Consider the following 56,992-nt stretch of genomic DNA (forward strand, 5'->3'; position numbering starts at 1 on the left):
CTGCGGGTCTGGCTCTTCGACGAGGCCAACCGGGCCGCCAAGGAGGCGGTGGTCAACGAGGCGATCGCCGAGTTCACCGCCAGGAACCCCGACGTGTTGGTCGACGTCAGCTACCTGGCCACCGACACCCGGGCGGAGAAGTACAAGGGTGCGCTGAACGACCCGGCGAGCGCGCCGGACGTCACCGAGGTCGGCAACACCGACCTGGCCAACTTCGTCGCCTCGAACGGGATGGCCGACGTCACCGAGGAGAACCGGAAGTGGGCCGAGGCCGCCGACCTGCCGGCCGACCTGGTCCAGACGGTCACCGTGGCCGAGAAGGCGTACGGTGTGCCGTGGTGGATCGGCGTCCGGGCGCTCTACTACCGCACCGACGTCTTCACCGAACTCGGGCTCACGCCCCCGACCTCGTACGCCGAACTGGTCGCCGCCGCCAAGAAGATCCGGGCCGAGCGCAGGGACATGCTCGGGATCGCGGTCGGCGGTCTCTACACCTTCGGCGCCCTGCCGTTCGTCTGGGACGCCGGTGGCGACATCGCGACCAATTCGGGTGGGAAGTACACCGCGGCCATCGACTCGCCCGGGTCGAAGGCGGGGATCAAGGCGTACACCGACCTGTTCAGCCCCCAGATCTGCCCGGCGCAGCAGTGCGTCGACCTGACCGGCGGCGGCACCGTCGAGGCGTTCGCGGCCGGCCGGGCCGGGATGGGCATCCTGGGCAACTTCAACCGCTCGGCGGTGGAAGCGGGCGCGGTCAAGGGCAAGTACGCGGTGGTGCCGCTGCCCGGTGCCAAGCCCGGCTCGATCGCCCCCGCCTTCGCCGGCGGCAGCAGCCTCGGGGTGTTCCGCTCCACCACGCACCGCAGCCTGGCCGTCGAGTTCATGCAGTTGCTGGCGAGCAAGAAGTACACCCTGAAGCTCTACGACGCGATGGGCTTCGTGCCGGCGATGAGGTCCGGCCGGGCGGAGGTGATCGCCAAGGAGCCGTTCCTGAAGCCGTTCGTCGAGACGATGGAGGCGGGGACGAGGTTCGTCCCGGTCGACAAGGCGTGGACCACCATCGACGCCGAGAAGATCCTGCCGAACATGCTGCAGAAGGTGATCACCGGTAAGGCGACCGTCGACGCCGCGGCCGCCGAGGCGAACACCCAGATCACCGCGGCGCTCGGGAAGTAGCCGGGTGCCGTCGTCCGCAACGATCCGCCGGCAGCAGCGGCTGATGCCCGGGTTGCTGCTGCTGCCGGCGCTCGCCGTGCTGGTGCCGATGTTCGGGTACCCGCTCTACCAGCTCGGCCTGCTCTCCCTCTTCGACTACGGGCAGCCACAGGTCTCCGGCGGCGAGCCGGCCCGGTTCGTGGGGGCGGGCAACTTCGGTACCCTCTTCGCCGATCCGGTGTTCTGGACCGTGCTCGGCCAGACGGTGGTCTTCGCCGCCGGGTGCGTGCTGGTGACCCTCGCCGTCGGTGCCACGCTGGCGGTGCTGATGACCCGGATCGGCAAGCTGGCCCGGACCCTGCTGTCGTACGCGGCGCTGACCGCCTGGGCGGCACCGGCGATGACCGGCTCGGTGGTCTGGATGTTCCTCTTCGACAGCAACCTCGGCCTGGTCAACGAGGTGCTGGGGCTGGACGGCCACAACTGGCTCTACGACCGGACCGTGGCCTTCGCCCTGGTCGGTGCGGTGGTGGTCTGGCACTCCTTCCCGTTCGTGATGATCACCCTGTACGCGGGCATCCAGGCCGTCCCGCCGTCCGTGCTGGAGGCGGCGGCACTGGACGGTGCGGGCGCGGCCACTGCGTTCCGCCGGATCACGGTGCCGATGCTGCGACCGCTGATCGCGATCGTGGTGATCCAGTCGATCATCTGGGACTTCAAGGTCTTCACCCAGATCTACGTGATGACCCGGGGCGGCGGCATCGCCGGCCAGAACATGGTGCTCAACGTGTACGCGTACCAGAAGGCGTTCGCCTCGTCGCAGTACGGGCTGGGCTCGGCGATCGGCATCGTGATGACGCTGATCCTGCTGGTGGTCACCCTGCTCTACCTGCGGGCACTGCGCCGCACCGGGGAGGTACTCTAATGCGTCGTCGCGTTGCCGACTCGGTGGCGATCCTGGTCGCGCTGGTCACGGTCTTCCCGATCTACTGGATGGTGCTGTCGGCGCTGAAGCCGACCGGCGAGATCCTCTCCGCCGACCCGCGCCCGTGGACGCTGCATCCGACCCTGGACCACTTCCGCTCCGCGCTCGGGGTGAGCGGCTTCGGCCGGTACTTCCTGAACAGCCTGGTCGTCGCGCTGGCCGTGGTGGCGCTGAGCGCGCTGGTCGCGTTCCTGGCCGCGGTGGCGCTGACCCGCTACCGGTTCCGGACCCGCAGCACCATCCTGGTGCTCTTCCTGATCGCCCAGATGGTGCCGGTCGAGGCGCTGAGCATCCCGCTCTTCTTCCAGATCCGCGACCTGGGCCGGACGGTGCCGGGCGTCGGGCTGAACACCCTCGGCTCGCTGGTGCTGGTGCAGTTGGCGTTCAGCCTGCCGTTCGCGATCTGGATGCTGCGCGGCTTCGTCGCGGCGGTACCGCCGGAGGTGGAGGAGGCGGCCACCATGGACGGCGCCTCCCGGTTCACCATCCTGTGCCGGATCCTGTTTCCGCTGATCGCACCCGGCCTCGCCGCGACAAGCGTCTTCTCCTTCATCACCGCCTGGAACGATTTCCTCTTCGCCAAGACCTTCATCATCAGCGCCACCGAGAACCAGACCCTGCCGGCCGCGCTGCTGGTCTTCTTCAAGCCGGACGAGAACGACTGGGGCGGCATCATGGCCGCCTCCACCCTGATGACCGTCCCGGTACTGGTCTTCTTCGTCTTCGTCCGGCGCCGGCTGGTCTCCGGGCTCGGTGGGGCGGTGAAGGACTGATGCCGCTGCCCCGTCCGGCCCACACCGTCGAGGGGTCAGGGTCGTTCGAACTCGGTCCGGCGACGACCCTCGGCGCGGAGTCCAGCTGTGCCGGGGTGGCCCGGCTGCTCCGGGAGACCCTGTCCCGTTCCACCGGCCTGCCCCTGCCGGCCCCCTCCCCCGGCGACGGGGCTCGCTCCGGGGGTGGCGCCGTCGCCGGGGGAGGCAGCATCGCGCTCGCCGTCGATCCGGCACTGGCCGCCGAGGGCTACCACCTGCGGGTACGCCCCGACGGCGTCACCATCACCGGCGGCGCCCCGGCCGGCGTCTTCTACGGCACGCAGACCCTGCTCCAGTTGCTGCCGCCGGGCGTGCACCGCCGGGCCCGGGTCTCGGCCGACCCGTGGCGGGTGCCGGCGGTGGAGATCTCCGACGCACCCCGGTTCGGCTGGCGCGGCTGCATGCTCGACGTGGCCCGGCACTTCATGCCGGTGGCCGGGGTACTGCGCCTCGTCGACCTGCTTGCCGCGCACAAGCTGAACGTGCTGCATCTGCACCTCACCGACGACCAGGGCTGGCGGGTACAGATCCGGCGCTACCCCCGGCTGACCGAGGTGGGCGCCTGGCGGCCCGAGTCGATGGTCGGCTCCCGCCAGCACGAGCGCTTCGACGGCCGGCCGCACGGCGGCTACTACCGCCAGGACGATCTCCGGGAGATCGTCGGGTACGCGGCGGAGCGCTTCGTCACCGTCGTACCCGAGATCGACCTGCCCGGGCACACCCAGGCGGCGATCGCCGCGTACCCGGAACTCGGCAACGATCCCGGCGAGCTGGTGGCGGTCTCGACCCGGTGGGGGATCTCCCGACGGGTACTGAACGTCTCCGACCAGACCCTCGACTTCGTCCGGCACGTACTGGACGAGGTGATGGAGCTGTTTCCGGGCCGGCACATCGGGATCGGCGGCGACGAGTGCGACAAGTCCGAGTGGCGGGTCAGCCCGGCCGCCCAGCGGCGCCGGACCGAGCTGGGGCTGCGCGACGAGGACGAGTTGCAGAGCTGGTTCGTCCGGCAGCTCCAGCGGCATCTGGCGGCGAACGGGCGGGTGCTGTTCGGCTGGGACGAGGTGCTGGAGGGCGGGCTGCCCGGCGAGGCGACGGTCGCGGCCTGGCGCGGGCCGGCGCTGGCGGTCGCGGCTGCCCGGGCCGGCCACGACGTGGTCTCCTGCTGGGACACCTCCGCCTACCTGGACTACCGGCAGTCGGACCGGCCGGACGAGCCGGTCCCGGTCGGCACCGTGCTCACCGTCGCGGACGTCCGGGCCTTCGAGCCGGTACCCGCCGAGTTGCCGGCGCAACTGCGGCACCGGATCGTCGGCGCGCAGTGCAACCTCTGGACCGAGCACGCCGACAACCCGCGTGCCGTCGACTACCTGGCTTTTCCCAGGCTATCCGCGTTCGCCGAGGCCGTCTGGTCGGCACCAGACACAATGGACGGCTTCGACGACCGGCTGCGCGAACACCTGGACCGGCTGGACGCGCTGGGCGTGGAATACCGGCCACCGGGCGGGCCGCTGCCCTGGCAGCGCCGGCCGGACGCGGCGGGCTGGCCGCGCCAGCGGGCCGACCGGGACGCCGAACTGGCCGGACTCGCCGGCAACGTGCTGCGGCAGCGCACAGCGGCCGAGGCCGGTTCGGATCCTGCGCAGAGCCCGCTCGATTCCGGCCATCCGGCGGCCCCGTCGAGTTCATGATCCGGTCGAGACCGCGTCCGTCCTATCTGGAACAATGCTGGCCGGATCCGGCGCCGTGCCGGACCGATCATCCATTGGGAGCATTCGTGCCGGTTACCGCCAACCTCGCCAAGCTGGTCGACAAGGAGTACCAGGACAAGAGCGTGGCCGAACTCGTCGACGCCCCGGTCGCCGCGCTCGCCGGAGTCAGCGAGCGGGCCGCGACGCACCTCAAGGAGGCGCTGGGCATCAAGACCATCGGTGACCTCGGCCGCAGCCAGTACTTCCGTACCGCCAGCGCGCTGGTCGCGCTCGCCGACGACAAGTGAACCTTTTCAACCTCGCCGTGCGGTGCGGTGGACCGCAAGGTCAGACGCGGTGCGCGAGCGCCGCGCGGTTCAGGTTGCAAAGGTTCAGTAGTCGGGTGACCCGCCGCGCCGCCGAGGCGTAGGCGGGCGTCGGGGCGCGGGCCTACCCGCCTGCGCCCCGACACCGCGGCACGCTACCCCTGGCCGGCGTACGACCGGAGTGTGACGTACTTGTCCGGCAGGCCGTACCCGCCGACCAGCAACCGGAAGTTCCCGAAGTACGAGCCGTCGATCCGCCACACCTGCTCGTGGTCGGCGAGCTGCCGGACCAGCCGTCGCTGCCGCTCGTCGAGGGCGTCGAACGGAACGTCGCCGGTCAGCGGCCCACCCGGAAAGGCGAGTTTCAGCGCCTCACCGACCACGTGCAGCGCCTCGACGCCGGAGACGGCCGGAATCCGGCGCAGCAGCGCGTCGAACGTCTCGACCATCCGGCCGGCACCGAGCTGGGCGAGCGCCTGCCCGGCGTACCCGGCCAGGTCGCCGTCGAGGAACGGCACCCGGTCGTCGCTCGGGCTCTCGCCGCCGGCCCAGCCGAGCAGCTCGGCGGCGACCGCGCGATCCGCCCCTGGCCCGTGCGCCCGGGCCAGGCCGGTCGCGGCGCCCCACCGGACCAGCGGACGCCGGTCGTCGAGCAGGGCGGGGTCCGGCACCCCGCCGAGCAGCCCGATCGCCACCAGCGCGGTCGCGGCGAGCACGGTGTGATCCGGGCCGTCCGCGGCCGTCGCCCCGGCCCCCAGCGCCTCGGTGACCGCGCCGGCCAGCACCGGCAGGCTGCCCTCGGCCTCCTCGGGAAACCAGGACAGCGTGTACCCGGCCATCACCCGCAAATCCAGGTCGTGCTCGGCGGCCAGCAGGGTACGCAGCAGCGGCACCCCGGCCCGGACCGCGTCGTACGCGGCGACCAGCACGTGGGCGTACAGCCGATCCTGGTCGTCCTCGGAGAGTGACTCAAGGTACTCGGAGTCGCCGTCGTCCTCGTCGAAGTCGTCGTCGCCCGGGTGCGGGGCGGCGGCGAGCAGTTCCGCCCCACCGGCCGCCTGCTGCCGGTGCTCGGCGATCGGCAGCCCGTCGGGCAGCCACATCTCGTCGTAGCCGACGGCGATGGCGGCCAGCAGGCCGACCAGCTCCTCCCGTTCGGCGGTGGCCGGATCGGCCAGCAGCTCCAGCAGGAACGGCACCGCGTACGCCGTCGCCTCGTACCGGCTGCCCTGGTGGAAGATGTTGCCGTAGAGCTGCCAGCGGGCCTTCTCCCGGATCGCGGCGTCCGGCGAGCGCAGCGCGCGGATCTGCTCGGGCACGTCCTCGGCGGAGCCGTAGGCGTGCCCGAGCCGTTCCCAGTCAATGTCGTCGAGTCGTTCCAGCACCCGGCCATGATGTCAGCCGGACCGGCCGGCGGATGCCCTACCGGACGGGCGCCGTGGATGTCACCAGGTGCCGGGCGTAGGCCTCGGTGGTGAAGAAGGCCGGCAGTTCCTCGCCGAGCGCGGTCTGCACGAAGATCTCCGCCGCCCGGGTCAGCCGGTCCCGTTCGGTGACCGACCGTTCCGCGTTCAGCCTCGTCACCTCCTCGACCAGGATGGACCGGACCAGTTCCTCGGTGACCCGGCCGCCCTCGGCCAGCGGCGTCGCGTGGTGCAGCCACTGCCACACCTGGCAGCGGGCGATCTCGGCGGTGGCCGCGTCCTCCATCAGGTCGAAGATGGCCGCCGCGCCGGTGCCGCCCAGCCAGGCGTCGAAGTAGCGCAGCGCCACCGCCACGTTGCCGCGCAGCCCCGCGCCGGTGACCCGGCCCGGGGTACGGTCCACCGACAGCAGGTCGTCCGCGCCGACCGTGACCTCGGGGCGGCGCCGGTCGAGCTGGTGCGGGCGCTCGCCGAGGACGGCGTCGAAGGCGTCCCGGCAGACCGGCACCAGCCCGGGGTGGGCCACCCAGGAACCGTCGAACCCGTCCGCGGCCTCGCGCTCCTTGTCCGCCCGGACCTTGCCGAGGGCGGCCCTGTTGACCTCCGGATCGCGGCTCGGGATGAAGGCGGCCATCCCGCCGATCGCGTGCGCACCGCGCCGGTGACAGGTCCGGACCAGCAATTCCGTGTACGCCCGCATGAACGGCACCGTCATCGTCACGTCGCCCCGGTCGGGCAGCACGAAGTCGTCCCGCCAGCCGAAGTTCTTGACGATGCTGAAGATGTAGTCCCAGCGTCCGGCGTTCAGCGCGGCGCAGTGCTCGCGGAGTTCGTAGAGGATCTCGTCCATCTCGAACGCGGCGGTGATGGTCTCGATCAGCACGGTGGCCCGGACGGTCCCCTGCGGGATGCCGAGATAGTTCTGGGCGAACCGGAAGACCTCGTTCCACAGCCGCGCCTCGCGGTGGCTCTCCAGCTTCGGCAGGTAGAAGTACGGGCCGCTGCCGGCGTCGAGCTGCCGCTGCGCGCAGTGGAAGAAGTAGAGCCCGAAGTCGACCAGGGTGGCCGAGATCGCCCGCCCGTCGACCACGACGTGCTTCTCCACCAGGTGCCAGCCGCGCGGCCGGACCACGATGGTGGCGAGGTCGTCGCCGAGGGCGTACCGCTTGCCGCCCGGCGCGGTGAAGTCGATCCGCCGGTCGATCGCGTCGACCAGGTTGAGCTGCCCGCCGATCACGTTGTCCCAGGTCGGCGCGAGCGCGTCCTCGAAGTCGGCCAACCACACCTGCGCACCGGAGTTCAGCGCGTTGACCGTCATCTTCCGGTCGGTCGGGCCGGTGATCTCGACCCGCCGGTCGTGCAGGCCCGGTGCCGACGGCGCCACCCGCCAGCTCGGGTCGGCCCGGATCGCCTCGGTCTCGGGCAGGAAGCCGGGGAGCTGGCCGTCGGCGTAGCGGGCGCGGCGGGCCCGCCGGGTGTCCAGCAGGGCCACCCGGCGGGCCGCGAACTCGCTGTCGAGCGCGACCAGGAAGTCCAGCGCCTTGGGGCTGAGGATCTCGTCGTACCGCTCGCGCAGCGGTCCGGTGAGCTGAGTTCTCATGACGGCACTCCGCTCCGCTCCGTGCCCTCATGAGGCACCTCGACACTGAGCCGGCTGATTCGCTCGCTACGCACGCTCATGCGAACTGCTCCTCCTCGGTCGAACCGCGCAGTGCGGTGGTCTCGGCGGCCGGGTTCAGCACCGTGCTGACCAGGTCGAAGTAGCCGGTGCCGACCTCACGCTGGTGCTTGACCGCCGTGTAGCCGTACGCCTCGGCGGCGAACTCCCGCTCCTGCAACGACACGTACGCCGGCATGCCGTCGACGGCGTAGCCCCGGGCCAGGTCGAACATCGAGTAGTTCAGCGCGTGGAAGCCGGCCAGGGTGATGAACTGGAAGCGGTAGCCCTGGTGCCCCAGTTCGCGCTGGAACTTGGCGATGGTGGCGTCGTCGAGGTGCTTGCGCCAGTTGAACGACGGCGAGCAGTTGTACGCCAGCAGCTGGTCCGGGTACACCGCCTTGATCTCCTCGGCGAACCGGCGGGCCAGTTCCAGGTCCGGGGTGCTGGTCTCCATCCAGAGCAGGTCGGCGTAGGGGGCGTAGGCGAGTCCCCGGGCCACGCAGGCGTCGAACCCGTTGCGCACCCGGTAGAAGCCCTCGGCGGTCCGCTCGCCGGTGACGAACGGCCGGTCCCGCTCGTCGACGTCGGTGGTGAGCAGCGTCGCCGCCTGCGCGTCGGTACGCGCGATGATCACCGAGGGGACGCCGGCCACGTCGGCGGCGAGCCGGGCGGCGTTGAGGGTCCGGACGTGCTGCCCGGTCGGCACCAGCACCTTGCCGCCGAGGTGCCCGCACTTCTTCTCCGAGGCGAGCTGGTCCTCCCAGTGCACCCCGGCCGCGCCGGCCACGATCATCGCGGTCATCAGCTCGTACGCGTTCAGCGGCCCGCCGAACCCGGCCTCGGCGTCGGCGACGATCGGGGCGAGCCAGTCGATCCCGGCGTCGTCGGCCCCGCTGCGGCGGCCCTCCGCCGTCTCGATCTGGCCGGCGCGCAGCAGCGCGTTGTTGACCCGGCGCACCACCGCCGGCACGGAGTTGGCCGGATAGAGGCTCTGGTCCGGATAGGTGTGTCCGGCGAGGTTGGCGTCGGCGGCGACCTGCCAGCCGGAGAGGTAGATCGACTTGAGCCCGGCCCGGACCATCTGCACCGCCTGGTTGCCGGTGAGCGCACCGAGCGCCGGGACGTAGTCCTCCTGGTGCAGCAGGTCCCACAGCCGCCGGGCGCCCCGGTCGGCGAGGGTGTGCTGCTCCTGCACCACGCCGCGCAGCCGGACGACCTCCTCCGGCTGATAGACCCGCTCGACGCCCCGCCAACGCGGGTCGGTGGCCCATTCGGTACGCAACCGCTCTGCCGGCGTGCTCATGCAAGTCTCCTCCGAAGTTCAGTGAACCCTTTTCAACCTCCCCTTGCGGTCCGTCGGAGCGCGAGGTCGGATGCGGTGTGTGAGCGCCGCGCGGTTCAGGTTGAAAAAGGTTCGGTCGACAACTCGCGGTCAATCAGGACTTGTCGAAACTGTGGCACGGTCTCCGTCAACGGGTCGAGACACGGAAACAGCCAACTATTGAAAAGTCTCGACCGTATTCTGCGAAGTTGCGAATGAGCTGCTTTACAGATGTGTTAATGTGACTGGATCCGGGCGGAGGGAGGCGCCGTGGCCAAGACGTTCGCAGGTGCGCGGCTCCGCCGGCTGCGCGGGGAGCACGGCATCAGCCAGATCGAGCTGGCCCGGCAGCTCGCCATCTCGCCCAGCTACCTCAACCAGATCGAGCACGACTCCCGCCCGCTGACCGTCCCGGTGCTGATCCGGATCACCGAGGTCTTCGGCGTCGACACCGCATACTTCGCACCGCACGACACGCCCCGGCTGGTCGCCGAACTGCGCGAGGCGCTGCCGACCCGGGCCAGCCTGCCCGACCTCACGGAACTCGCCGGCAAGCTGCCCGAGGTGGCCGAGGCGGTGATCGACCTCTACCGACGCTACCGGCAGGTCGACGACCAGCTCGCCGAGGTGGTCGGCGACCGGGGGATGGTGCCGGGTCGCAGCCCGCACGACCAGGTCAGCGACTTCTTCTACCGCCGGCAGAACTACGTCCCGGAGCTGGACGAGGCGGCCGAGGCACTGGCCGCGCAGATCGGGATCCGCCGGGGCGAGACCCGGGCCGCGCTCAGCGACCGGCTCGCCGGCCGGCACGGCATCCGGATAGTCCGACAGGATCCCGACTCGCTCGCCGGCGACCTGCACCGCTACCGGCCGGAGACCCGCACCCTGCACCTGTCGACCTCACTGCGCTCGGGCCAACGGGCGATCCGGATGGGCGCCCAGATCGCACTGTTGGAATTCGCCGACGTCATCGACGAAATCATCGAGGAGGAAAACCTCGGCGATTTGCAGACCCAGATCCTCATGCGGGTCGGATTGGCGAACTATTTCGCCGCCGCACTGATTCTGCCGTACCGGGAATTCCTCACCGCGGCCGAGACGATGCGATACGACATCGAACTACTGACCGACCACTTCGCGATGGGCTGGGAGAGCGTCTGCCACCGGCTGAGCACCCTGCAACGACCGAGGGCGCGCGGGGTGCCGTTCTCGTTCGTCCGGGTGGACCGGGCCGGCAACATGTCCAAGCGCCAGTCGGCGACCGGCTTCCCGTTCTCCCGCTCCGGCGGAACATGTCCACTTTGGAACGTCTACGAGGCGTTCGGCGCTCCCGGCCGGGTGATGACCCAGGTGGCGGCGATGCCGGACGGCCAGCGCTACCTGTGGATCGCCCGCACCGTGACCCGGCACCACGGCGGGTACGGCCAGCCCGGCAAGACGTTCGCGATCGGGCTGGGCTGCGAGACCCGGCACGCCGGCCGGCTCGTCTACTCCGCCGGGATGGATCTGCACGCGACCGAGGCGGCCACCCCGATCGGGCCGGGTTGCAGGACCTGCGAGCGGATGACCTGCCCGCAGCGGGCCGCCCAGCCGATCGGCCGGCAACTCGACCTCGACGAGAACCGGAGCACCTTCATCCCGTACCCGCTGCGCGAGCGAGACAGGTAGTCCACAGGGGACGCTCAGCGAACACCGAGAAACTGCTTACCGTGACTGGCTAATTGCCTCAGCGTGACGGTCCGGCTCGGCTTCGGTCGCATGCTCGACACTAGGTGGACGACCCTGGCGGTGCTGCGGACTCTTGGCCCTAAGTCGACTGAGACCGGCATGGTGCACCGGGCCGGGTCGGCTGGTCCGCGCCGATCGCGGACGTTCACGGGGGTCAGGCAGCGCGGACGCACGTTGCGTCGCCGTGCGTACGCGCCTGTCGTGCACATCCCTCCCCCGTCAGTCGAACCGGGTCCGGGTGCCGGTCACCACGAGGGAGGAACGACGAATGAAACGGCACATGCGGGAGGACTATCTCGTCGAGGGCGAGGGCCTGCTCTGCTTCGACGACAGGCACGAACCGACCACCCGCCGCCCGTCGACAACCGCCGAGCTGCGCAAGTTCCGGTTCTCCCGGCTCGGTCCGGAGGGTCGGGAGCTATCCGAGCCGACCCGCACCGCCGTCGCCGAGGCGATGGTGGCCGGTGCGAACGCCGATTCGGCGGACCCGGCTGTTCCGGCCGGGTACACGTACCTCGGCCAGTTCGTGGACCACGACCTGACCATGGACAACACCGCCGCAGCCCTGGGCGAGGACGTCTCCGTCGACGAGTTGCTCCAGGGCCGCTCCCCGGCGCTCGACCTCGACTCGCTCTACGGCCGGGGGCCCGGGGACAAGCACGACCGGGTCTTCTACTCGGCTGACGGCGTACACCTGAAGACCGGCACCACCGCAGCGGTGGCCGGCGACGACCCCGTGGTCAACCAGGACCGGGACGGCTTCGACCTGCCGCGGTCCGGGCTGGGGTCGAGCAAGCGGGAGCGGCGGGCGGCGCTGATCCCGGACGCCCGCAACGACGAGAACCTGGTGGTCGCCCAGACCCACCTGGCGTTCATCCGGTTCCACAACCGGGTGGTCGACCAGTTGGCCGAGGGCGGGCTCTCCGGACCGGCGCTGTTCCGGGCGGCCCGCTCGGTGGTGGTGAAGCACTACCAGTGGCTGCTGGCGACCGACTTCCTGCCCCGGATCGTCGCGCCGGAGGTGGTCGACGAGGTGTTCAGCCGGGGCCGCCGGTTCTTCGAGGTCTCCGCCGGCTACGGCTCGGGGCGGCGGGACCGGGCCGTGCAGCCGGGCGACCGGCCGACCATGCCGATCGAGTTCTCCGTCGCGGCCTACCGGTTGGGACACAGCATGATCCGGGCCGTGTACGACTGGAACCGCGTCTTCAACACCTCGGGCCTCCCCGGCGTGCTGGCGCCCGGCACCCTGGAGCTGCTGTTCCAGTTCTCCGGCACCAGCGGGATCCTCTCACCGGACGGCACCGTCGCCGATCCCGAGTCCGGGTCGTTCGAGCGACTGCCCACCAACTGGATCGCCGACTTCCGCCGCCTGTACGACTTCACCGAGGCCGGCCGGGACGACCTGGTCGCGGTCGTCAAGCGGGACGAGACCGATCCGGGGCAGCGGCAGCTCAACCTGACCCAGCGGATCGACACCCGGATGGTGGACCCGCTGCGCAACCTGCCGCTCGGATCGTTCGGCGGCCAGGAGGCGCCGCCGGCGATCGAGCTGAACCTGGCCTTCCGCAACCTCACCCGGGCCGTGATGGTGCGGTTGGCCAGCGGTCAACAGATGGCCCAGCTCTTCGACCTGGTGCCGCTCAAGGCCGACGAGATCCTGGGCGGCCTGGACGGCGCCGTGCTGGACGGGCTGACCGACGAGCAGAAGACCGAGCTGACCACCAACACGCCGCTGTGGTTCTACATCCTGCGCGAGGCGGAGTTCAACGGCGGCCGGCTCGACGGTGTCGGCGCGCGGATCGTCACCGAGGTGTTCCACCGGGCCATCGAGGGTAGCCGGATCTCGATCCTGCGTGACCCGACCTGGCGGCCCACCCTCGGGCCGGACGACGAGACGTTCCGGATGGTCGACCTGCTGCTGTACGCCTTCGAGGGCAGGGCGGAACTGCTCAACCCGGTCGGCTGAACCGAGCCGTACCGGTTTCACCGGGCCCGCCCGGGCCCGGCGAGGATGTCGAGCGGCCGGTCGGTGGGGGCGGACGCGCCCGCACCGGCTGGCCGCTCGGCGGCCGCCCCTGCTGGCGGAGCCTCGATTCGGTGCCCGGTCAGAAGGGCGTTCCGTCACCCGAATCGCCCGGTCACCGGAGTCCCCGGTCAGCAGGGCGGCTGGAAGGGTAGGTCCGGCAGGTAGCGGCGCCATTCGGCGACGGTGATCCGGGGGTGGGCGAGCGCGCAGACCCGGTCGGCGGCGTGCTCGACGCCGGTGTGCCAGAGCCGCAGCGTCGCGTCGGCGGCACCGCTGGCCAGCGGTACGACCGTCCGGGCTGAACGCCACCGCGTCGACCCGCTCGGTGTGCCCGGTGAGCGTGCCGAGCGCGGCCGGACGGACCGGCTCGGCGACGTCCCACAGCCGCACGGTGTGGTCGAGGCCGCCGGCGGCGAGCAGCCGGCCATCCGGGCTGAACCCGAGATCGGCGATCCCGTTGGTGTGCCCGTTCAGGGTGGCCAGCGGTACCGGGTGACGCGGGTCCGACACGTCCCACAGTCGCGCCGTGTGGTCCGCGCTGCCGGTCGCCAGCACCCGGATGCCGCCACCCTCGGGCGGCGGTTGGGTGAGCCGGTCGAGCAGTCGGGCGGTCAGCGCGGCCCGCTACCGCAGCGCGGTCAGTTCGACCGCAAAGTCGACGCGGCCTCCAACGACGTACGTGCCAACACGTTTCGGCGAGACTACCGGCGCGAGGTTGCGTACGGTCCCGTACGGATAACTTTCCGCCACTTCCGGACCGGCTCCCGGGGGACGGACCGTACGGATGGCGCCGGTGTCCGGCCGGCCCGTCGAGTCCGGTTCCCGCCTCGGGTTCGGGGCGGGCGGAGAGGAGCCCACGTGTTCGTCGGTACGTCGGTACGAAGAAAATTCGCCTGGCCACTGTGCGCGCTACTGGCGGCCACCCTCGCGGTGGTGGCGGCGAGCTATCCCGCCGCCCCGGCCCGGGCAGCGACGCAGTACCAGTTCAAGTGGCATGTGCGTCGAGGTCGGCTGGGGCGGGCTCAACGACGGAGACCTGGTCGACCAGTATCCCTGCCATGGTGGCGCGAACCAGAAGTGGTTCCTGGAGAACCAGCCCGACGGCTTCCAGATCCGGGCTGTGCACACCGGCAAGTGCCTGGAGGCCGGCCGCCGGCACCTGGTGGTGAAGCTGGCCTACCAGGAGCAGTGCGCCGGTACGCCGTTCCAGCGCTGGCTGCTGATCGAGGTGGGCGAGTGGCCCACCAACAGGTTCACGTTCCGGAACGTCCACCACAGTAGCGAGTGCCTCGGGATCTACAACAACAGCCAGTCCGAATGGGCGGTCGCCGCCCTGCTGCCCTGCTCGCACACGGCGCCGAACCAGCACCTCAGCTCGCCGGAGATCGGATGCTTCCCCGGCTGACCACCGGCCGCGAGCGTCCGCCCCGGGCGGCCCGGCTGCCCCTGCCTGGCCACCGGGCGCGGCTGGGAAGAGAGCAAGAAAGCCGAGGACTCGGGCTTCCACCCCGAGATTTCGCCACGTCCTGCGGCATCGCCGTCGTCGCGTTCGTGATGTCGCTCTTCCTGACGCCGGCCATCACCGCGCTGCTCGGCCACGCCGCCTGGTGGCCGGAGCACGAGGACACCCACCCGGTCCCGGCGGGCGACACCGACGGGACGAGTCCCCGCGTGACGCCCGCCGGGGAAGCCCGATGGCGGACCAGTCAGGGCTGCCCGCACAGGTGACCGTCGGGAACGTCGTGACCAGGACGCGTCAGGATCACCGGTCCCGCGGCGAGCCCTGCACCAGCGGCACCGTTCCCGGTGGCGACCATCGCCGCGGTGCCGTACCCATCAATTTTTGATTCACAATGTGGACAGCTCACGCCAAAGCACTGAGACCAGGACTATTGTGCCTGGTCGTCGACCTGGCTGCCCGTCTTCCGGCATGTACGTCGAATATACAAATCTTGTACGCGTAGCCGACAAGGCCTCATCTACATTGCATCGATCAACGAAGTGTGACGCGCTGACCCGCTGTAGAGGAGCGCCGCGGCAATGAGCCTCAAGATCGCGATCATCGATGATCGATCCGTTACCTTCCGCGGGCTGATCGAGGTGCTCAAGGACGCGGCGAGCCTGGAATTGGCCGGCGTCTTCGCCGCCTTCGCGGATCCGCAGCTGCTCGCGTATCCGCGGGACGCCCTCATCGCGGTCGGAGATCCGTTTGCCCAGCCGGTCCGCCAGCCTCTCCAGCTACCGGGGAACCTCCCGGTAGTGGTCATGTCGAACTCGACGGACCCCGACGATGTGCGGGCGGCGCTGCGCGCCGGTGCCCGGGGCTACCTGTCCAAGGGAGCCAGCGTCACCAGCCTTGTCCGGGCCATCGGCGCCGTTGCCGCCGGCGACTTCTACCTCGGAAGCAACCTCGGCACCGTCCTCGCGGCCGATCGCTCGCTGTCCGACCAGCCCGGCGACGACCCGGACCGGACCGTCGGCGCCGTATCGGTCAGTGTCCTCACGCCGCGGGAGCGGGAGGTGCTCACGCTTGTCGCCCAAGGCCTCACCCACAAGCAGATCGGCCAGCAGCTCGGCCTCTCCAAGCCCACCGTGGACACCTACCTCCATCGGGTGCGGCGAAAGGTGCGGGCGCACAACAAGGCCGGGCTGACCCGGGTCGCCATGGAACTGCGCCTCATTCCGGGAATCTGATCCCGTCGCGGTCGATGGCCGCCCCCGGCACGGCGACCGTCGCTCACGAGACGACCGCTGGAATGTGACGTATCCGGGGCCTACGGATGCGGGCTACCTTTTGCCGTGACCAAGCCTCGAAACATTTCGGTCATGCGTAACAGTCCCAGGTAACGGGACCGTCGCTGGCTGCCGGCTCGACGAGCGAACAGGAGGGTGCGATGCGACCGGCCGTGCGGACAGCGAACCCGGATCCGGACGGTGATACGGCCGAGCGGCTCTCCGAGGCCGAGGTGACATTCCGGGTGCTTGGTCCGCTGGCACTCGCCAAGGGCACGGAGGCAGTTGTGCTGCCGCCGTCCCGGGTAACCAACCTGCTCGCAGCGCTACTGCTGCGCCCCAACGAGGTGGTTTCGGTGGGCGCCCTGCAGGAGGCGATCTGGGGCGACGACCAGCCGGCGGCCGCGAAGGGGGCGCTGCAGACCTGCGCCATGCGGCTGCGCCAGCTGTTCGTCCGGCATGGGATCACCGCCACGGCCATCGAGACGGTGCCTGGCGGATACCGGGTCCGCGCGTCCGCCGAGACGGTCGACCTGGTCCGGTTCCGCGAACTGGCCAAGGCTGCCGATTCGCGGCCGCAGGACGATCAGCAGCTGGTGCTCCTCGAGGCGGCCCTGGCGCTGTGGAACGGTCCGGTGCTGGCCAACGTGCCGTCGGAAGCGTTGCACCGCGACATCGTGCCGAGGCTGAACGAGGAGCGGCTGCGGGTCCTGGAGCGGCTCTGCGACCTGAAGATTCAGCTAGGGTTCACCGCGACCGCCCTGGTCCAACTCTGGGAGGCCACCCGCGCCTACCCGGGGAACGAACGCTTCGCCGAGCAGCTCATCGAGGCGCTGTACCGGACTGGCCGGCAGACCGAGGCGGTGGCCGAGTACCGGAGAATCAAGGACTACCTCTCCGGCGAACTGGGCGTCGACCCCAGGCCCCGCCTGCGGCGGCTCGAGTCAAGCATCCTGACCGGACAAATGCTGGACGGGCGGGCTCAGATCACCACCTCCGGCCAGCCCGCCGAGCCGCCCGACACGGCGGCGAGCCGGCCGTCCGTCCGGGCGCCGCGGGAGTTCGTCGGACGCGCCGCCGCTGTCCGGGTAGTGGCCGGACGGCTCGTCACCGCGACGGGCATCGTCGTGCTGACCGGCCCACCCGGCGTCGGTAAGAGCGCGCTGGCCCGGCACGTGGCGGCACGGATGAGAGAGGACTTTCCGGCCGGCCAACTCATGATCAAAATGCGGGCCCCGGGTGGCGAGCCACTGACCACCGACGAGCTGGCCGCCCGGGTGGCGGGCTGGACGCGCACGGGCGCACGGCGACGCGGCCTGCTCATCCTGGACGATGTGGCCGACGTGCAGCAAGCGCTCACCGTCGCGCCGATGTGGACGCCCGGGGACGCCGTCCTACTCACCAGCCAGTTCAGTCTCGCCGGAGTCGTCGCGCGGTTCGGTGGTTGGATAGAGCGGCTGGAGGGGCTCAACCCCGCCGAGTCCGTCACGCTGCTGTCCACGCTCATCGGCGAGGAGCGGGTGGAGGCCGAGCCGGCCGCCGCGGCGGAGCTCGCCGAACTGTGTGGCCAACTGCCGCTGGCGTTGCGGATCGCCGCCGGCCGTCTGCTCACCCGGACCAGTGCGAGCCTGGCCGAGTCGGTCGCCTGGCTCCGCGAAGATCCGATCAATCGGCTGGCGCTTCCCGGCGACCCGGACATGTCGTTGCTCAGCCGGTTCGACACGGCGGTGAACCGGCTGCCCCCGGCACTGGTGGACGCGTTCCTGAGCCTCGGTACCCACGACCAGGACGCGCTCGCGCTGCCGGCCGTGGCGGACCGGCTGCGGGTCACCCCCGACGTCGCCGAGGCGATAGTCGACCAGCTCGCCGACGCCAGCCTGTTCGAGGAGCGTCCGGGGCACTACCGGATGCGCGAACTCCTTCGGCTCTACTCCCGTGCCGCCACCGACGGTCGGCGGCCGGACGCCGATGCCGTTGTCACCCTCACCGCTTCAGGAACGGAGTTCTGATGACAGCTGTGTATGAGTCCGTTGCTGCCACCCGGCCTCGGATCCGCCGAGATGTGCTGTTCACCGCCGCGTATGACGGCGTTCTTTTTCACAACCCGGCGGGCGGCTTCCGGATCACCTCACCCAGCGCCTATCGACTGGCCAGCCTGCTGGTCCCGCACCTCAACGGACGCCGGACGGTAGCCGAGCTCTGCGCCAAGCTGCCCGAGCCGCAACGCGCCATGGTCGGCGAACTTGTCAGCGCCCTCTTGACCCGCAAGCTCGCCCGCGACATCCCGCCCGACGAGGTGGATCCGGCGACGGTCGTCGGCGCGGCGGTGGCGAAGCGGTTCGCCAGCCAGATCGGCTACATCGACCACTACGTCGATGGCGCGCCGCAACGGTTCGCCGCCTTCCGCGACAGCACCGCGGCGGTCATCGGGAGCGGGCCGATCGCGCACGCCTGCGCCACCAGCCTGGTACGCAACGGGATGGCCCGGGTAGCGCTCGTCGGCAGGGGTGACGGGACCGCCGCTGCGGAAGCCGCGGAACTGCGCTCCACCGGCGTACCGTCCACGGTGCTCGACTGGCCGCCCGGCGGCGACGGGCTGAGCTGGGCCGACCTGACCGAGGCCGACGTCGTACTGGTGGCCGGTGGCGACGGCGCCGCCCGGTTGGCGCACCGACTGCTCGCCGCCGGCGTTCCCGAGGGCAAGACAATGATTCCCGCGTGGACGTTCGGCAGCCGGGCGATCGTCGGCCCGGCCTGCGGTGCCGGTCACCCGGGCTGCTGGTACTGCGCGATGCTGCGGCTGACGGCCAACGCCGGCGGTGCCGCCGCCGCCGACGTCTGGCGCCAGGTGGCGGTCGCCGCCGCGCCGTCGACCCTCCCCCGTCCGGTCGGCCCGCTGGCAGCCATGATCGGCAACCTTCTGGGGTTCGAGGTGTTCCGGCTCACCACCGGCGCCTTGACCGCGGAGACCGACGGCAAGTTGATCGTGCAGGACCTGGACTCGCTCGACGTGGTCAGCGAACCGCTGTTGCCGCACCCACTGTGTGTCTACTGCCGGCCGGAACCACCGCGGATCCCGCTGGCCGCCGTCGTCGTCGACGCGCCGTCGCCCGCCCAGGTCGCCGACGAGGACGAGGCGGCCGACGCCGAGGCCGCCGAGCTGGCCGCGCGGGACCTCCTGCTGCAGCCGCACACCGGCGTGTTCCAGCGCTACGACGACGAGGACTGGGAGCAGACGCCGGTCAAGATCGGTACGGTACGGTTCACCGATCCGTCGGGGACACCCCGGCGGATCAGTGCCTTCGACGTACACCATGTGGTCGGGGCCCGTACGCGCGCGCTGGCGCTGGCCGCCGTCACGTACGCCGATCAGCTCGGCGCGGGCGCGTACGACGCGGAACCGGTTACCGGCGACTGCCTGACGAGCGACGCGCGGGTCGAACTGCCGCGGGCGGTGGTCGAGCCGTTCGGCATCGCCAACGCGGACCGGGCTGTCGAGCCGAGCCGCGCCGGAGCCGGGGCTGGCTTCGACCCCGCCGAGGCGATTCGGGATGGGCTCGCCTCCGCCTTGGCGTTCGCCGCGCTGCGGGACGCGATAGCCGGTACGCCGGTGGCGCAGGTGCCGCTGGACGCCCTCGGGGACGATCCGGAGCTGCGGTTCCTCGCCAAGTCAGCGGCGAATCTGGACGTCACCGTCGACCTACTCGACCTCACCGCGAGTGCGCCGGGTGGGGTACCCACGCTGCTCGGCCGGTGCGTCGAGCCGCACAGCGGCGGAAAGCTCTGGTCGATCGCCGCCGACCCGTCGTGGCGGAAGGCCGCTGTGCGTACGCTGTGCGACCTGCTCGGGCGGGTCCAGCTTCGACAGCAGTCGGCTGACCCGGAGGCCACCGACGGGTGCGACCCCATGCTCGTCGACTTCGACGCCGACACCCTCGCGGTGGCCGGTACCGCTCCGGTCGGGCTCGACGCGGGTGGCGGCTGGCAGGGTGTGCTGGACGATCTGGCGAAGGCCGGCACAGATGTCGTGGTGGTGCCGATCGGCGGCGCCGACCTGCCGGCCGGTGGACTGTCCGCGGTCCGCGTCGTGCTCCAGGAACGGTCCTGTTGATGAGCTCGGCCGCCGTGGACCCGGAACCTCGGATCACCGCAGCACTCAGCGCGCTGCTGAACGCCGCCGACCCGGCGCCGCCCGTCGTCGTGTATCCGCTCGGCGTGCGCGACGAACTCGGCGTGCGCGACGAACTCACCGCCACAGTGCCAGCGGGCGGCGTCGCGACAGTGCAGGCGCGGGTGCTGGTCTACGGCCGGCATGCCCTGCTCGCACCCGAACGGGGCGGGGTCGGCTGTGCCCGCTGTCTCGCCCGGCGATGGCAGGCGATCCGGCCGGCGGAGCTGCGCGACGCCCTGGAGCTGGGTGGCGAAACGGCCGCCGCGGGAGACTGGCCCTACGCGACCCCGTTCGCCGCGGACGCCCTGCGCGCCCTGCTCGCGGCGGCGGCCGGCACCACCGCCACCGTCCACGTACTCGACCTGGAGACGCTGCGGGTGAGCCGGGTGCCGCTGGTACCGGACGGCGACTGCCCGGAGTGCGCCCGTCCGGTGCCGGACGCACCAACGGCACCGGAGCTGACGGCGAGCCCGAAACGCGCGCCGGACGCCTTCCGCATCCGCAGTGCCGCCGACTATCCGCTCTCGACCACCGCGCTGGTCAACCCGGTCTGCGGCGTGCTCGGCCCCGGCCTGCGGCCCGACGCCACGTCACGGTCGGCGGCGGCGGTGCACGGAGCCTTCCAGGTGCGCGGCGGCGAGTACCTGCGGGAGATGATCCACGGTGGCCACGCCGACAGCTACGCGCGCAGCGCACGACTGAGCCTGCTGGAGGGACTTGAGCGGGCCGCTGGTATGCGGCCGTCCAGCAAGCGCACCACGGTGGTCGCGGCCCTGGACGATCTCGGCGAAGACGCACTCGACCCGCGCGAGTGCGGGGTGTACGCGGACGAGTTCTACCAGTCGAACCGCCGCATCCGGCGGTTCGCACCCGATCGGCCGATCCCCTGGGTCTGGGGATGGTCGATGCGTGACGCGCGGCCGATCCTGGTTCCCGAGGTGTCGGTCTACTACCACCAGGCAAGGGTGGAGGACCGCTTCGTCCAGGAGTGCTCCAACGGCTGCGCCTCGGGCGGCAGCCTGGTGGAGGCGGTGTACCACGGCCTGATGGAGGTGATCGAGCGAGACGCCTTCATGCTTGCCTGGTACGGCAAGCGCTCCCTGGCCGAGATCGACCCTCAGACCAGCCGCCGCCCTCAGACCCGGCTCATGGTGGACCGGCTGGCGATGTACGGCTACCGGGCCCGGTTCTTCGACGCGAGGTGCACGTTCGACATCCCCGCGGTCACCGCCGTGGCGGAACGGATCGACGGCGGCTTCGGCACGCTCGCCTTCGGCGGCGGGGCGAGCCTGGACCCGGAGACCGCGGTCGCCGCGGCGCTGTGCGAGATCGCGGCCGACGCGATCCTGCTCAGGGTGCGCGCCGCCAGCGTGGAGCCCCAAATACGCGAGATGGTCGACGCCTATGACAAGGTGCTGAACCTGCACGACCATCCGCAGCTGTACGGGCTGCCGGAGATGCGCGGGCACGCGTCGTTCCTGCTCGACTCTGGCGCCGCGCCACGCTCGATGACCGAGACGTACGCCGGTGCCCGGCCGGCTCCCCCGCTCGCCGGCGACCTGCGTGACGACCTCGAACGATCTGTGTCGACGGTGACCGCGCAGGGCTTCGACGTGATCGTGGTCGACCAGACCCGGCCGGAACAGCGGGACCTCGGCCTGCACACGGCCAGCGTGACGGTACCGGGGCTGTTGCCGATCGACTTCGGCTGGCAGCGGCAGCGGGCCCTGCACATGCCCCGCCTCCGTACCGCCCAGCGCCATGCCGGGCTGGCCGACCACGACCTGCGTGATGACGAGATCCACCGGGTCCCGCACCCGTACCCCTGAGGTGAGGCGATGACGACAACCGATACTGCCGGCAGCTACGCGCACGAGTACGCGACGGCGATCCTCGAGCGCAACCGGGTCCCGATGCCACCGGTCGACTTCCAGCCCGACTGGTCGGACAAGCCGCGGCCGACGAAGTACTACCCCGGTGCCCTCTCGTTCCCGTTGCCCGACATGCCGCCGCCCCGGTCGGCCACGGTCGGCGCGGGCATCGCTCCGGATCCGGGCGACGAGGCGTTCAGCCTGCCGATGCTGGGCGCCATGCTCCGCGACTCGTACGGGCTGATCGGCCGCCGGCTCGGCATCCAGGCCAACACCGACACGCCCGGGTATCCGTGGTACGCGCGGGCGAACTGGCACCGCGGCACCGCCTCCGGTGGTGGCCTGTACCCGTGCAGCGTCTACTGGGTCGCCGGGCCCGGGGCCGGAGTCTGCCCGGGCGTGTACCACTACTCCTGCCGGCACCACGCGATGCAGCGGTTGCTGGCCGGTGAGGTGACGGCACGGGTGCGCGCCGCCGCCGACCTGCCGGCCGACACCACCCAGTTCCTGGTGGTCGGCGTCAAGTACTGGGCGAACTCCTTCAAGTACAACAACTTCTCGTATCACGCGGTGTCGATGGACGTGGGTACGCTGCTGCAGACCTGGCGGCTGTGGGCCGGTGGCCAGCGGCGGCGGATCGAGCCGAGGTTCTGGTTCGACCAAGCGGCGCTCAGCCACCTGCTCGGAGTGCCCCCGGAAGAGGAGGGCCTGTTCACGGTCGTACCGCTGAGGTGGGCGGCGGCCGGGACGACCGACGCCCCGTCCCAGGGGACCACGGCCACGGTCACGGTCGCGGCGACCGACGGTGCCTCGGTGCTGCGGCGCGACTCCGAGCAGTCCCGCGTCGTACTGACCTTCGACGCGTTGCGGCGCATCCACCGGGAGACGGCGGAGTCGGCCACGTCTCGGCCGGAGCCGGGTGCCCTGGCCGCCGCCGCAGCCAGGGCCGTGCCCGACGGCGGCGACCGGGTGACGCTCCCACCGGCGAGCACGATGGACATACCGATCCGCACCGCGCTGAGCCGCCGGCGCAGCAGCTTCGGCCGGTTCGACGGCAGCGTCGCGATGGACGGGGCCGACCTGGCCGCGCTGCTCACCGCCGCATGTTCGGCGCACCTGCCGACCGAGATCACCAGCGACGACGGAACCCTGACGAAGTTCTACGTCTTCGTCAACCACGTCCGCGGGGTGGCACCCGGCAGCTACGAGTACGACCCGACGCGCCACGAGCTGCGCGCCATCCGGCCCGGCCCGCCCGGCATGTTCCTACAGCGCAACTACTTCCTGCCCAACTACAACCTGGAGCAGGCCGCGGTGGTGATAGTGCCGACCATCCGGGTACACGCGGTGCTGGACGCGGTCGGCCCTCGTGGCTACAACGTCGTGAACGCCACGATCGGCGCAGTGGCGCAGAACGTCTACACCGCCGCGGCGGCGCTCGATGTCGGCTGCGGTGTCGCGCTCGGGTTCGACGCCGTCTCGTACGTCGAGGAGCTCGGGCTCGACGCGACCGGCGAGACGCCCCTGCTGATCATGCTCGCCGGCCACGAGCGGGACCTGCCCGCCGACTACCGGCACGAGCTGCGATGAGCCGGGCCATGACGACGTTCCCCGCGGTCGAGGATGCCGCGCCGCCGCGGCGCCGTCTGGGTACCCACTTCGCGGTACGGGTCGGCGGCCTGCCGTACGACACGGTGGCAGCGTTGCGCTGCCCGGAGGCGGCCAGCTGCGCCGGCGAGCTCCTCGACCTTGAGGGGGAGCTGCGCGCCGTAGCCGACCGCGTCAGCGACGTGCTGCACGACCTGGTCGGAGCCAACGAGGACGGCGAGTCCCGGCGGCGGCTGCTCGCGCTGCGCCGACGGATCTTCAAGGGCGTGCTCCCCACCGACCAGGACGGCGCGCTCGCCGCGGTGGCCGCGGTCGACCCGGCCGCGGTCGACCCGGTACGCGAGTGGCTGGCCCTCGCGCAGCGGATGGCGTCGCTGCGGCAGGAGCTGGGCACCCGGTTGGAGAAGGAGATCGACGGCTCCCGCGCCGAGCTGTGGCGTCTCTCCGGCGACCCGCGGCTGCGCGCCGGTATCCAGATCGCGTCACCGGCACTGGACGAGCAGCTCGTCGCCTTCGCGGGGCGTGACGGCGCGCCGCCCCCGGCGAAGAAGATGCGGCGGGTCGAACGGTCGGTCCTGTCGTACCTCTACCGCACCGCGTGCAAGACCAGCCCGTTCAGCTCGTTCACCGGGATCGGGGTCGGCGGATTCGACCCGGACGCGACCGCACCGGATCTCGCGGTGCCGGCGCAGTGGCGCAGCTACGTCCGGCTCAACGTGGTGGTGGTGACCCGCATCGTGGATGCGATCAGCGCCGACCTCGGCCGCCGGGGCGACCTGCCGGTGGTGTTGAGCCCCGGCCTGCGCCAGGACGCCGAGCGGGTGCGGTACGTGCGGCGTTGGGTCACGCCCGGCGACGACAGCGCCTCGGTCAGCTTCGACTCGATCCAGGACGGGCTGTTCTACCTGCGTCGCAGCGGCCTGCTCGACCAGCTCACCGGTCTGCTCCAGGACGGTGCGTGGCGTTGCGCGGACCTCGCCGCCTGGCTCCGGCAGCAGACACAGGCGAGCCCGGAGCAGTGCGAGGAGTACCTGTCCATCCTGCTCCGGCTGGGCATCCTCCAGGTCGACGGGTTCGCCGTCGAGGTGCACACGCCCGATCCGCTGCGCAACCTGCGGGACTTCCTCACCACCCTCGACCGGCCCTGGGCCGACGACCTGGCGGTACGCCTGGCCGAGCCGATCGAGTTCGTCGAGGCCTTCCGCGTCGGTGAACTCGCCGACCGGCGGTCCGCCCTGCGCCGGTTGCGAGAGGCGCTGCGGGACATCCAGGTCTGGCTGGGAGCCGAGGCGGCGTCCCTGCCGCAGGCCCTGCTCTACGAGGACTGCCGCGTCGATGAGGACCTGTCCACGCCGGCCGACGAGTGGCGACGGCTGGTCGGCGGCGACCTCGCCGCGGTGGAAGGGGTGCTGCCGGCCTTCGACATGACGCTGCCGCACCGGGTCACGTTCCACGGCTTCTTCCTGGCCAGGTACGGCAGGGGTGGTCGCTGCGACGACCTGCTGCGCCTTGTCGAGGACTTCCACGAGGACCTGTACGAGCAGTACGCCTCCTACACCGCCGACCTGCGACCGTTCGCCGAGGACGGTACCTACCGGCCCGAGGAGAACTGGCTCGGCCGGCCGGAGTTGCCGGCGCTCGACCGGGCCAGGCAGGACTTCGCCGACTACCTGCGCTCGGCTGCCGCGGCGGCACCGGACGCGCCCGAGCTGAAGCTCGATCCCACGGTGCTGAACAAGCTCAGTCGAGGCGTACGCGACCTGCTCGGCGGGTTCCGGCCGCAGGCTCACCTCGTCCAGGTCGCCCGGCGGCGGGAGGGCCCCCTGCTGGTGCTCAACCAGTCCCTCGGCGGGCTGTCGTTTCCCTTCAGCCGCTTCACGCACTGCTTCGAGGACACCCCGCTCTCCGCGCAACTGCGGGCGCAGGCGGCCGCCGTCGCGCCGCCGGGAGCCGTCTTCGCCGAGGTGACCGGCGGCGCGGCGACCACCAACCTGAACCTGCACGCGCAGCTCACCGACTACGTCATCGTCTGCCCCGGGGAGACGAGCCTGGTGCCGGAGGCCAACCAGCTGCCCCTGGCCGACCTGTACGTGCAGCACGACGTCGACACCGACCAGGTGGTGCTGCGTTCCCACCGGCTGGGCAAGGAGGTGATCCCGGTATATCTGGGCTACCTGGTGCCGATGGCGCTGCCACAGCTACACCGCACGCTCCTGCTGCTGTCGCCGACGTCGATGGCCCCGCTCGACCTGTGGCGGGGGGTGCCGAAGCCGCCGGCCGTGGACGGCGTCACCACGCGTCCACGGGTCCGGGTCGGGGACGTGGTGATCAGCCGGCGAAGCTGGTCGATGACGGCGGCCGCGCTTCCCCGTCGCGGTGATGGCGACACCGACACCGCCTGGTTCCTCGGCTGGCAGCGGTGGCGACGGGCGAACGGGTTGCCCGCCCGGATGTTCGCGACCGTGCACGGTGCGGACGGTGGCCGGGCGAAGCAGAAACCGAAGCCCCAGTACGTCGACTGTGACAGCTATCTGTCGCTGCTGGCCCTGGAGGCGTCGCTGGACGGCGCCGAGGACCGCGTGGTGCTGCGCGAGATGCTGCCCGCCGGCGACGAGCTGGTGGCGAGCTCCGACCGGGGTGGCCACGTCGCCGAGTTCGCCATCGAGACCTTCCCGATCTCCCCGACGGACGGAGCCGGAGATGCCTGAGACGGAGATGCCTGAGACGGAGCCGGCGGCGGCCGGAGAGGCCCTCGCCGCCGAGCCCGGGCGGTGGCTGGCCATCCACATCTTCTACGGCGGCAGCGCCCGGCCGATGCTGACCGAATGCATCCGGCCGCTGGTCGACGAGTTGCGCGCGCAGAACCTGCTGGCCCGCTACTTCTTCATCAACTACTGGCTCGAAGGCCCGCACGTCCGGCTGCGGCTCAAGCTCCGCACCGCCGCCGACGAGCCCGCCGTACGGGCCGCGGCCGATGCGGCCATCCAACGGTTCCTGACCGAACGACCGGCGCTGTACGAGCTGGACGCCGGCTACCGCGCGGAGCTCTACAACCTCCTGTTCGACCTGGAGTTCCCCCAGGGCAAGCCGGCCGAGCTGGTCGGCCCGGACGGCAACGTGCGGATGCAGCCGAACAACTCCTTCAGCTACCGCCCCTACGAGCCGGAGTACGGCAAGTACGGCGGCCCGGCCGGTATCGCCCTCGCCGAATGGCATTTCGAGTACTCCAGCGACGTGCTGATCGACGCGGTCCGGACGATGAACCTCCACCTGCGGCCGGTGACCCTGGGCACCGCGGCGCAGCTGATGCTGGTGACGGCCGGCACGTTCCTGCCCGACCGCGCCGAGCTGGCCGAGTTCCTGGACACCTACCACGACTTCTGGCACCGGGCCTTCGCCGGCACCGACTTCGTCAACGGCATCGACTACGCGACCATGTACGAGCGGCTGGCGCCGGACCTGGACCGGCGGTTCCAGCCCATCCTCGGTGCGCTGGACCGCGGCGAGCAGCACCGGTTGCCGGCGTTCCTGCGTGGCTGGGCCGAGCACGCCGCGCAGCTGCGGGAGCGGGCGCGGCGGCTGGCCGAGTCGGGGCAGCTGACGTTTGCCTTCCCGGAGGGCACTCCCGCCGTCACGGTCACCGACCCGCGCGTGGCCCTGCCGCGGTTGCTCTCGCCGTACCTGCACATGACGAACAACCGGCTGTACGTCACACTCCGGGACGAGGCCTACCTGGCGTACCTGCTGGGCAGGGCGGTGCGTGACTCGTTGGCGGCCAGATGACCGACAGCGTACTGAGCGACGGGGCGACGCTCCTCGCCAACCGGCCGCGGGTGCGGTCGGACCTGCTGTTCTCCCGGGAGCTGGGCCGCGGGCCGGACCGGATCTATCTGGTGAAGGTCCGTGGCGGCAAGGCGTTCGAGGTCGCGGCCAAGGAGCGGTTCCTGCTGAGCCGGTTGGACGGGCAGCGGTCGCTGGCCGAGATCGGCGAGGAGTACGCGGCCCGGTTCGGCCGCCGGCTGGGCCCGGCGCAGTGGTCGCAGCTGCTGTGGCTGCTGCACCAGCGTGACCTGCTGCGGCCGCCCGGGGCGCCGGAGGGGCGCGCGGTCGCGCCACCGCGCACGCTGGGCCGGCTCGCCGCCGCGTTCGCGTGGGTCTTCTCGGCCCCGTCCGGCGTCGTCCTCGGTGTCGGGTTGCTGGCCATGTACGGCTCGCTCGCGGCGGCGGCTCCCGGACTGTGGCGGGCCGCCGCGCCGGCGTTCGGCGACTGGCGCCACGTGGCCGGGATCGTCGCGGTCTGCTACCTCAGCGCGATGCTGCACGAGCTGGCGCACGGCGTCGCGGCGACCCATTTCGGCTGCCGGGTCGTCCGGCTCAACCTGCTGGCCTTCAGCTGCCGGGTGGAGGAGTACCAGTACCTGCCCGCACGCGCGCAGCAGGTCGTCATCGCGGCCGCGGGTGGCGTGGCGAACAGCCTCCTCGTCGTCCCCTTCGCGTTCGCCTGGCTGGTGACAGCGGACGGCTCGGCCGGGCACCGGTTCGCGGCGGCGATGGTCGTCGCCGGCGCGGTGCAGAGCCTCGTCAACTTCGTTCCGGTACCGCCGCTGGACGGGTACAAGATGCTCAGTCACCAGGTCGGCATGGTCGCGCTCGCCGAGGAGAGCCGCTGGTACCTCTGGTCGCGGCCCCGGTACTGGCTGACCCGGCGCGGTCCGCGCTACCCGAGGCGGGCCCGGTTGGTGCTCGGCCTGTACGGCATGGCGTGGCACGCCACGATCGCCGGCGCCGGCACGGCCATCGCGTACGGCGCCGGTGACCTGTTGCGGCCGTACCTCGGTCACGCCGCGTACGCCGGGTCGGCAGCGGCCGTCGTCCTGACCATCACCCTGTGGCTCGTCGCGCGGCCGCGTCGCCCCGTGCGGGCCGTACCAGCCCAGCCAACCCCGCACCACCAACGAACCCAGTGAGAGGCAAGGCGATGGAGACGAATGCAGAACCGGCCGTGGCGGTCACGCGGCTGAGCAAGTCCTACGGTGAGGTGCGCGCCGTCGACGACGTGACCCTGACCGTGCCGCGCGGCGAGTTCATCGGGTTGCTCGGCCCGAACGGCGCGGGAAAGACCACGCTGATCGAAATCATCGAGGGACTGCGGGTGCCGGATGCCGGCACCGTCACGGTGCTCGGCCACCGCCCGGCGCCGCGCAACCTGGCACTGCTGCCGCTGATCGGGGTGCAGACGCAGCAGTCGGCGTTCTTCCCGCGACTGAGCGCGCGCGAGCACCTGGAGACGGTCGCGGCGCTCTACGGCCTGGACCGGCAGGCCGCGCAGCGGGCGCTGGACCAGGTCGGGCTGACCGATTCGGCCGATGTGCGGGTGTCCAACGTCTCCGGCGGCCAGCGGCAACGGCTCGCCATCGCCTCTGCCCTGGTGCACCAGCCCCAGGTGATCTTTCTGGACGAACCGACCGGCGCGCTGGACCCGCAGGCCCGTCGGGACCTGTGGGCCATGCTGCGCCAGCTCAAAGGGGCTGGAAAGACCATCGTGTACACCACCCACCACCTCGACGAGGCGGAGGCGCTCTGCGACCGGGTCGCCATCCTGCACCGCGGTCGGATAGTGGCGCTGGACGCGCCGCGTCAACTCATCAGCCGGGCCGCCGCGGGCAGTCAACTGCTGCTGCCGGTCGGCCGGCTCGCGCCGGAGCAGGCCCTCAAGGTCGACGGTGTCGACTCGGTGACGGAGGAGAGCGGCACGCTCATCCTGCACACCCAGCAGCTCCCCCAGGTCCTTGCCGCGCTCGGCGCCACCACCGACCTGGCGGGTGTTCAGACCAAGTCGGCCACCCTGGAAGACGTCTACCTGGAACTGATCGGAGCACAGTCATGACCGCCTTCGTGGCACTGACCCGGGCCACCATCAAGGCGAGCAGCCGGGACACGGCGACGGTCTTCTTCACCTTCGCCTTTCCGCTGATCTTCCTCGTCATCTTCGGCCTGATCTTCCAGGGCCAGGAGGTGGAGGAGACTGGCAACCAATACATCGACTTCATCGCGCCGGGCGTGCTGTCCTGGGGGTTGGGCAACGCGGCGGTGTTCGGGATCGCCTTCATGCTCGTGCAGTGGCGCCGGGACGACCTGCTGCGGCTGATCCGACTCACGCCCTCCCGGGCCTCCAGCGTGGTGCTCGCCCGCCTCGTCGTCGCCGTCTTCGTCGGGATCGCCCAGTGCGTACTGTTCATCGCGGTCGCGATGCTTCCACCGTTCAACATGACGGTGGCCGGGCCCTGGCCGCTCGCGCTGCCCATCATGCTGCTGACCATCGCCACCTTCCTGGCGCTCGGGCTGATCATCGGTTCGGCGGCGAACACTCCGGAGGCGGTGGGAGCCGTCACCAACTGCGTCGTCATACCCATGGCGTTCCTGTCCGGCGCGTTCATCCCGGTCGAGCTCATGCCGGGTTGGCTGCAGAGCGTCTCGTACGCGATGCCGTTGCGCTACGTCGACGATGCCCTGGTCTACTCGCTCGCGGGCGCCGGTGAGGCACGGGCGTACTGGGTCGCCTGCCTGGCGCTGCTCGGGTTCGGCGCCGTCTTCACCGCGGTCGGCCTGCGCCTGTTCAAGTGGGGCAACGAGGAATGACGCCTGCACTCCAGACCGCGCCGGAGGCCCCGCTCGCCGCCGGCGCGGTCCAGCTCCAGCGCGACCTCGACGCCCGATGGTCGGCGCGCCGGGTGCCCGGCGGCGAGCCGCCCGCGGTGGTCACACTCGGTGCCGTTGACGTCACGATCGCCCCCGACCCGGTACGTCGCGCCGCCAACGTCCACCTGACCGGCGGCGCGGTGCTACTCGGACCGTGGGGCGGTGCTCCCGGTCACTCGAAGCCTTGTGGACACTGCCTTGGCGTGCGGTGGCAGCGGCTGCGTGGCCGCACCGAACGCGAGGCGCTGGAGATCGGCCTCGGGCTCAACGCCACCGGCGTCTGGCCGGAGCTGCCCGAGTACATTGTGGACGCGGTGTGGAGCGTGTTCTGCGCGCTCGTCGACTCGCCGCCCGCAGCCGGCGCCTATCTCGACCCGGACAGTGCCACGCTGTCCCGGGTCACCTCGGTGGAGCTGGGCGGTCTGCGCTCGTACACGGTGCCGCTGCTGCGCGAGCCGCTCTGCCCGAGCTGTGCCGATGCCGCACCGGACGGCGCGACGCCGTTCGAGACGCCGCGATCGCGCCCGAAACCCCAGCCGGACCGGTACCGTGTGCGCGGCGTGCACGACTACCCCCTGCCGGTCGGCGCGCTGGCAAACCCGGTGTCCGGCGCCATCGGGGCGGGCGCGCTGATGAACCCCGCACTGCCGACGACCGCCGCGGTGACCGGCGGCGTCTTCAACCGTGGCTACGCGGGCCTGATGGACATCGCCTGGAGCGGGCACGCCAACAGCTTCGCCGACAGCCTGCGCCTGGCCTACCTCGAAGGGGTGGAACGCTACGCCGGCACCCACCGGCGCCGCCCGGGCCCACCGCTGGTCGCCGCGTACACCGAGGTCGCCGACCGGGCACTCGATCCGACCTCCTGCGGCGTGTACACCGACGAGACCTACGACGCCGACCACATGGTGCGGCGGTTCGAACCCTCCAGACCGATCCCCTGGGTATGGGGACACCGGATGCGCAGCGGCGAACCGATCCTGGTGCCGCGGCGGTTCTGCTTCTACATGTCAGGGGCGGACGGGGACAACTTCGTCCTCTCCTCGTCCAGCGGCTGTGCCACCGGCGGCTGCCTCGAGGAGGCGATCCTGTACGGGCTGCTGGAGCTCATCGAACGGGACGCCTTCGTGCTCGGTTGGTACGGCCGGGAGCGGTTGCGTCGCATCGACCTGGACTCCTGCGACAGCGCCGCGGTGCGCACGATGGTCGACCGCGCCCGGCTCGCGGGCTACGACGTGCTCGCCTTCGACAATCGCATCGACCTGACCGTGCCCGTGGTCACCACGGTGGCGGCGCGCCGCGACGGTGGCCCGGGGCTGTTGTCGTTCGCCGCGGCGGCGCACCTGGCGCCGGAACGCGCCGTCGCCGCCGCGCTCTCCGAAACGCTGACCTACATCCCGCTCAAGCGCCGAACGACCCTGCGACGGCGACACCAGCTCGACGCCATGGCCGAGGACTACTCGCTGGTCCAGACCGTGCACGACCACGCCGACCTGTTCGGCCTGCCGGCGATGCGCGAACACGCGGAGGACTATCTCGCCGACCGCCCACTCGAGTCGATGGCTGCGGTGTACGGTACGCCCCGGCCGCCCGATCCCGACCTGCGCCAGGATCTACAGGGGGTACTGGACGAGCTGCACGGCAAGGGCTACGAGGTGATCGTCGTCGACCAGACCACCCCGGAGCAGCTCGGGATGGGGCTGCGTACCGTCTGCACGATCGTGCCCGGCCTGCTGCCGATAGATTTCGGCTGGCGTCGCCAACGGGCCCTCACGATGCCCCGGCTGGAGCGGAGACTGCGCGAGCGGGGCGGTGCGGTCGACGGGCCGCGGCTGGTCCCCCATCCGTTCCCGTAACGTCGCGTTCGTCACGGCGGTGGCCGCCAAGCTCTGATGCGCCTGCCGGCCACCGCCGTCAACCGTTTTCGACGGTCAGGCGCTTGTCGCCGCGCACGAGGTGGAGCTCGTGCAGCTGCAGCTCGACGTGGTGGCGCACGACGTCGACGCAAGAACGGCCTCGGTGACGTCGGTGTAGTCGGCGATCGCGAAGGTCTCCGTCTCCAGGGCGAGGATCTCCTCGGCCAGGAGGTCGAGGTCGGTCTGCTCGTTCATGGGCACTCCTCGGTATGGCGGTGGTGGCCGCCGCGTTCGACCGCGCCGGCCACCACCGGGTCCATTGCTGATCGGCTGGTCAGCCGCAGCAGGAGCTGGACGAGTTGGAGCTCGTGCACGACGTGGTGCTGCTGCAGCACGAGGTGGTGGCGGAGCAGGAGGTCGAGGCGAGGACCGCCTCGGTGACGTCGGCGTAGTCGGAGATCGCGAAGGTCTCCGTCTCCAGGGCGAGGATCTCCTCCGCGAGAAGGTCGAGTTCGTTCTGCGCGTTCATGGGGACTCCTAGGGTTGGTCGGCGGGTCAGCCGGAGCGAGGGCTCAGGCGCTGCAGCTGGTGGACGACGTGGTGGCGCTGGTGGTCGAGGTGGTGCTGGAGCAGGAAGTCGAGGCGAGGACCGCCTCGGTGACATCGGCGTAGTCGGAGATCGCGAAGGTCTCCGTCTCCAACGCGAGGATCTCCTCCGCGAGAAGGTCGAGGTCGTGCTGCGCGTTCACGGGCTCTCCAGGGTTGGTCGGCTGGTCAGCCGCAGCAGGAGCTGGACGAGTTGGAGCTCGTGCACGACGTGGTGCTGCTGCAGCACGAGGTGGTGGCGGAGCAGGAGGTCGAGGCGAGGACCGCCTCGGTGACGTCGGCGTAGTCGGAGATCGCGAAGGTCTCCGTCTCCAACGCGAGGATCTCCTCCGCGAGAAGGTCGAGTTCGTTCTGAGCGTTCATGGGGACTCCTTTGTGCTGTATCGGGGCCGGGCTCTCCGGACGAGGGCCTGGCTTTGCCATCACAGTCCACCGGGTGACGCTCACCGATCGGCCACAGCGCGCTGGCAGGGCGCCGACCGACGATGACAGTGACCTGTGAGCGCGGTGACGAAGACTTGGCGCATGGCCATCCGGGCGCTGGTGCCGACCGGTGCGGTTCAGGGCGACATCCTGCGTGAGGCGCTGGGTTTGTACCGACACCTGCACGCCAACCCCGAACTGTCCGGAGCGGAGGCACAGACCGCCGAGGCTTTCGCGGCCAGGCTGGGCGCATCCGGCTTCGACGTCACCACCGGGGTGGGTGGGCACGGGGTGGTGGGCAGGCTCACCAACGGCGCCGGCCCGACCGTATTGCTACGCGCCGAGCTGGACGCGTTACCCGTTGCCGAGGAAACCGGGCTGTCCTATGCCAGCGACGTCGTCACCCGGACCGCCGACGGTGCCGAGGTCCCGGTGATGCACGCCTGCGGGCACGACCTGCACCTGGCCTCGCTCGCCGGCGCCGCCGCCGTGCTCTCCGCCGACCGGGAGCGCTGGCGGGGTACGCTGCTCACGGTCGGCCAGCCCGCCGAAGAGACCCTGCTCGGCGCGGCGGCCATGATGGACGACGGTCTCTACCACCGCTGGGGCCGCCCCGACGTCGCGCTGGCGCAGCACTCCGCGCCACTGCCTGCCGGGATGGTGGCACACGGCGAGCTGATGACGGCAGGTTCGGTGACCCTGGAAATCACCATCGACGGCCGCGGCGGACACCCGGCCATGCCCCACCTCTGCGTCGACCCCGTGGTCACCGCCGCCTCCATCGTGACGCAGTTGCAGACGATCCGCTCCCAGCGGATCGACCCGTCCGAACCGGCGGTGCTCACCGTCGGACAGTTCTCGGCCGGCAGCCGCGCCAACGTGATAGCGGACAGCGCGACAATCGGCGTCACGATGCGCGCGTACTCGGCCGCGACGCTGAGCCAGATGCGGGAGGCGGTCGAACGGATAGTCCGGGCTGCCTGCACCGCCGCCGGCACACCCGGCGATCCCCGCATCGCCGTGGTCGCACAGGCCCCGGTCAACCGGCCCGATCCGCGGGTCACCGCCCGGGTACGGGCGGCCCACGCGGACGCGTTCGGCGCCGTCCGGGTCGGCGGATGGCCGCCGTCGCTCGCCGCCGAGGACTTTCCCGTGTTCGGCGCGGACGGCGTGGCCACCGGGTACTGGATGCTGGGCACGATCAGCCCAGCTCAGTGGCGTGCCGCCGCCGGTGACGCGGCTGCCAAGCTGGCACATATCCCGGGCAACCACTCGCCGCGGTTCGCCCCGCACGCCGCGCTCGCGCTGCCGACCGGCATCCAGGCGCTGGTGAGTGCCGCACTCTGCTGGCTCGGTGCGGACCCGGACGAGGAACGACTCACTTTCCCCGGTTGAGGCGGCCGCCGTGCCGGAAACCCATCGGTCGCCGGCTCACGCTCTGCCCCACCACGTGCCCCGTCTCCCCGCTCCGGTCTACCAGGTGCCGGTGCGGCGGTCCCGCCAGGCTCGCCCGTCCGGGTCGTAGACCAGCCGGTACGCCGGGACGGCCCAGAGCCGCTGGTACCACGGCAACCGGCTCGTCTCGTGCGGGACCAGCCGTCCCGGCGGCCGGGGACCCTGCCGGCCGCCCGCGTGCCAGTCCCGCAGCGCGTTGGCGGCGGCGTCGATGGCGTCGACCGCCGAATCCGGATCGAGGAGATCGGCGTCGTCGCCGGAGGTGCGGTCCAGGTGCTCGCGGAGCAGGGCCAGTCGCAACTCACGGGCGAAGCGGCGGGCCCCGTCGCCGAGGCGGGCCGGATCGCGGGGCTCCCGCTCGTCGTGGGTGTCGTCGAGGATGGCGCAGGAGAGTTCGCTGTCGTGGGTCCAGGAGCGCCGGTTGAAGTTGTCACTGCCCACGCTGCACCAGACGTCGTCCACCACACAGACCTTCGCGTGCACGTAGACGGGGATGCCGGCGTGGTTCTCCACGTCGTACACGTGCACCCGGTCGGCGGCGGCCTCCCGGCAGAGCGCGATGGCCTGCTCCCGGCCGACCTGGTTGGGTGGCAGCGCGAGCCGGCCGTCCACGTCCGGATGCCGGGGCACGACGGCGACCAGGTGCAGGTCGGGATTGTCGCGGAGTGCGTCGGCGAAGAGTTTCGCCACCTCCCGGGACCAGAGATACTGGTCCTCCAGGTAGACCAGCCGACGGGCCCGCTTGATCGCCTTGGTGTAGCCGCGGGCGACGCTCTGCTCGCCGGACCTGGCGAAGCGGTAGGCCGGGCGCATCGCCGGATAGGTGCGGAGCACCTGGATCCGGTGCGATCCACAGGGCGGCGGGTCGGGCGGCTGCGGCGGCAGCCGGTCGGCGTGCAGGTCCGCGCCGTCGAGCTTGTCGCGTACGGTGCTGACCGGCCCGTGCTGGTCCAGCGACGCCGGGTCGGTCCAGCGCTCCCGGAAGGTCAGGTCGAGCGCGCCGACGACCGGGCCGCGCAGCGCGAGCTGCACGTCGTGCCAGGGCGGGCGGTCGCCGTAGGCCCTGGCCATCCGCACCGCCTGCGGGTCGCCGCCATGGTCGGCGTCGTCGCGCCGGCTGTGGCACAGGTCGATGCCGCCGGCGTACGCGACGTCCCGCTCCGGCTCGGCCGGATGCCGGAGTACGACCAGCTTCTGGTGGTGCGAGCCGCCGCGCCGGACCCGCTGGTCAAGCAGTACCTCGCCACCGGCCGCCTCGACCGCCTCGCCGAGGTGCCGGTTCTCCTCCTCGCTGTAGGTGAACCGGTCGAGGTGGGAGCGCCAGATCAGGCCCTTGACGACCACACCGCGCCGGGCGGCGGCGGAGAGCAGCCCGCCGATGGTGGGGCCGTCGTCGCGCAGCCGCTCGTCCGGGTCGCCCCGCCAGTCGGTGAAGAAGACGTGGTCGCCCTCTTCGAGGGCTTCGACCTCGGTGGCGAGCCGGTCGAAGTAGGTTACGCCGTGGATCAACGGCTCGGCCAGGTTGCCCTCGGTCCAGGCGGGTAGGGCGGAGTCGGGGTTGTCCCGCTCCGCCTCGGTGAGAAACCAGTCCTGAACAGGCACGGGACACCTTCCGCTAGGCGATCCCCTCACGGTAGGACGGGCGCCGCCGCTCTGCATCCCGTACGACCCACTCAGCCAGCCCGGTGCCCTCGCAGCCTGATGTCCCGGAGCTGATGCCCCAGCGACTCACGTGCCTGGTGAGCGGTCGCGGACAAGAGCTACTCAGTTGGTGACGTAGGCGGCGTGCGGGACGGCCCGCTGCCACACCTGTCGGTGCACGGTACGGCAGCGCTCCACGATGTACGGGTCGGTGGTCTCCGCGCCCCCGGCGAATTGGCCGCTGGGCTCGAAGATGGTGAAGACGACGCGGCTGTCGTCGAACAGCCAATAGTCATCAAACGGTAGGTCGATGCCGCCGGCCTGGTGGCGGGGCAGCCAGCGGATGTCCTCGCCAGCGGCGATGTTCAGCTTCGCAACCGTCAGGCCCCAGCGCACGTAATCGACGTGCGGCACGGTCACTACCCGGGCACGCGTGACTCTTCGACCCGCAGCCGTGGTCTCAGCCACGAGACTCAACCAGGGCTGATGCCAGGCGAAATCGTCCGGCTTGCCTTCCAGAAACAGCCGGAGCGGTTCGCTCTCCTCCGAGGTGTGGTAGGTGTCCTGCACCTCCAGGTGGAACGCGGTCCGGTCGAAGGTGCGGAGCAGATTGTCGAACGCCTCACCTCTGAGTAGCCGCATCCCCATCCCTATCTGCAACCTTGCCGACCTCAACGCACGTCTCGTGCCCCGGGATATCCATCTGCGACAGCGCTTCCGGGTCGAGCACCACCACACTCGTCTCCACGCCTGGCACCTTCCAGTTCGTGCAGTCCCGACCAGGCACCGAACGCCTTCCGGTAGGCGATGACCTCACGGTAGGACGGGCGCCGCGCACTTGCTCTAATCGTCCAGGTGCAGGTCGAAATAGCCCTGGACCGGACCGTAGAACGGATACGGTACGTACTTCACGAGCTTCGTCCGATTACACCAGGCAACCTCGGCAAGCTCCACCTCGTCCGCGACGTATGCCGTCCCCTTGAGCACCCGGCACACCACGTACACCATCCTGCGTCCCGTCGCGGGATGGATGCGCTCGCCGAGGCGCTGCACCGAGCGCACCATGAGGCCGGTCTCTTCGACGGCCTCCCGGACTGCGGCAGCCTCGGCGGACTCCCCTGGTTCGATCTCACAGGCCGGGAACTGCCACGACATCTGATCTTCGTTCACACGTCGTCTGACCAATAGGACGTGGCCGTTGTCCACGATGACGGCAGCAGCGATCAGCGCTCGGTCATCCCGCTCGTTCACAATGGCTCCCTCAATGCCCGTTGGTCAAGGGCAAGATCATCGGCTGGCAATGCAGGGAAGGGGCCCCTAGCCGCGAACTAGGGGTCCTTTCCCTGTACTGGACCCGTCCCGAGGGTCGCTTCTGTGGGGGCAGCAGCGCTCACGCCCGGGACGGGCCGCCTACCGAACGGCCGGCCGCACGCTCGGCGGTTGCCTGGCGTAGAGCTGTCGCCCGAACCGTCAGTGCCCGGTACGCAAGCTCAGCGCCTCCGGCTGTCACCTCGGCAGCGATCACCTGTATCCACTCAAGGGCTGTCAGCGAGGCTTCCGGGGAGACCCGCTTGATCCGGAACAGAGTCACCGTGTCCGGTGGACCATTGATGTAGTCGGAACCGTTCAGACGTATCTCGTCGCCGGGCAGCAGAAGCAGCGGCTGCCGCTGTGCGGGGATCATGAGTGCTCCCCTGGTACGGACGAGATGAGACAATGCGTCGGACTTACGTAGTGCCAAGACTCTTGTACCGCCTCGATCCCATCGGTATCGATGACGTAGCCGCGCAACAGTAGATAATCGCTGCGACCTCGGGGCCCTTGCGGAACAACCGTGACCCGTATCCGCAGATCCCCCAGTATTCGAGGGGTGGCGTCGTACGGCTGATAGTGGCGTCCCTCCGGAGCGAACACAAGTTTCCCAGGCGCGACCGGCTGCCGCATCCCTATTCCTTTCATGCCGAGTCCACTAAGCACCGCGGCAGGCGTTGTCAGATAGCCGAGTACTCCGGCGAACCAGACCGCCGGACCTACCCAAGGCCAGCGGGACGGCTTGGAGCGGCCACTGGACACGGCAGCTTGCCGCCGTAGGTGTCGGAGCTGCTGGCAGGGCCAGCTACCCCCGCATCTGCAACGCTCCCGCCGTAGCCAACGCCGTCCGGACGTGACGAGATCGTGTTTTGGACTGCCCCCGATGCTTCGACGATTCAGCATGCTTTCCCTTCGTCGTAGGTCAGAAGGGGCCAGCCGTGAGGCCGGCGGTTGAGAGCCATACTGGATCGACAGCGGCCAAGATGCAATGTTCCACACAGAAAAAACGCCTGAATATCTTGATTTTCGGCGCCGCCGCTGGTAAACGTTTCAAAACGGCGGTGCCAGCCATTGCAGAAGTGCCGTCAGGCAGGGCCGATACGGAAGGAAACCGATCATGACGAGTGAGCAGGGGTCGACGGTCCCCCGTCGCCAGTTGGGCCGGTACCTACGTAAGGCACGGGAGGATGCGGGGATCACGAGGGAGGCTGCGGCAAGGGAGCTTGAGTGGTCGGTACAGAAGTTGTGGCGAATCGAGAATGGCGCTACGTCCCTGCGGGCAATAGATGTCCGGAACATGAGTGAGCTGTACCGGATAGATTCCGAACTCACCGAAGAACTCATGTCCCTTGCGCGCGAGACGAAGGCTAAAGGGTGGTGGCACGCTTACGGTGACGCAATCCCGCCATTCTTTGAGCTGTACGTCGGACTTGAGGCTGCGGCTGAGCGGATACGCAACTACGAGGCTGAGCTAGTTCCGGGCTTGCTTCAGACGGAGGCGTACATGCACGAGGTCATCCAGGTCTCCGACTCTGGCATGCCCGAGGAAGACAAGGAGAAGCGTGTTGCCATCAAGCTGGAGCGACAGCACCTACTAAGCCGCCGTCTACCCCCTCCACCGAAATTGCAGGTGATTCTAAACGAAGCGGTGTTACGTCGGCCGACGCGTAATCTGCGGACGACGGCGGGACAGTTGCGTCATCTAATCGCCGTTTCTCAGGAGTTGCCGAACGTAGCTGTCCGCGTGTTGCCCTTCAGCGCCGGGCTACATAAAGCGGCCGGTGCCGGCGCGTTCGCTATCCTCGATTTCGAGGCACGCGGAGCCCACCCCGACCCTTCGACCGTTTACAGCGAGGCTCCGACTGGCGCTCTCTACCTAGACAAACCCGCAGAAGTCGCCACATATGAGGGGATTTGGGCTGGCGTAAATGAGTTAGCACTAGATGAGAGACAATCTTATGGTCTGATTACTTCCGTTGCTGAGGAGTACGAGTCATGATCGATCTTGGCGCCGCACATTGGCGCAAGAGCAGCCGCAGCACTGCTAGCGGTAACTGCGTGGAGGTTGCGGACAACCTCCCGGGTGTCGTGGCTGTTCGGGACAGCAAGGACAGGGAAGGGGCAGCCCTGATCTTTGCTCCGGCAGCGTGGCGAGCCTTCGTCGCCAAGCCGGGGCACCTGGGCCGCTAGGGCAGCCCACAACGACGGCAAGCCCTCGGTCCCGCCCTGACGGGACCGAGGGCTTCGCACCGCCGCCGAGTTCAGCGAACTCGTCAGCTCGTCAGCGGCAGGGTGAGCCGGCTCGGCGAGAGCTGCACGGTGACCCCGGCGGCCGACATGTCGGTGGTCAGGTATTCACCGTGGTTGGCGACCAGCACCAACCCGATCCGGCTGCCGACCGGGAAGATGTAGTCCTTCGGCTCCAGCCGGATCGTCACCGTGTAGGCGGTCCCCGGGGTCAGCGGCGTACCGGTCGTCAGCGAGCTGTGGTTCTTGGCGTCGATCGCGCCCCGGCTCACCACCCGGGTCGGCACCCCGTCGGTGTAGTGCACCAGCAGGGCGGTCAACGGCGTACTGGTCGAGGTGGCGCTGAACCGGACCTCCGCCGTGCCGGCCCCGGCCAGCCGACGGGCGGTGGTCAGCGCCGGGGCGAGGTAGACCAACCGGTTCGGCTTGGCGGTCTCCGGCTGGCTGGTCATCGCGAACTCGAACTGGCCCCGGCTGTCGGTGAACGACTGGTTGACCGCCGGACCGGGCGCGGTCAGCAGGGTGCCGGCGGCGCCACTGCCCGGCCCGCCGAGGTAGAAGTTGGTCGAGGTGACCGACCCGGGCCAGCTCGGGTAGGTGTTCGTCGTGCCGCCCGGCCGCTTGATGGTGGCCTGCGGCTCGTCCATGATCCCGTTGGCGATGTCGTACAGCCAGTGGTCCATCCAGCGGCCCACTGTGTCCCGCCCCGTCAGGTCGCTGCCGAACGGGTCAATGTGCGCCCCGTCGTGCAGCCACAGCTTGCGCGGCACGCCCTGGGCGGCGATGGCGTCCCAGTACCGGCCGAACTGGGTGGTCTTGGTGTTGTTGTCCTGCTGGCCGTGCACCAGGAAGACCGAGGCGTCCACCGAGGCGGCCCCGTCCCGGTAGTCACGCTGCTGCCAGAAGGCGTTCATGTCGGCGGTCGCGTCGTCCGCCGAGTCGCCGAGCGCCGTGTACCGGGCGGCGCACTCGGCGTCGTGTGCCGGCGAGGAGACGTACCGGGCCAGGGACTCGGGGTAGCGGCTGCCGAAGCCGCCGTACGCGATGCCCTGGGCGCGGGCGTAGTCGTACCAGGCGGAGATGCTGGCGATCGGGACGATCGTCTCCAGCCCGTCGATGCCGGTCTCGGCGACCCCGATCGGCAGGGTGCCGGCGTACGAGACACCGATCATGCCGACCGACCCGGTGCTCCAGTCGGCGACCGCGGGCGTACCGTCGGAGTAGCTTGCGGTGGCGCGGCCGCCCAGCCAGTCGATCGCGGCGCTCGCGCTGCGGACGTCCTCCGGACCGCCGATGCTGGCGCAGCCGTCCGATCCGGCGGTGCCCTGCATGTCGACCTCGACGACGGCGTAGCCGCGCGGCACGAAGTAGTCGTCGTACCAGGCGGTGAAGTGTGCCGGGACGATCAGGTTGCCGCGCGGCGCGGTGCCGTCCCCGAAGTACGGGCTGGCGTGCATCACCGTCGCGACCTGGAGCCCGGTCTCGGTCTCCTCGGGGCGGATCACCTGCACGGCGATCCGGTCGGTGGAGCCGTCGCCGTCACTGTCCATTTGGGAGTTGACGTAGACGGTCTCCTGGATCGCCGCGTCCCTGGCGAAGACCGGCTGGGTGGCACCGTTCTCGATCACCCGGCCGGGCGGCGCGGCCGTGGCCGGCACCGTGCCGACCAGCGCACCTCCCGCCGTCATCATCCCGGCCACCAGGGCGGCGGCGAACGATCTGGACATGGCTGTGCCAACGCGATAGCGCATGGTCCCTCCCCCGTACCGGACACGTGGCGCCACGATATCGACCTAGAGCGATCTGACGAAAGTCGATGTGACGTTCGTGATGCGGACGACATCCGTCCCGGGACGCGGCGCCGGAGCGACGGTCCGGATCGGCGGGGTGGTCAGCCCAGCGACACGCTGGTCAGCACCGCCGTGGTGGGCCGGGCCGAGCCGGCGGCCGGTTCGACGGTCACCGCGACCCCGCTCATCCCCGACAGTCCGGTCAGCACGGCGCTGTCGTCGCCGGCCCCGGCGGTCAGCACCCCGGCCGGTCGTGGCGTCGTCCCCTCCATCAGCCACAACTGGTACGCCCGGCCGGCCGGGACCGGGGGTGCGTCGGCCAGCAGCACCACCCCGGCGTCCCGGGCCGGGGAACTGAGGACGGTCAGCCGTCCCCCGCCGGTCAGCCCGTTGCGCCGGACCACCAGGTCCGGCTGGTCGAGGATCTCCTGCATCCGGTCCAGCTCGGTCCGGGCGGCGACGGTGGCCGCCCGCTCGTCGCGTACCCGCTGCTGCTGCACCAGGTAGCTGGTCACCCCGGCGGCCACCGCCAGTACGGCGGCGGCTACGGCAGCGGCGGTGACCGTACGCCACCGGGACAGCGCACTCCGGCCGTCCCGGCCAGGCCGGGGCCCCGGTCGCTCCTGACGGGTCCGGGACACCTGGGCCAGCACCTCGGCCCTCAGCCGTGGCGGCGGCACCGACCATGCACCGTCGGCCAGCCGGGCGGCGGTCTCCAGCAGCTCGCCGACCTCGGTCGCGCAGGACGGACAGTCGGCCAGGTGCCGGTCGAAGGCTGCTCGTTCGAGGTCGTCGACGGCGTCCAGCACGTACGCGCCGACCAGCGTGTGGATGTCGCTCACCTCGTCGCCTCCACCCCGAGTACGCCGAGACAGTCCCGCAATCGGATCAGCCCGTCCCGCATCCGGGTCTTCACCGTCGGCAGCGCCGCGCCGAGCAGCTCCGCGACCTCACGATAGGTGTGCCCGGCGTAGTAGGCGAGGGTGATCGCCTCGCGTTGCAGCTCGGTCAGGTCACCGAGGCAGCGGCGTACCTGCTGCTGCTCCAGCCGGCGGGCGGCCTGGTCCGGCACCTCGTCGTGCGGCGTCTCGGCCGGGCTCGTGGCGACCCTGACCTGACGTTCGGCACTGGCCTGCTCGGCCCGGACCCGGTCGACCGCCCGGCGGTGCGCGATGGTGCAGATCCAGCTCGTCGCCGAGCCGCGCGCCGGGTCGAACCGGGTCGCTCTGCGCCACACCTCGACCAGCACCTCCTGGGTGACCTCCTCGGCCTGCGCCGGGTCCCGCAGCACCCGGCGGACCAGCCCGTACACCCGGGGGGCCACCAGGTCGTAGAGCCGGCCGAACGCCGCCTCGTCGCCGAGGGCCACCGCCCGCAGCAGCCCGTCCGCCTCGGCCCGGCCCGCGTCCGGCGCGGGCCGGGGCGAGGGTACCGGGGTGAGGTGGTCGGGCCGGCGCCGCGCGCCGCTGGGATCCGTCATGGCACCAGCCTTCCTTGGGTGGTCCACCCGGACCACGAGTCGTATTCGACACGACGATCCGCCGGATCGGTATCCACGGATCTGCCGGTATCCGGGCGTCGTCGCTAGACGGCGACGCTGCCCAGGGCACGGCCGGCGAGGACCAGCCCGACGACGAGCACCAGTCCGGCCGTACCGAGCGGTGCGGCGGAGGCGAGCGCCGCGAGCCGGCGCCACCGCCGGGTCAACCGGTCGGGCCGCCGCCGCTGGTCCCACCGCTCGCGCAGCCGGACCACCAGCAGGCCCGCGGCGGTCAGCGCGGCGGCCATGCCCACGCCGTAACCGATCACGAGCAACACCCCGAATCCGGTACGCCCGAGACCGATCGCGCCGAGCAGGATCACCAGGGCGGACGGGCTGGGTACCAGTCCACCGGAGACGCCGAGCCCCAGGATGCCGAGCCGGCCGGGCCCGTGATGGTGGTGGTGCCGCCCCGCCCCGTGGCCGTGCGAGTGGTCATGCCCGTGGGCGTGCGTGTCGTCGTGCCCGTGGGCGTGGTCGTGCGGGTGGGCATTGGCCCGATCCTGGGCGTGCGCGTGGGTGTGGTTCCGGTGGTGGTCGACGGCCGAGCGGGCGCGACGACGGCGGACGAGATCGAGCAGCATGCTCGACCCGACCACCGCGATCAGGCCGCCGCTGACCACGCCGAGCCAGCCGAGCACCGTCTCGCCGACCAGTCCGGCGACAGTGGTCAGCAGCAGGCCGAGCACCAGCACCCCGCCGGTGTGCGTCAGCGTCACCGTCGCGCCGACCGCCACGGCGTCCCTCGGCCGCCCGGCCCGGCCGGCGAGGTAGGCGGCCATCACCGTCTTGCCGTGGCCGGGCAGTGCGGCGTGTGCCGCGCCGAGCACCAGGGCGAGCAGCACGGCCAGCGTCCCGACCAGCGGCGTCAACTGCCGGCTGCCGACCAGGTCACGCAACCGCCGCTCGGCATCCGCCGTCCAGCCGGCGACGGCCGACGACGACTCGCCCGAGGCGGACGCCGAGCCGCCGTCCACCGTCGCGGCACCCGGACCCGCAGCACCGCCGTAGGCGTCCGGCTCCACCCGCAGCCGCGCCGCGCGTACGTCCGGTGGGGAGCTGAGCAGGTCCTCCGGGTACGCCCGCAGCCCCTCGCTCACACTCGTCACCGGCAGCGGGGACTCGACGATCCGCACCCCGGAGCCGACGGCGGTCAGCTCGCGCCAACCCACCCGGTCGACCCGGTACCGATTGACGATCTCGACCGTCGTCGCCGAACCGAGTACGGCGTCGGCGGTCAGCCGGCACCGAAGCCGGCTGGTCGGCAGCCCGGCGGCGCCGGAGGCGTACTCGAAGGCGGTGTCGCCGACCGTCCAGCCCAGCCGGCGGCCGGCGACGGTGACCTCGAAGTCCCGGGCGAGCCCGGCACAGCCGGCGGCGGCGTGCGCGGCGCGTTCCGGCCCGCTCGCGCTGCCGTCGCCGTCCGAGTCGATCGTGCCGGACTCCTGCAACGTCGGCAGTTCGGCGAGGTCGACCTCGGCGGCCACCGCGACCCGGTCGGGGCGGAGTTCCACCGCCGCCGACTGGTTGACCGAGAAGTTGCCCAGCGGGTGCGCGCCGGCCGGGCACGGCGGGACGGCCAGTGCACCGGCCAGTCCCAGCGAGAGTCCGACGACGACCAGTAGCGCGATCCGTCTCATACTGACCCCAGTCCGGCGAGGGCGCGGGCGGCGGCCGGCGCGTCCAGTGTGGAGAAATGCGGGTTGACGTCGAGCGCCCGCCCCAGGTCACGCCGGGCGGCCGCCCGGTCCCCCAGGGCGAGTTCGATCATTCCGAGGTGGTAGGCGTACCGGGCGTTGCGGGCGCCCAGCGACTCGGCGCGGCGGGCGTAGCCGAGCGCCTCGGCGTGCCGCCCGTTCGCGTGCAGCGCCCAGCCGAGCAGGTCGGCGACCTCAGCGAACTGCCGCCGCTGCCACTCCCGGCGGGCCAGGGTCAGCGCCTCGGCCGGACGGGACCGGGCCAGCGCGAGAGCCGCTCCGGTCAGCGCGTCGGTGCCGCCGTTGGCGGTGAAGAGCTGGTGCGCGGCGTGCGCCAGCTCTCGCTGCGCGTCGGCCTCGGCGGGCCGGCCGGCGGCGTCGAGCAGGTCGGCGTATTCGAGGAGGTAGCCGGGGGTCGGTGACCGGGCGGTGAGGTCGGCGTAGCCGGCGACGGCCTGGTCGGGCCGGCCCCGGGCCGCGGCCACCTTCGCCCGCCCCTGGAGCAGCGGCAGGTAGCCGGGGTCGGCGGCGCTGCCGGCGGCGTACTCCCGCTCCGCGCCGGCCAGGTCGCCGGCGTTCCAGGCCAGCTCGCCGAGCTGGTAGCGGCAGAAGGCCACATCGGCCGGATCGAGAGCGGTGTCGAGGGCCCGCCGTAGCAGGGCGGTCGCCTCGGAGATCCGGCCGCGCTGCTCCCGGTCGTAGGCGGCCCGGGTCAGCGCGGTCAGCCCGGGGCGCAGGTCGAGCAGGTGTTGCACCGCCTCGGTCGCCGCGTCGGCCCGGCCCAACTGGGTCTCGGCGTCGGCGAGCACCGCGTACGCCTCCGCGCTGTACGGGTTCATCCGCAACGCCTGCCGGGCGTGCCGGGCAGCACCGGCGAAGTCGTGCCGGGCGTTCGCCAGGGCGCCGAGCCCGGCCAGCGCCGGGTCGTTGCCGTCCGGGCGTACCGCGAGGGACCGGCGCAGTGCCCCCTCGGCCTTGCCGAACCAGCTCGGGTCCGCCGTGATCCGGGACTTCTCCAGGTACGCCAGGCCGAGCGCCGCCCAGCTCCGGTGGTCGCCGGGGACCCGGCGGAGCTGCTCCTGTGCCCGGTCGATCGTCACGGCGAGCCGGTCGACCCGGGGTACGACCTCGCCGGTGACCGCCGCCGGTGCCGGCGCGCGGAGCCCGAGCACCCCGCCGACGCCGAGCAGCAGCACGGTGGCCAGTCCCAGCACCACCAGGGAACGGACCCGGATTCGCAGTAGCCGCCTCATCTCTCCGCTTCCTCTCCTCCGCGATTCCTTCGGTCTCCGGGCCGGGGGCATGGCCGGCACGCGACCCGCCATGCCCCAGGGCCGGGTGCTACAGCGGTTGGGTGGGTTCGGAGTCGACCGGCGCGGGACGGCGGCGCCAGCGCAGCCAGCCGACCAGCAGCAGCGTGCCGAGCGCGGCGGCCACCCCGGCCAGTCCCCAGGCGACGGTGGTCGCGACCATCGTCGCGGGGGTGTCGCCGCCGTCCCGGCCGGCCAGCCCGGCGAGGCTGCCCGGGGTCACCGACGGGTCGGCGGGCTGCGGCGATCCGGCGGCCTGGTCGCCGCCGTCCGGAGCCGCCCCGGCGCCGGCTCCAGAGCCGCCGCCCTTGTTGACCGCGCCGACGTTCGGCAGGGCCAGGTACGGGAAGGAGCCGCCGAACCGGTTGTCGTTCGCGTCCACCCGGTCTCCGGCGGCGAGCGCGTCGACCAGCTTGCCGGTCTGCGCCGCCCCCTCGACGGCCTGGATCGCGATGTCCACGGCGTCGTCGCTGAGCCGCCGCCCGTTCGGGAAGCCCTGCAGGTCACCGCCGAGTACGCCCAGCCGGTTCGGCGTCGCGGCGACCGGCGTCGACAGGTTGAGCCGGAGCATCTCGGCGGGCCGGAACCGGCCCGGCGACACGTCCTGGTTGTTGAGCTGCGAGTTGAGGTCGACCTTGATCGGACCGTCCGGTGTCCTCGTGGTGATCCCGGTCAGGAAGATCTCCACGAGGTCCTGCCGGGGCGTCGCCGGAGCCGGTACGCCGTAGATCGTCTCGATCAACCGGGGCAGCTCGGGGTTGGTCACCCGGGCCACCACCTCGGGGATGGTGGCGTCCTTCTCCGGCGGCAGCGAGTTGAACGCGTCCTTCAGCTTCGCCGGCACCACCACCTCGTTGACCAGCGGGTTGCCCAACCGGGAGACCTGCACCCGGTCGCCGCCGCGCGGCACCTCGCCGACCCTGCCGGAGATCCGCACCCTGGGCCGGTCGGTGGTCGCCCAGACACCGATCACCGGGTTGCGCTTCGGGTCGCCGCGCAGCGCCACGTCCGAGAACGGCACCTGGAGTGCGATGCTGTTGACGTTGTAGCCGGCCAGGGTGTCCTGGCCGGTCTCGCTGAGGTCCCCGCCGTAGAGCAGGTCGAAGACCCGCAGGTCCAGGAAGAACGGGTCGTCGGCCTGGCCGACGAAGACCTTCCAACCGCCGGGCAGCGTGGTGGTGGCGTCCCCGCGCAGCTTGGCGTAGTCCGGCATGGAGGCGTTGCCGACCCGGGACGGTGCGACCGGCCCGCCGGTGACCCGGGTCTTGAACGGCTCGCCGTCGAACGACGACTCCAGTTTGTAGGTCTGCCGGAACAGCAGGTTCTCGTCGTCGAGCGAGGTGACCGGGCCGTTGTTGTAGAGGAACGTCGAGCCGCCCCGCCGGTCGACGTTCTGGAACGTCCACCGGAACGCCGCATCCGGTTTGGCGTCACCGTCGTTGTCGACCTTGATGTTGTACGCCGCGTCCGTCGCGAAGGGGTAGAAGTTCGGTCCCCCGTTCGGCTCCTCGAACGGTGTCCAGTTGGCGATGAACGTGAGATAGCCCGGGCGCTCGGGGCTGACGAAGGCGTACAGGTCGGTGTTGTCGATCGCCGGGTCCATCGCGACCAGCGGCGCCTCGCGGTGGCTGGACGCCCCGGCGGTGGTCGGTCCGAGGCCCGCCACCGCACCGGCGAGTGCGACGCAGGTCGCGGCGGCCAGCGCCGTGGTCACCCGACGCGCGGGCCTCGGCCGTGCGACCGGCCCAGGTGTGGTGCTCATCTTCCCTCCAAGGGGTGCGGACGGTGGTGTCTACTGCCGGCCATTCGGAGGGGGACGCGTCTGTGACGGGCCGCTGTGAGATAGCCGTCAGCCACCCATCCGCACCGGCCGTGGCGCCGAATGGGATCCTCGGGCCGCCACAGCCGGGCCCGGTCCGGGCTGACCCCGGTGGATCAGGTCAGCTCGCCACGGCCTCCGGCTCGACGGCCGAGGCGTCGTGCCGGTAGATCCAGGCCACCGCCTCGTTCGACCAGTCGGTCCGGCTGGTGGCCATCCGGGCGTCCCGGTCCCGCTGCTCCGGCCCGTCGGGCAGGTGGAACCGGATCTTGTTGTCGGCCGACAGCGCCTGCATCCGGGCGGTCCGGGGAAGCCGGGCCCGCTGGTAGCGGACCAGTGCCGCCACCGGGTCCGCGCCCGGCTCGGCCAGGCAGGTGGCCAGCGCCGCGCCGTCCTCGATCGCCTGCGCGGCGCCCTGGGCCATGAACGGCAGCATCGGGTGGCAGGCGTCGCCGAGCAGCGTGACCCGCCCGACCGACCAGCGCGGCAGCGGCGCGCGGTCGAACAGTGCCCAGACGTACGTCTCGTCGACCGCCGACAGGATGGCCCGGACCTGCGGATGCCAGTCCGCGTACCCGGCGAATTAGGCGAACATCGGCTGCCGGCCATGCCCTTGCGGACCGGCGCCCGACGGTGGTCGGGGAGCCCGTCCGCACCGGCCCACCGCTCCGGGCCGCTGCGGACGGCAGCGGACTATCGCCGCCGGACGAACATTCCGCGTTGCGGTACCACATAGATCAGGTCCTGCTCCACCAGCAGCGCGACAGCCCGGCGCACGGCCGTCCTTGCGATTGGGTACGTAGCGACGAGCTGGTTCTCCGACGGGATCGCCCGGTCGGGCTGCCAATCCCCGCGCGCGATCCGCGCGGCCCGGATCGCGGCGAGCTGGCGGTACGGCGGCACCGGCCCCTCATGGTCGATCACGTCGTCAGGACCCATGAACACGAAGGTAGGCGTGGCCATTCGACGTAGACAGCGCCGGTTAGGAAGCGGGACCAGGGCCGGTCGGCAACTCGGCCGAGTGCGGGGCGGGGACGTCGTCCCCGCCCCGCGCTCGGGTACGAACGCTGGACAGCGCCTCCGGTCACCGGGCCCGGCAGGAGGCGAGTGCGCCGACGACCCCCATCCCGGGCTTGCGCAGCGGCAGCCGGGTCGACGCTCCCGGGCACCGGGGCACCTTGAGGTCGTAGACACCCCGGCCGAAGGTGGCGGCGGTCAGTTGCCGGGTCGGCTCGTGATACCGCAGGTACATCACGGCCGCCTGCGGCAGGTTGGTGCCGAGCGCCGCCCACTCCCCGCCGTTCCACGCCGAGAGGTAGACCCCGACGTCGGTGCCGACCACGAGTAGGCCGTCAGAGGTCGGGATGACCGAGTTGACCGGCGCGTCCGGCAGGCCGCGCCCGATGTCCGTCCAGGTACGACCGCCGTCCTGGGTCACCATGACGTGCGGGCGGTCGCTGCCGGACCGGAAGCCGGAGAAGGTGGCGTACGCGATGTTCCTGTCCTTCGGGTGCACCGCGACCCGGGTGACCCAGGTGCCGGGGAGTTCCGCCGGGTCGACCTGGTGCCAGTTCTGCCCGGTGTCGTCGGTCCACCAGAGTCGGCCGTCGTCGGTGCCGACGTAGAGCTTGCGGCCGTCGGTCGGCGCCGCCGCGAGCGTGGTGATGGTGCCCCACGGGTAGCCGTTCGGGTCGTTCGGTCCGCCGCCGGTCAGGTCCGGGCTGATCGCCGTCCAGGTACGACCGTTGTCGGTGGACCGGTTGACGATGTTGCCGGCGTAGTACATGACGTCCGGGTCGCTCGGGTCGAACTGGAGCGGCGTCTGCCAGTTGCGCCGGTCCGAGACGGTCTGGTTGGTGCCGATGGTCTGCCGTGGGGTGCCGCCGCTGTTCTCCGAGCGGTAGCAGGAGCCGTACTGGCTGCACCCGAAGACGATGTGCGACGCCTCCGGGTGGATGACCACCTGGAGCCCGTCGCCGCAGCCGATCGCGTCCCACGGGCCGCCAACCCCGTTGTAGCCCCGGTTGCAGCCGTTGTCCTGCGCGCCGGCCACCTTCAGCGCCGGATCGGTCTCGGCGACGTCGACCGTGTAGAACTGGGTGTACGGCTCGTACGTCGCCTTGGTCCAGCCGCCGACCCCGTTCACGTCGGAGCGGTACATCCCGCCGTCGTTGCCGAGGTAGGCCCGGTCCGGCACCTTCGGGTCCCAGCGCATCACGTGCTGGTCGGCGTGCACCCCGCTGACCGAGGCGAAGGTCTGCGCGCCGTCGGTCGAGCGCACCAGGTTCACCCCGGCCAGGAAGACGTGATCGGCGTCCAACGGATCCACCCAGAGCTTGCCGAACCACCAGCTGAAGGTGGACTGCGACGCCTGGTTGGCGGTGACCGGGGTCTGGGTCCAGGTGTCGCCGCCGTCGTCGGAGCGGTAGAACGCCCGGAACGGGCCGAGCGCGGTGCCGACGTACGCGTAGAGCCGCTTCGGGTCGCTCGGCGCCAGTGCCAGGCCCCAGCGGCCCTGGTCGGCGTCGGTCGGTAGCCCGTTCGTCATCCGCTGCCAGTTCCGACCGCCGTTGTCGGAGCGCCACAGGCTGGAGCCCGGCCCGCCGTACGTCCGCTGGTGCGGCTCGCGCAGGTGGTCCCAGAGGGCGGCGTAGACCCGGTTCGGGTTGGTCGGGTCGATCAGCACCTCGGTCGCCCCGGTGGTGCCGTTCGGCGGGGTGAGCACCCGGCGCCAACTGCTGCCGCCGTTCTCGGAGAGGTAGACGCCCCGCTCACCGCCCGGCTTGAAGAGGTTGCCGGCGGCGGCGGCGAAGATCCGGCGCTCGTTGCGGGGGTCGATGGCGAACCGGGCGATGGCGTGGCTCTCCGTCAGCCCCACCCGCTGCCACGTCCTGCCCCGGTTGTACGACCGGTAGACCCCGTCCCCGCCGAAGGTGATCGAGCCACCGCCCGGCTGCGCCTCACCGGTGCCGGCGAAGAGCACTCCGCTGCGGGTCATCGCGACCGCGCCCATGCTCTGCACCCAGTTTCCCGGCCAGACGGACTGGTAGGTCATCCCCGCGTCGCTGGACTTCCAGATCCCGCCGGAGGCGGCGGCGACGAAGATCTGGTCGTCGACCAACGGGTCGACGGCGATGTCGACGACCCGCCCGCCGATGTTGGTCGGGCCGAAGAAGTGCCACTTCTGCCGGGCCAGGTCGTGGTAGGCGCCCCGGCTGCGCACGGCGATCCCGTCCGCCTCGCCCCGGGCCCTGACGTACTTGGCTGCGGAGAGTTCCCGGCTGCCGTCGCTGAGCCGCTGCGACGTCATCCACTCGGCGGGCATCTCCATCGGGCCGGTCGGCATGCTGGTGGCCAGGGAGAGCTGATCGGCGGGGCGTACGGCCAGGGAGGTCGACGACGAGGAGGCGAGGGCGCCGGCGGCGAGCAGTACCAGGGTGGCGGTGACTGCCGTGCCGCGGCGAGGTGGGCGGGGTGTGGCCTTCATGCGGGCTCTCCTGTCCACACGGGAGTGCGATCCGAGTCCGGTCGGTGTGCGGCCAGGCTAGATTGATCACCGATCAAGGTCAATGCACCGCTGTCCCATTTCGACCTCCGGGCCAACCCCCGGGCCGGGTGCTATCCGCCGCCGCCGCTGCGGAACCCCGGCAGGCCCGCGTCGTCGGAGTCGGGTCCGACCACGGCGGTCAGCGCGGTGCCGTCGGCGCAGAGCGCGGTGGCCCGTAGGTACATCCGCCGGTCCTGGGCCCGGAGCAGCACCTCGGACTCGAAGACCTCGTCCTCGACGCTGAGCAGCTCGATGTCGGTGCGCTCCTGGTAGTGCGCCCGTACGTCCAGCGGGGTCAGCCGGATCGTCGCCTCCACCGTGGTCAGCGCCCCCTGCGCGGCCGTACTCGTCACCCGGGCGCCCTCCGGCAGCACCAGACCGGCGACCTCGGCGGTGACCTCGGTGCCCTCGTCCATCGGCACCCGGTCGCAGCTCGGCAGGTTCGCCAGCATGGCCTCGTTCCGGTCCGTGGTCGCCGACCCGCCCGTACCGCCGTCACCACCGCAGCCGGCGAGCCCCAGCACGGCGACGGCGAGCACGAGCACCCGGGATCTCATCGGTGCAGGATGCCACGGTCAGCGCAGCACCCGCCAGCGTCGTACCGCGAGCAACTGCACGGTGATGACGGCCGCGCTGATCACCATCAGGACGATCGTCAGCAGCGCCCCGTAGGCGAATCCGGAGAACTCGAAGGCGTGGTCGAAGATGTAGACCGGCAGGTACTGGGTCGCGTTCGCCGGGCGGCCGTCGGTGAGGACGTACGCCGGCACGAAGTTGACCTGGAGGGTGAGGATCGTGTCCCGGACCGCCAGCAGCACCAGCACCGGGGCGAGCAGCGGCAGGGTGAGCCGGCGCAGTTGCCCGAACGGGCCGCAGCCCTCCAGCGCCGCCGCCTCGTAGAGCCGCCCGTCGAGCAGGCGGCGGGCGGCGAGGACGACGAGAAAGCCCTCCCCGATCGGGAAGAGCAGCATCAGCACCACTCCGACCCGGGCCGTGGTCGGCTCGGCCAGCCAGGTGTAGCCGGGGTGCCCGACCAGCCCGAGGAGCTGGTTGAGCGGGCCGTAGAGCGGGTTGAGCACCCAGAGGAAGAGCACCGCCAGCGCCACGTCGGGGATCACCGTCGGCAGGTAGACGGCGACCCGGAACCACCTGCCGCCGGGCCTCGGCGCGGCGAGCAGCAGGCCGAGCCCGACCGCCGCGAGCAGCCGCAGCGGCACCGAGACCACGACGTGGAACAGCGACGCCTCCAGGCTGTCCAGGAAGAAGTCGTCGGCGAAGAGCCGGCGCAGGTTGGCCAACCCGGTGAACCGGGGGTCGCGGGTCAGCCCGGTGTGGTCGGTGAAGGCGTACCCGACGTTGAGCAGCGCCGGCAGTGCGATCAGCAGCAGCACGGCGATGCCGTACGGGGCGAGGAACATCCACGGGGTGAGCGGACGCCGGGCACGGCTGCTCATCGACGTCGGCCGGTCTCGGCGACGCTTGCTCGGCGCTGGCCGGTCTCGGTGTCGAAGCGGTGCAGCCGGCGCGGGTCGGGACGCAGCCGAAGCCCGGCACCGGTTCGCAGCCCGTGCCGGGGTCCGGTCCGGACCGCCAGCCGGGTGCCGTCCGGGCAGCGGGTGAGCAGGATCGCCTCGCTGCCCAGCGCCTCCACCGCCTCCACCGTCGCCTCGAGCGGCCCGTCGGGGTCGACGGCGATGTCCTCCGGGCGTACCCCGACGGTCAGCCCGGGGGCGCCGCCGAGCACGCCACCGCCGGGCACCAGGTTCATCGGCGGACTGCCGAGGAACCCGGCCACCGCCAGGTCGGCCGGTTCGTCGTAGACCTGCTGCGGCGGGCCGACCTGGCGGACCCGGCCAGCGTCCAGCACCGCCAGCCGGTCGCCGAGGGTCATCGCCTCGGCCTGGTCGTGCGTGACGTGCACCATCGTGGTGCCGAGATCGCGGTGCACGGCGAGCAGGTCGGCCCGGGTGGCGAACCGGAGCTGGGCGTCCAGGCTGGCCAGCGGCTCGTCCAGCAGATAGACGGTGGGCTCCCGGACCAGGGCGCGGGCCAGCGCCACCCGCTGGCGCTGCCCGCCGGACATCTGGTCGGGATAGCGGTCCAGCAGGTCGGCGATGCCGAGCCGCTCGGCGGCGGCCCGGGCCCGCCGGTCCGCCTCGGCCCTCGGCACCCGGCGGACCCGCATCCCGAAGAGCAGATTCCCGCGTACGGTCAGGTGCGGGTAGAGGGCGTAGTCCTGGAAGACCATCGCGACGGCCCGCCGGTGCGGGGGTACCGGCGCGATGTCGGTGCCGTCGACGAGGATCCGGCCGGAGTCCGGCCGGTCCAGTCCGGCGACCAGTCGCAGGATCGTCGACTTGCCCGAGCCGGAGGGCCCGACCAGGGTCAGCAGCTCGCCGGCCCGCACGTCGAGGTCGACCTCGCGCAGCGCGGTGACCGGCCCGTACGCCTTGCCCAGCGCCTCCAGCCGGATCGCGCCCCGGTCGGCACTCACCGGGGCGGGTCCCGGAACAGCGGCCGTACCTTCTCCTCCAGTTGGCGCAGCCCCTCCTCACGGCCGACCCGGCCGTAGAACACCTCCTCCAGCAGGGCGTCCGTCTCGCGTTCGACCCGGGACCAGGTGGCGGTGCGCGGGGTGGCCCGCAGGTGCGGCTCGGCGTCGAGATAGACCTGCGAGGAGCGTGGTGGCAGGCTCGGCTTCAGGAACTCGTCGGAGCGGGCGACGCCGAGCCGGGACGGGACCGTACGCCCCGACGCGGCGAGAATCCGCTGCCCCTCGGCACCCATCGCGAACTCGATGAACCGCCAGGCGTCGCGGTGATCGGGCCGCCCGGCGCTCATGCAGTACGCGTCGCTGTGCAGGATCGACGCCGGTTTCCCGCCCGGCGCGACCGGCAGCGGCGCCACGTCCCACTCGAAGTCCTTGACGGTACGCAGGGTGGGGACCGCGACCCGGCTGTTCAGGTACATGCCGAGCGTGCCGCGCAGGAACCGTGCCTCGCTCGACTCGCTCTGCTCCTCGGCGTCCGGCGGTACGACGTGGTGCACCAGTTGCAGGTCGAGGAACCAGTCGACCGCCTCGCGGGTGGCCGGTGAGCCGGTCAGGGTGAGCGTGCTGGGCCGGTCGGGGTCGTCGACGAGGTCACCGCCGTTGGACCAGACGAACGGCGCCAGCCGGGGCACGCTCGGTTCGACGCCCACCCCGTACCGGCCGTCCCGGGTGAGCGCCTTCGCGGTGCCGAGGAAGTCGTCCCAGGTCCAGCCGGCCTTCGGCGGGGTCACGCCGGAGGCGCGGAACAGGTCGGCGTTGTAGTAGACGACCAGTGACGAGAGATTCTGCGGCAGGCAGGTCAGCGTCTTTCCGTCGAACCGGAAGGCGTCCAGGGCGGCCCTGCTGAAGTCGCCCTCGGCGAGCGCCTCGCTGGCGTCCAGATAGGACTGTGCGGGCTCGATCGCGTCCTGCGCGGCGAACCGGCCGTACCGGCGGTAGTTGAGCAGAAAGACGTCGGGTGGGGTGCCGCCGGCGAACGCCGTGGTCAGCCGGGCCATCAACTCGTCCTGGGTGGCCACTGGGGAGAGCGTGACGTCCACGTCCGGGCTGGACTTCTCGAACGCCTCGATCATCGTCCGGTAGCCGGCGATCTCCTCGGCGTCGCCGAAGAGCACGACGGTGATCCCGGCGCTCTCCCCGGGATCGTCCGCGCCGCAGCCGGCGAGCAGGCCGGCGACGAGCAGGCCGGCGGTCCAGCGCCGCCAGGATCGGGTCATCTGCGTCCTCCAGATCTCAGTGCCGCCAACGGGTCGTCGTCGAGCAGGATCCGCTGGGCCAGCAGGAACACCAGTACGCACGGCAGGGTCGCCACGACAGCGCCGGCCATCAGCAGCGGCCAGTCGGTCGGGTTCAGCAGGCGCAGGAACTGCAACCCGAGCGCGTACGTGTAGCGGTCACCGCTGTGCAGGTAGAGCAGCGGGTCGATGAAGTTGGCCCAGTGGTAGGTGAAGGCGAGCACCGCCACCGCCAGGGTGGTCGGGCGTACCTGGGGCAGCGCCACCCGGCGCCAGACCGACAGCCACCGGGCGCCCTCCAGCCGGGCCGCCTCGAGCTGGCTCTCCGGTACGCCACCGAAGCTCCACGCGTAGAGCAGCACCAGGAACGGGCTCACCGCGAGCAGGGCCGGCGCCAGCAACGGCACATACGTGTCGACCACCCCGACCAGCCGGAACAGCTCGAACCGGGTCGCCCAGACGGCGGTGACCGGGACCAGCAGCACCACCAGCAGGCCGAGCACCACCCGCCGCCGGGCTGCCGGGCCGAGCAGCCGGATCCCGAACCCGGTCAACGAGGCGGCCAGCACCGTCAGCGGTACGGCGAGCGCGACGACCAGCGCCGAGTTCGCCAGGTAGCGGAAGAGCGGGATCAGCTCGGGCAGCCGGGCGTACGCGGCCAGCGTCGGCTCGGGCGGCAGGACCTCGAGGGTACGCGGCGGTGGAAGGCCGGCGGGGCGGAGCGAGCCGACCACCATGAACCACAGTGGAGCGGCGAAGAGCGCGGCGACCAGGGTCGGCACCACGAACCGCCCGATCGTCCGGGCTGTCCGGCCGCTCGCCGGGCGGCGTCGCGGGCCCGACGCCGCTGCGGGGAAGGTGCCCGGCACGCCGCGAACCGCCATACCGACCCGCGACCCGCCTCTCACCACGCTTCGATGACCGATCCCGCCGCTCGGCGCCATCCTACGCCGATGATCGTTACGGTCGTACAGCCTCGATCTCGCCGGTGGCGTGACCGCCGCTACGGCGCCGATGCGGAGCGCGCGGTCGACGGCGGCACGGGCGGGACCTGCGGGTGCTGTTGCACGCAGAGGACGTAGACCACCTCGGTCCGCTCCCGGACCCGGGTGCCCGCCGCCGGGAACTGCTCGGCCACCCAGCCCGGCCGGCAGCCCGCGCCCCACCGCTGCTGCCCGGGTACGGCGCGCAGCCCGGCGCGGTGCAGGTCCCGTACGGCGTCCGCCTCCGGCAGCCCCACGATGCCCGGCACCGGTACCTCGGGCGGCCGGGTGGCCAGCCAGAGACCCGTCCCTGCGAGCACCAGCAGCAGTGCGCAGAGCCCGAGCAGCAGGGCCGGTGGTCGCCAGCGGTCGTCGCGGAGCCGGCCGGGCGGCGGCAGCGGGTCGGTGCGCCAGGCCGGCGCCAGATCCGGTGCTGCCGCCAGCTCCCCCGGTGGCACGGCGCGGGGCTGGCCGGGTGGTGCTGTGGAGCGGGCCTGCCCGGCGGGACCGGCGGGGCGCCCGACGATCTCCGAGCGCAGCGGGTACGGCTCCGACACCGCCGTCCGGTACGCCGCCTCGTCGGCGTGGAACCGGCGGAAGGCGTCCAGCGCCACTTCGCGGGCGTACCGCAGGTCGGCTTCGTCGACCCGGGTCACCCGGGCGCCCCGGCACACGAAGCCGTACGCCAGGACCAGTGGCCGGCCGGCCCGGTCGAGCAACGGCGTGGACCGGCCGGGACCGGTGGCGCCGGTGTCGGCGGTGCTGGGCCGC

50 protein-coding genes and 1 pseudogene (2 of these 51 cut by a window edge) are annotated in these 56,992 nt (G+C 71.4%); 23 read left to right on the forward strand and 28 right to left on the reverse strand.

Annotation, left to right across the window (positions count from 1 at the left end):
• From R6Y94_RS22395 to R6Y94_RS22415, 5 genes are all read left to right on the forward strand, one after another.
• Positions 1–1,176, forward strand: partial view of an extracellular solute-binding protein gene (locus R6Y94_RS22395; RefSeq protein WP_318397853.1) — the 3' portion only. The gene continues 111 nt to the left of window position 1, outside the view; the window shows 1,176 of its 1,287 coding nt (coding positions 112–1,287); its start codon lies beyond the left edge, outside the window; it ends in the stop codon at positions 1,174–1,176.
• A 4-nt stretch (positions 1,177–1,180) separates the two neighbouring features.
• The gene (locus R6Y94_RS22400) at positions 1,181–2,080 is read left to right on the forward strand and encodes a sugar ABC transporter permease (protein ID WP_318397854.1); all 900 of its coding nucleotides are present in this window, start codon (positions 1,181–1,183) and stop codon (positions 2,078–2,080) included.
• Positions 2,080–2,913, forward strand: coding sequence for a carbohydrate ABC transporter permease (locus R6Y94_RS22405; protein WP_318397855.1), 834 nt, complete (start codon positions 2,080–2,082; stop codon positions 2,911–2,913). The genes R6Y94_RS22400 and R6Y94_RS22405 overlap by 1 nt, the downstream gene beginning before the upstream one ends.
• Positions 2,913–4,643 (forward strand): beta-N-acetylhexosaminidase, encoded by a 1,731-nt coding sequence (locus R6Y94_RS22410; protein WP_318397856.1) that lies wholly within the window; start codon positions 2,913–2,915, stop codon positions 4,641–4,643. The genes R6Y94_RS22405 and R6Y94_RS22410 overlap by 1 nt, the downstream gene beginning before the upstream one ends.
• Positions 4,644–4,729: 86 nt before the next feature.
• Positions 4,730–4,951 (forward strand): hypothetical protein, encoded by a 222-nt coding sequence (locus R6Y94_RS22415; protein ID WP_318397857.1) that lies wholly within the window; start codon positions 4,730–4,732, stop codon positions 4,949–4,951.
• A gap of 173 nt (positions 4,952–5,124) precedes the next feature.
• Here the strand turns inward: R6Y94_RS22415 and R6Y94_RS22420 are convergent, their stop codons facing one another.
• The 3 genes from R6Y94_RS22420 to aceA all read right to left on the reverse strand — a co-directional run bounded on the left by R6Y94_RS22420 (position 5,125) and on the right by aceA (position 9,356).
• On the reverse strand, positions 5,125–6,354 hold the full coding sequence (locus R6Y94_RS22420; RefSeq protein WP_318397858.1) for a hypothetical protein: 1,230 nt from the start codon (positions 6,352–6,354) through the stop codon (positions 5,125–5,127).
• 37 nt (positions 6,355–6,391) lie between these two features.
• Positions 6,392–7,993, reverse strand: a complete 1,602-nt coding sequence (gene aceB / locus R6Y94_RS22425; protein WP_318397859.1) for a malate synthase A — start codon at positions 7,991–7,993, stop codon at positions 6,392–6,394.
• Between the two features lie 76 nt (positions 7,994–8,069).
• The gene (aceA, locus tag R6Y94_RS22430) at positions 8,070–9,356 is read right to left on the reverse strand and encodes an isocitrate lyase (protein ID WP_318397860.1); all 1,287 of its coding nucleotides are present in this window, start codon (positions 9,354–9,356) and stop codon (positions 8,070–8,072) included.
• A gap of 288 nt (positions 9,357–9,644) precedes the next feature.
• Here aceA and R6Y94_RS22435 point away from each other — a divergent pair, with 288 nt between their 5' ends.
• Both R6Y94_RS22435 and R6Y94_RS22440 read left to right on the forward strand, forming a co-directional pair.
• The gene (locus R6Y94_RS22435) at positions 9,645–11,042 is read left to right on the forward strand and encodes a short-chain fatty acyl-CoA regulator family protein (protein ID WP_318397861.1); all 1,398 of its coding nucleotides are present in this window, start codon (positions 9,645–9,647) and stop codon (positions 11,040–11,042) included.
• 328 nt (positions 11,043–11,370) lie between these two features.
• Positions 11,371–13,068: a heme peroxidase family protein gene (locus tag R6Y94_RS22440; RefSeq protein ID WP_318397862.1), complete on the forward strand. Its 1,698-nt coding sequence runs from the start codon at positions 11,371–11,373 to the stop codon at positions 13,066–13,068.
• Positions 13,069–13,256: 188 nt separating this feature from the next.
• On the opposite strand, the gene R6Y94_RS22445 is transcribed toward R6Y94_RS22440, so the two are convergent.
• Together R6Y94_RS22445 and R6Y94_RS45230 are read right to left on the reverse strand one after the other, a co-directional pair.
• Positions 13,257–13,556: a hypothetical protein gene (locus tag R6Y94_RS22445; protein WP_318397863.1), complete on the reverse strand. Its 300-nt coding sequence runs from the start codon at positions 13,554–13,556 to the stop codon at positions 13,257–13,259.
• Positions 13,441–13,683, reverse strand: a pseudogene (locus tag R6Y94_RS45230) (WD40 repeat domain-containing protein); the annotation flags it as partial. The gene R6Y94_RS22445 and the pseudogene R6Y94_RS45230, both read right to left, overlap by 116 nt.
• 229 nt (positions 13,684–13,912) lie before the next feature.
• On the opposite strand from R6Y94_RS45230, the gene R6Y94_RS22455 reads away from it, so the two are divergent.
• The 13 genes from R6Y94_RS22455 to R6Y94_RS22515 all read left to right on the forward strand — a co-directional run bounded on the left by R6Y94_RS22455 (position 13,913) and on the right by R6Y94_RS22515 (position 32,066).
• Positions 13,913–14,533 carry an RICIN domain-containing protein gene (locus tag R6Y94_RS22455; protein ID WP_318397864.1) on the forward strand — a complete coding sequence of 207 codons (621 nt, stop codon included), beginning with the start codon at positions 13,913–13,915 and terminating at the stop codon, positions 14,531–14,533.
• 146 nt (positions 14,534–14,679) lie between these two features.
• The gene (locus tag R6Y94_RS22460; RefSeq protein WP_318397865.1) at positions 14,680–14,856 is read left to right on the forward strand and encodes a hypothetical protein; all 177 of its coding nucleotides are present in this window, start codon (positions 14,680–14,682) and stop codon (positions 14,854–14,856) included.
• Between the two features lie 312 nt (positions 14,857–15,168).
• The gene (locus R6Y94_RS22465; RefSeq protein WP_318397866.1) at positions 15,169–15,822 is read left to right on the forward strand and encodes a response regulator transcription factor; all 654 of its coding nucleotides are present in this window, start codon (positions 15,169–15,171) and stop codon (positions 15,820–15,822) included.
• Between the two features lie 200 nt (positions 15,823–16,022).
• On the forward strand, positions 16,023–17,870 hold the full coding sequence (locus tag R6Y94_RS22470) for a BTAD domain-containing putative transcriptional regulator (RefSeq protein ID WP_318397867.1): 1,848 nt from the start codon (positions 16,023–16,025) through the stop codon (positions 17,868–17,870).
• Complete coding sequence (locus R6Y94_RS22475; protein WP_318397868.1) at positions 17,870–19,972, forward strand: TOMM precursor leader peptide-binding protein; 2,103 nt, start codon at positions 17,870–17,872, stop codon at positions 19,970–19,972. Before R6Y94_RS22470 ends, R6Y94_RS22475 begins: the two co-directional genes overlap by 1 nt.
• Positions 19,972–21,861: a TOMM precursor leader peptide-binding protein gene (locus tag R6Y94_RS22480; RefSeq protein ID WP_318397869.1), complete on the forward strand. Its 1,890-nt coding sequence runs from the start codon at positions 19,972–19,974 to the stop codon at positions 21,859–21,861. The genes R6Y94_RS22475 and R6Y94_RS22480 overlap by 1 nt, the downstream gene beginning before the upstream one ends.
• Positions 21,862–21,870: 9 nt before the next feature.
• Positions 21,871–23,493 carry a nitroreductase family protein gene (locus R6Y94_RS22485; RefSeq protein WP_318397870.1) on the forward strand — a complete coding sequence of 541 codons (1,623 nt, stop codon included), beginning with the start codon at positions 21,871–21,873 and terminating at the stop codon, positions 23,491–23,493.
• 8 nt (positions 23,494–23,501) lie between these two features.
• Complete coding sequence (locus tag R6Y94_RS22490) at positions 23,502–26,219, forward strand: lantibiotic dehydratase (RefSeq protein WP_318397871.1); 2,718 nt, start codon at positions 23,502–23,504, stop codon at positions 26,217–26,219.
• Between the two features lie 7 nt (positions 26,220–26,226).
• Positions 26,227–27,294, forward strand: coding sequence for a lantibiotic dehydratase C-terminal domain-containing protein (locus R6Y94_RS22495; RefSeq protein ID WP_318397990.1), 1,068 nt, complete (start codon positions 26,227–26,229; stop codon positions 27,292–27,294).
• The gene (locus tag R6Y94_RS22500) at positions 27,291–28,478 is read left to right on the forward strand and encodes a peptidase M50 (protein ID WP_318397872.1); all 1,188 of its coding nucleotides are present in this window, start codon (positions 27,291–27,293) and stop codon (positions 28,476–28,478) included. Before R6Y94_RS22495 ends, R6Y94_RS22500 begins: the two co-directional genes overlap by 4 nt.
• Positions 28,475–29,398, forward strand: coding sequence for an ABC transporter ATP-binding protein (locus tag R6Y94_RS22505; RefSeq protein ID WP_318397873.1), 924 nt, complete (start codon positions 28,475–28,477; stop codon positions 29,396–29,398). Before R6Y94_RS22500 ends, R6Y94_RS22505 begins: the two co-directional genes overlap by 4 nt.
• The gene (locus R6Y94_RS22510; RefSeq protein ID WP_318397874.1) at positions 29,395–30,150 is read left to right on the forward strand and encodes an ABC transporter permease; all 756 of its coding nucleotides are present in this window, start codon (positions 29,395–29,397) and stop codon (positions 30,148–30,150) included. The genes R6Y94_RS22505 and R6Y94_RS22510 overlap by 4 nt, the downstream gene beginning before the upstream one ends.
• Positions 30,147–32,066 (forward strand): TOMM precursor leader peptide-binding protein, encoded by a 1,920-nt coding sequence (locus R6Y94_RS22515; protein WP_318397875.1) that lies wholly within the window; start codon positions 30,147–30,149, stop codon positions 32,064–32,066. The genes R6Y94_RS22510 and R6Y94_RS22515 overlap by 4 nt, the downstream gene beginning before the upstream one ends.
• Positions 32,067–32,141: 75 nt before the next feature.
• On the opposite strand, the gene R6Y94_RS22520 is transcribed toward R6Y94_RS22515, so the two are convergent.
• From R6Y94_RS22520 to R6Y94_RS22535, 4 genes are all read right to left on the reverse strand, one after another.
• On the reverse strand, positions 32,142–32,321 hold the full coding sequence (locus tag R6Y94_RS22520) for a thiazolylpeptide-type bacteriocin (RefSeq protein WP_318397876.1): 180 nt from the start codon (positions 32,319–32,321) through the stop codon (positions 32,142–32,144).
• 79 nt (positions 32,322–32,400) lie between these two features.
• A complete protein-coding gene (locus tag R6Y94_RS22525) occupies positions 32,401–32,595 on the reverse strand; it encodes a thiazolylpeptide-type bacteriocin (RefSeq protein WP_318397877.1) in 195 nt (64 codons plus the stop codon).
• A gap of 43 nt (positions 32,596–32,638) precedes the next feature.
• Entirely contained in the window at positions 32,639–32,815 is a 177-nt protein-coding gene (locus tag R6Y94_RS22530; RefSeq protein WP_318397878.1) for a thiazolylpeptide-type bacteriocin, read from the reverse strand.
• Positions 32,816–32,840: 25 nt separating this feature from the next.
• The gene (locus tag R6Y94_RS22535) at positions 32,841–33,035 is read right to left on the reverse strand and encodes a thiazolylpeptide-type bacteriocin (protein WP_318397877.1); all 195 of its coding nucleotides are present in this window, start codon (positions 33,033–33,035) and stop codon (positions 32,841–32,843) included.
• Positions 33,036–33,197: 162 nt separating this feature from the next.
• Between R6Y94_RS22535 and R6Y94_RS22540 the strand changes: the two genes are divergently transcribed.
• Positions 33,198–34,490, forward strand: coding sequence for an amidohydrolase (locus R6Y94_RS22540; protein WP_318397879.1), 1,293 nt, complete (start codon positions 33,198–33,200; stop codon positions 34,488–34,490).
• A gap of 78 nt (positions 34,491–34,568) precedes the next feature.
• Here R6Y94_RS22540 and R6Y94_RS22545 read toward each other — a convergent pair whose 3' ends face one another.
• The 4 genes from R6Y94_RS22545 to R6Y94_RS22560 form a co-directional block, all read right to left on the reverse strand.
• Positions 34,569–36,152, reverse strand: coding sequence for a phospholipase D family protein (locus tag R6Y94_RS22545; RefSeq protein WP_318397880.1), 1,584 nt, complete (start codon positions 36,150–36,152; stop codon positions 34,569–34,571).
• Between the two features lie 162 nt (positions 36,153–36,314).
• The gene (locus R6Y94_RS22550; protein ID WP_318397881.1) at positions 36,315–36,839 is read right to left on the reverse strand and encodes a DUF6879 family protein; all 525 of its coding nucleotides are present in this window, start codon (positions 36,837–36,839) and stop codon (positions 36,315–36,317) included.
• Between the two features lie 195 nt (positions 36,840–37,034).
• A complete protein-coding gene (locus tag R6Y94_RS22555; RefSeq protein WP_318397882.1) occupies positions 37,035–37,442 on the reverse strand; it encodes an NUDIX hydrolase in 408 nt (135 codons plus the stop codon).
• 139 nt (positions 37,443–37,581) lie between these two features.
• Positions 37,582–37,875: a hypothetical protein gene (locus R6Y94_RS22560; protein WP_318397883.1), complete on the reverse strand. Its 294-nt coding sequence runs from the start codon at positions 37,873–37,875 to the stop codon at positions 37,582–37,584.
• A gap of 744 nt (positions 37,876–38,619) precedes the next feature.
• Here R6Y94_RS22560 and R6Y94_RS22565 point away from each other — a divergent pair.
• Positions 38,620–39,501: a helix-turn-helix transcriptional regulator gene (locus R6Y94_RS22565; RefSeq protein WP_318397884.1), complete on the forward strand. Its 882-nt coding sequence runs from the start codon at positions 38,620–38,622 to the stop codon at positions 39,499–39,501.
• The gene (locus R6Y94_RS22570; protein ID WP_318397991.1) at positions 39,501–39,692 is read left to right on the forward strand and encodes a DUF397 domain-containing protein; all 192 of its coding nucleotides are present in this window, start codon (positions 39,501–39,503) and stop codon (positions 39,690–39,692) included. Before R6Y94_RS22565 ends, R6Y94_RS22570 begins: the two co-directional genes overlap by 1 nt.
• A gap of 83 nt (positions 39,693–39,775) precedes the next feature.
• On the opposite strand, the gene R6Y94_RS22575 is transcribed toward R6Y94_RS22570, so the two are convergent.
• From R6Y94_RS22575 to R6Y94_RS22645, 15 genes are all read right to left on the reverse strand, one after another.
• Positions 39,776–41,476 (reverse strand): CocE/NonD family hydrolase, encoded by a 1,701-nt coding sequence (locus tag R6Y94_RS22575; protein ID WP_318397885.1) that lies wholly within the window; start codon positions 41,474–41,476, stop codon positions 39,776–39,778.
• 164 nt (positions 41,477–41,640) lie between these two features.
• Positions 41,641–42,381, reverse strand: coding sequence for an anti-sigma factor (locus tag R6Y94_RS22580; protein ID WP_318397886.1), 741 nt, complete (start codon positions 42,379–42,381; stop codon positions 41,641–41,643).
• Entirely contained in the window at positions 42,378–43,019 is a 642-nt protein-coding gene (gene sigK, locus R6Y94_RS22585; RefSeq protein ID WP_318397887.1) for an ECF RNA polymerase sigma factor SigK, read from the reverse strand. Before sigK ends, R6Y94_RS22580 begins: the two co-directional genes overlap by 4 nt.
• A 104-nt stretch (positions 43,020–43,123) precedes the next feature.
• A complete protein-coding gene (locus R6Y94_RS22590; protein WP_318397888.1) occupies positions 43,124–44,719 on the reverse strand; it encodes a hypothetical protein in 1,596 nt (531 codons plus the stop codon).
• A complete protein-coding gene (locus tag R6Y94_RS22595) occupies positions 44,716–46,029 on the reverse strand; it encodes a tetratricopeptide repeat protein (protein WP_318397889.1) in 1,314 nt (437 codons plus the stop codon). Before R6Y94_RS22595 ends, R6Y94_RS22590 begins: the two co-directional genes overlap by 4 nt.
• A gap of 88 nt (positions 46,030–46,117) precedes the next feature.
• The gene (locus R6Y94_RS22600) at positions 46,118–47,848 is read right to left on the reverse strand and encodes a DUF4331 domain-containing protein (protein ID WP_318397890.1); all 1,731 of its coding nucleotides are present in this window, start codon (positions 47,846–47,848) and stop codon (positions 46,118–46,120) included.
• 178 nt (positions 47,849–48,026) lie between these two features.
• Positions 48,027–48,449, reverse strand: coding sequence for an FAD-dependent monooxygenase (locus tag R6Y94_RS22605; RefSeq protein WP_318397992.1), 423 nt, complete (start codon positions 48,447–48,449; stop codon positions 48,027–48,029).
• A gap of 149 nt (positions 48,450–48,598) precedes the next feature.
• Positions 48,599–48,844 carry a GntR family transcriptional regulator gene (locus R6Y94_RS22610; protein WP_412102844.1) on the reverse strand — a complete coding sequence of 82 codons (246 nt, stop codon included), beginning with the start codon at positions 48,842–48,844 and terminating at the stop codon, positions 48,599–48,601.
• Between the two features lie 145 nt (positions 48,845–48,989).
• Entirely contained in the window at positions 48,990–51,392 is a 2,403-nt protein-coding gene (locus R6Y94_RS22615; protein ID WP_318397891.1) for a VPS10 domain-containing protein, read from the reverse strand.
• Positions 51,393–51,523: 131 nt separating this feature from the next.
• On the reverse strand, positions 51,524–52,009 hold the full coding sequence (locus R6Y94_RS22620; protein WP_318397892.1) for a hypothetical protein: 486 nt from the start codon (positions 52,007–52,009) through the stop codon (positions 51,524–51,526).
• Between the two features lie 18 nt (positions 52,010–52,027).
• On the reverse strand, positions 52,028–52,906 hold the full coding sequence (locus tag R6Y94_RS22625; RefSeq protein ID WP_318397893.1) for a sugar ABC transporter permease: 879 nt from the start codon (positions 52,904–52,906) through the stop codon (positions 52,028–52,030).
• Entirely contained in the window at positions 52,903–53,946 is a 1,044-nt protein-coding gene (locus R6Y94_RS22630) for an ABC transporter ATP-binding protein (protein ID WP_318397894.1), read from the reverse strand. Before R6Y94_RS22630 ends, R6Y94_RS22625 begins: the two co-directional genes overlap by 4 nt.
• Positions 53,943–55,220, reverse strand: coding sequence for a sugar ABC transporter substrate-binding protein (locus R6Y94_RS22635; protein ID WP_318397895.1), 1,278 nt, complete (start codon positions 55,218–55,220; stop codon positions 53,943–53,945). Before R6Y94_RS22635 ends, R6Y94_RS22630 begins: the two co-directional genes overlap by 4 nt.
• Complete coding sequence (locus tag R6Y94_RS22640) at positions 55,217–56,107, reverse strand: carbohydrate ABC transporter permease (protein ID WP_318397896.1); 891 nt, start codon at positions 56,105–56,107, stop codon at positions 55,217–55,219. The genes R6Y94_RS22635 and R6Y94_RS22640 overlap by 4 nt, the downstream gene beginning before the upstream one ends.
• Positions 56,108–56,241: 134 nt before the next feature.
• A protein-coding gene (locus tag R6Y94_RS22645) for a PASTA domain-containing protein (protein ID WP_318397897.1) crosses the window boundary here: on the reverse strand, positions 56,242–56,992 show its 3' portion. The gene runs 215 nt beyond the window's last position; 751 of the gene's 966 nt are visible here — the last part of the coding sequence; the start codon falls outside the window, past its right edge; its stop codon occupies positions 56,242–56,244.

It is taken from the genome of Plantactinospora sp. KLBMP9567 (assembly GCF_033446045.1).
Classification (GTDB): Bacteria; Actinomycetota; Actinomycetes; order Mycobacteriales; family Micromonosporaceae; genus Plantactinospora.

Excerpts from the sequence above, each read along its gene's own strand:
- R6Y94_RS22405 (WP_318397855.1), top strand. The coding sequence starts at position 2,080 with ATGCGTCGTCGCGTTGCCGACTCGGTGGCGATCCTGGTCGCGCTGGTC.
- R6Y94_RS22410 (WP_318397856.1), top strand. The coding sequence starts at position 2,913 with ATGCCGCTGCCCCGTCCGGCCCACACCGTCGAGGGGTCAGGGTCGTTC.
- aceB (WP_318397859.1), bottom strand. The coding sequence starts at position 7,993 with ATGAGAACTCAGCTCACCGGACCGCTGCGCGAGCGGTACGACGAGATC.
- aceA (WP_318397860.1), bottom strand. The coding sequence starts at position 9,356 with ATGAGCACGCCGGCAGAGCGGTTGCGTACCGAATGGGCCACCGACCCG.
- R6Y94_RS22440 (WP_318397862.1), top strand. The coding sequence starts at position 11,371 with ATGAAACGGCACATGCGGGAGGACTATCTCGTCGAGGGCGAGGGCCTG.
- R6Y94_RS22445 (WP_318397863.1), bottom strand. The coding sequence starts at position 13,556 with ATGGCCGGCTGCTCGCCGCCGGCGGCCTCGACCACACCGTGCGGCTGT.
- R6Y94_RS22455 (WP_318397864.1), top strand. The coding sequence starts at position 13,913 with ATGGCGCCGGTGTCCGGCCGGCCCGTCGAGTCCGGTTCCCGCCTCGGG.
- R6Y94_RS22465 (WP_318397866.1), top strand. The coding sequence starts at position 15,169 with ATGAGCCTCAAGATCGCGATCATCGATGATCGATCCGTTACCTTCCGC.
- R6Y94_RS22470 (WP_318397867.1), top strand. The coding sequence starts at position 16,023 with ATGCGACCGGCCGTGCGGACAGCGAACCCGGATCCGGACGGTGATACG.
- R6Y94_RS22475 (WP_318397868.1), top strand. The coding sequence starts at position 17,870 with ATGACAGCTGTGTATGAGTCCGTTGCTGCCACCCGGCCTCGGATCCGC.
- R6Y94_RS22480 (WP_318397869.1), top strand. The coding sequence starts at position 19,972 with ATGAGCTCGGCCGCCGTGGACCCGGAACCTCGGATCACCGCAGCACTC.
- R6Y94_RS22485 (WP_318397870.1), top strand. The coding sequence starts at position 21,871 with ATGACGACAACCGATACTGCCGGCAGCTACGCGCACGAGTACGCGACG.
- R6Y94_RS22490 (WP_318397871.1), top strand. The coding sequence starts at position 23,502 with ATGACGACGTTCCCCGCGGTCGAGGATGCCGCGCCGCCGCGGCGCCGT.
- R6Y94_RS22495 (WP_318397990.1), top strand. The coding sequence starts at position 26,227 with ATGCCTGAGACGGAGCCGGCGGCGGCCGGAGAGGCCCTCGCCGCCGAG.
- R6Y94_RS22500 (WP_318397872.1), top strand. The coding sequence starts at position 27,291 with ATGACCGACAGCGTACTGAGCGACGGGGCGACGCTCCTCGCCAACCGG.
- R6Y94_RS22510 (WP_318397874.1), top strand. The coding sequence starts at position 29,395 with ATGACCGCCTTCGTGGCACTGACCCGGGCCACCATCAAGGCGAGCAGC.
- R6Y94_RS22515 (WP_318397875.1), top strand. The coding sequence starts at position 30,147 with ATGACGCCTGCACTCCAGACCGCGCCGGAGGCCCCGCTCGCCGCCGGC.
- R6Y94_RS22520 (WP_318397876.1), bottom strand. The coding sequence starts at position 32,321 with ATGAACGAGCAGACCGACCTCGACCTCCTGGCCGAGGAGATCCTCGCC.
- R6Y94_RS22525 (WP_318397877.1), bottom strand. The coding sequence starts at position 32,595 with ATGAACGCGCAGAACGAACTCGACCTTCTCGCGGAGGAGATCCTCGCC.
- R6Y94_RS22535 (WP_318397877.1), bottom strand. The coding sequence starts at position 33,035 with ATGAACGCTCAGAACGAACTCGACCTTCTCGCGGAGGAGATCCTCGCG.
- R6Y94_RS22540 (WP_318397879.1), top strand. The coding sequence starts at position 33,198 with ATGGCCATCCGGGCGCTGGTGCCGACCGGTGCGGTTCAGGGCGACATC.
- R6Y94_RS22550 (WP_318397881.1), bottom strand. The coding sequence starts at position 36,839 with ATGGGGATGCGGCTACTCAGAGGTGAGGCGTTCGACAATCTGCTCCGC.
- R6Y94_RS22560 (WP_318397883.1), bottom strand. The coding sequence starts at position 37,875 with ATGATCCCCGCACAGCGGCAGCCGCTGCTTCTGCTGCCCGGCGACGAG.
- R6Y94_RS22565 (WP_318397884.1), top strand. The coding sequence starts at position 38,620 with ATGACGAGTGAGCAGGGGTCGACGGTCCCCCGTCGCCAGTTGGGCCGG.
- R6Y94_RS22575 (WP_318397885.1), bottom strand. The coding sequence starts at position 41,476 with ATGTCCAGATCGTTCGCCGCCGCCCTGGTGGCCGGGATGATGACGGCG.
- sigK (WP_318397887.1), bottom strand. The coding sequence starts at position 43,019 with ATGACGGATCCCAGCGGCGCGCGGCGCCGGCCCGACCACCTCACCCCG.
- R6Y94_RS22590 (WP_318397888.1), bottom strand. The coding sequence starts at position 44,719 with ATGAGACGGATCGCGCTACTGGTCGTCGTCGGACTCTCGCTGGGACTG.
- R6Y94_RS22595 (WP_318397889.1), bottom strand. The coding sequence starts at position 46,029 with ATGAGGCGGCTACTGCGAATCCGGGTCCGTTCCCTGGTGGTGCTGGGA.
- R6Y94_RS22600 (WP_318397890.1), bottom strand. The coding sequence starts at position 47,848 with ATGAGCACCACACCTGGGCCGGTCGCACGGCCGAGGCCCGCGCGTCGG.
- R6Y94_RS22610 (WP_412102844.1), bottom strand. The coding sequence starts at position 48,844 with ATGGGTCCTGACGACGTGATCGACCATGAGGGGCCGGTGCCGCCGTAC.
- R6Y94_RS22615 (WP_318397891.1), bottom strand. The coding sequence starts at position 51,392 with ATGAAGGCCACACCCCGCCCACCTCGCCGCGGCACGGCAGTCACCGCC.
- R6Y94_RS22620 (WP_318397892.1), bottom strand. The coding sequence starts at position 52,009 with ATGAGATCCCGGGTGCTCGTGCTCGCCGTCGCCGTGCTGGGGCTCGCC.
- R6Y94_RS22625 (WP_318397893.1), bottom strand. The coding sequence starts at position 52,906 with ATGAGCAGCCGTGCCCGGCGTCCGCTCACCCCGTGGATGTTCCTCGCC.
- R6Y94_RS22635 (WP_318397895.1), bottom strand. The coding sequence starts at position 55,220 with ATGACCCGATCCTGGCGGCGCTGGACCGCCGGCCTGCTCGTCGCCGGC.